General features: G+C 65.2%; 52 protein-coding genes and 3 pseudogenes (1 of these 55 cut by a window edge). 14 read left to right on the forward strand and 41 right to left on the reverse strand.

Features of this window, described 5'->3' with window-relative positions:
- The 7 genes from hcrA to QGG75_00450 all read left to right on the forward strand — a co-directional run.
- Positions 1 to 2,109 (forward strand): 4-hydroxybenzoyl-CoA reductase subunit alpha (gene hcrA, locus QGG75_00420; GenBank protein ID MDP6065711.1); only part of this gene is annotated, 2,109 nt, incomplete at its 5' end.
- A gap of 13 nt (positions 2,110 to 2,122) precedes the next feature.
- Entirely contained in the window at positions 2,123 to 3,094 is a 972-nt protein-coding gene (gene hcrB, locus QGG75_00425) for a 4-hydroxybenzoyl-CoA reductase subunit beta (protein MDP6065712.1), read from the forward strand.
- A gap of 74 nt (positions 3,095 to 3,168) precedes the next feature.
- Entirely contained in the window at positions 3,169 to 3,960 is a 792-nt protein-coding gene (locus QGG75_00430) for a DUF2249 domain-containing protein (GenBank protein ID MDP6065713.1), read from the forward strand.
- 9 nt (positions 3,961 to 3,969) lie between these two features.
- The gene (locus QGG75_00435) at positions 3,970 to 5,250 is read left to right on the forward strand and encodes a hypothetical protein (protein MDP6065714.1); all 1,281 of its coding nucleotides are present in this window, start codon (positions 3,970 to 3,972) and stop codon (positions 5,248 to 5,250) included.
- 87 nt (positions 5,251 to 5,337) lie between these two features.
- Entirely contained in the window at positions 5,338 to 5,841 is a 504-nt protein-coding gene (locus QGG75_00440) for a hemerythrin domain-containing protein (GenBank protein MDP6065715.1), read from the forward strand.
- A 26-nt stretch (positions 5,842 to 5,867) separates the two neighbouring features.
- Positions 5,868 to 6,836 carry a GNAT family N-acetyltransferase gene (locus QGG75_00445; protein MDP6065716.1) on the forward strand — a complete coding sequence of 323 codons (969 nt, stop codon included), beginning with the start codon at positions 5,868 to 5,870 and terminating at the stop codon, positions 6,834 to 6,836.
- 246 nt (positions 6,837 to 7,082) lie between these two features.
- Entirely contained in the window at positions 7,083 to 8,372 is a 1,290-nt protein-coding gene (locus tag QGG75_00450; protein ID MDP6065717.1) for an IS4 family transposase, read from the forward strand.
- 272 nt (positions 8,373 to 8,644) lie between these two features.
- Here the strand turns inward: QGG75_00450 and QGG75_00455 are convergent, their stop codons facing one another.
- The 15 genes from QGG75_00455 to QGG75_00525 form a co-directional block, all read right to left on the reverse strand.
- Positions 8,645 to 9,469, reverse strand: a complete 825-nt coding sequence (locus tag QGG75_00455) for an FAD/NAD(P)-binding protein (GenBank protein ID MDP6065718.1) — start codon at positions 9,467 to 9,469, stop codon at positions 8,645 to 8,647.
- A complete protein-coding gene (locus tag QGG75_00460; GenBank protein MDP6065719.1) occupies positions 9,459 to 10,499 on the reverse strand; it encodes a 4Fe-4S dicluster domain-containing protein in 1,041 nt (346 codons plus the stop codon). The genes QGG75_00455 and QGG75_00460 overlap by 11 nt, the downstream gene beginning before the upstream one ends.
- Before the next feature lie 4 nt (positions 10,500 to 10,503).
- Positions 10,504 to 11,538 carry a (Fe-S)-binding protein gene (locus QGG75_00465; protein ID MDP6065720.1) on the reverse strand — a complete coding sequence of 345 codons (1,035 nt, stop codon included), beginning with the start codon at positions 11,536 to 11,538 and terminating at the stop codon, positions 10,504 to 10,506.
- Entirely contained in the window at positions 11,535 to 11,978 is a 444-nt protein-coding gene (locus tag QGG75_00470; protein ID MDP6065721.1) for a hydrogenase iron-sulfur subunit, read from the reverse strand. Before QGG75_00470 ends, QGG75_00465 begins: the two co-directional genes overlap by 4 nt.
- A 21-nt stretch (positions 11,979 to 11,999) precedes the next feature.
- Positions 12,000 to 13,955 (reverse strand): CoB--CoM heterodisulfide reductase iron-sulfur subunit A family protein, encoded by a 1,956-nt coding sequence (locus QGG75_00475; GenBank protein ID MDP6065722.1) that lies wholly within the window; start codon positions 13,953 to 13,955, stop codon positions 12,000 to 12,002.
- Between the two features lie 2 nt (positions 13,956 to 13,957).
- Complete coding sequence (locus QGG75_00480; protein MDP6065723.1) at positions 13,958 to 14,515, reverse strand: 2-oxoacid:acceptor oxidoreductase family protein; 558 nt, start codon at positions 14,513 to 14,515, stop codon at positions 13,958 to 13,960.
- Positions 14,508 to 15,425 carry a 2-oxoacid:ferredoxin oxidoreductase subunit beta gene (locus QGG75_00485; protein ID MDP6065724.1) on the reverse strand — a complete coding sequence of 306 codons (918 nt, stop codon included), beginning with the start codon at positions 15,423 to 15,425 and terminating at the stop codon, positions 14,508 to 14,510. Before QGG75_00485 ends, QGG75_00480 begins: the two co-directional genes overlap by 8 nt.
- Positions 15,422 to 16,615: a 2-oxoacid:acceptor oxidoreductase subunit alpha gene (locus QGG75_00490; GenBank protein ID MDP6065725.1), complete on the reverse strand. Its 1,194-nt coding sequence runs from the start codon at positions 16,613 to 16,615 to the stop codon at positions 15,422 to 15,424. The genes QGG75_00485 and QGG75_00490 overlap by 4 nt, the downstream gene beginning before the upstream one ends.
- Positions 16,578 to 16,850, reverse strand: coding sequence for a 4Fe-4S dicluster domain-containing protein (locus tag QGG75_00495; protein MDP6065726.1), 273 nt, complete (start codon positions 16,848 to 16,850; stop codon positions 16,578 to 16,580). Before QGG75_00495 ends, QGG75_00490 begins: the two co-directional genes overlap by 38 nt.
- A 10-nt stretch (positions 16,851 to 16,860) precedes the next feature.
- Positions 16,861 to 17,739, reverse strand: a complete 879-nt coding sequence (locus tag QGG75_00500; protein MDP6065727.1) for a CoB--CoM heterodisulfide reductase iron-sulfur subunit B family protein — start codon at positions 17,737 to 17,739, stop codon at positions 16,861 to 16,863.
- A 17-nt stretch (positions 17,740 to 17,756) separates the two neighbouring features.
- Positions 17,757 to 18,164, reverse strand: a complete 408-nt coding sequence (locus QGG75_00505; GenBank protein ID MDP6065728.1) for a 4Fe-4S dicluster domain-containing protein — start codon at positions 18,162 to 18,164, stop codon at positions 17,757 to 17,759.
- 1 nt (position 18,165) lies between these two features.
- A complete protein-coding gene (locus QGG75_00510; GenBank protein MDP6065729.1) occupies positions 18,166 to 18,702 on the reverse strand; it encodes a ferritin family protein in 537 nt (178 codons plus the stop codon).
- Complete coding sequence (locus QGG75_00515; GenBank protein ID MDP6065730.1) at positions 18,699 to 20,417, reverse strand: FAD-binding protein; 1,719 nt, start codon at positions 20,415 to 20,417, stop codon at positions 18,699 to 18,701. Before QGG75_00515 ends, QGG75_00510 begins: the two co-directional genes overlap by 4 nt.
- Positions 20,418 to 20,524: 107 nt before the next feature.
- Positions 20,525 to 21,187 carry a 4Fe-4S dicluster domain-containing protein gene (locus tag QGG75_00520; protein MDP6065731.1) on the reverse strand — a complete coding sequence of 221 codons (663 nt, stop codon included), beginning with the start codon at positions 21,185 to 21,187 and terminating at the stop codon, positions 20,525 to 20,527.
- A gap of 532 nt (positions 21,188 to 21,719) precedes the next feature.
- Positions 21,720 to 22,477, reverse strand: a protein-coding gene (locus tag QGG75_00525) for an IS5 family transposase (GenBank protein ID MDP6065732.1) whose coding sequence is annotated in 2 segments (ribosomal slippage) — positions 21,720 to 22,150 and positions 22,150 to 22,477 — 759 coding nt in all. Because the reading frame shifts where the segments join, the coding sequence is not laid out codon by codon here.
- A 146-nt stretch (positions 22,478 to 22,623) separates the two neighbouring features.
- Here QGG75_00525 and QGG75_00530 point away from each other — a divergent pair.
- A pseudogene (locus QGG75_00530) lies at positions 22,624 to 23,007 on the forward strand (transposase).
- Positions 23,008 to 23,306: 299 nt separating this feature from the next.
- On the forward strand, positions 23,307 to 23,756 hold the full coding sequence (locus QGG75_00535) for a bacteriohemerythrin (GenBank protein MDP6065733.1): 450 nt from the start codon (positions 23,307 to 23,309) through the stop codon (positions 23,754 to 23,756).
- A gap of 3 nt (positions 23,757 to 23,759) precedes the next feature.
- Here the strand turns inward: QGG75_00535 and QGG75_00540 are convergent, their stop codons facing one another.
- The 6 genes from QGG75_00540 to QGG75_00565 form a co-directional block, all read right to left on the reverse strand.
- Complete coding sequence (locus tag QGG75_00540) at positions 23,760 to 24,086, reverse strand: hypothetical protein (protein MDP6065734.1); 327 nt, start codon at positions 24,084 to 24,086, stop codon at positions 23,760 to 23,762.
- A gap of 165 nt (positions 24,087 to 24,251) precedes the next feature.
- Positions 24,252 to 24,992 (reverse strand): SDR family NAD(P)-dependent oxidoreductase, encoded by a 741-nt coding sequence (locus tag QGG75_00545; protein ID MDP6065735.1) that lies wholly within the window; start codon positions 24,990 to 24,992, stop codon positions 24,252 to 24,254.
- 5 nt (positions 24,993 to 24,997) lie between these two features.
- Positions 24,998 to 26,176: a pentapeptide repeat-containing protein gene (locus QGG75_00550; GenBank protein MDP6065736.1), complete on the reverse strand. Its 1,179-nt coding sequence runs from the start codon at positions 26,174 to 26,176 to the stop codon at positions 24,998 to 25,000.
- Between the two features lie 55 nt (positions 26,177 to 26,231).
- The gene (locus tag QGG75_00555; protein MDP6065737.1) at positions 26,232 to 29,723 is read right to left on the reverse strand and encodes an indolepyruvate ferredoxin oxidoreductase family protein; all 3,492 of its coding nucleotides are present in this window, start codon (positions 29,721 to 29,723) and stop codon (positions 26,232 to 26,234) included.
- On the reverse strand, positions 29,720 to 30,139 hold the full coding sequence (locus QGG75_00560; protein MDP6065738.1) for a cobalamin-dependent protein: 420 nt from the start codon (positions 30,137 to 30,139) through the stop codon (positions 29,720 to 29,722). The genes QGG75_00555 and QGG75_00560 overlap by 4 nt, the downstream gene beginning before the upstream one ends.
- Positions 30,139 to 31,818: a methylmalonyl-CoA mutase family protein gene (locus tag QGG75_00565; GenBank protein ID MDP6065739.1), complete on the reverse strand. Its 1,680-nt coding sequence runs from the start codon at positions 31,816 to 31,818 to the stop codon at positions 30,139 to 30,141. Before QGG75_00565 ends, QGG75_00560 begins: the two co-directional genes overlap by 1 nt.
- A gap of 186 nt (positions 31,819 to 32,004) precedes the next feature.
- Here QGG75_00565 and QGG75_00570 point away from each other — a divergent pair, with 186 nt between their 5' ends.
- Positions 32,005 to 32,589: a TetR/AcrR family transcriptional regulator gene (locus QGG75_00570; GenBank protein ID MDP6065740.1), complete on the forward strand. Its 585-nt coding sequence runs from the start codon at positions 32,005 to 32,007 to the stop codon at positions 32,587 to 32,589.
- Here QGG75_00570 and QGG75_00575 read toward each other — a convergent pair.
- A complete protein-coding gene (locus QGG75_00575; GenBank protein ID MDP6065741.1) occupies positions 32,586 to 32,795 on the reverse strand; it encodes a hypothetical protein in 210 nt (69 codons plus the stop codon). The genes QGG75_00570 and QGG75_00575 overlap by 4 nt on opposite strands.
- A 41-nt stretch (positions 32,796 to 32,836) precedes the next feature.
- Positions 32,837 to 33,214, reverse strand: coding sequence for a hypothetical protein (locus tag QGG75_00580; GenBank protein MDP6065742.1), 378 nt, complete (start codon positions 33,212 to 33,214; stop codon positions 32,837 to 32,839).
- 90 nt (positions 33,215 to 33,304) lie between these two features.
- Between QGG75_00580 and QGG75_00585 the strand changes: the two genes are divergently transcribed.
- Together QGG75_00585 and QGG75_00590 are read left to right on the forward strand one after the other, a co-directional pair.
- Positions 33,305 to 33,820, forward strand: a complete 516-nt coding sequence (locus tag QGG75_00585) for a hypothetical protein (GenBank protein ID MDP6065743.1) — start codon at positions 33,305 to 33,307, stop codon at positions 33,818 to 33,820.
- A gap of 33 nt (positions 33,821 to 33,853) precedes the next feature.
- Positions 33,854 to 35,641, forward strand: a pseudogene (locus QGG75_00590) (molybdopterin-dependent oxidoreductase).
- A 5-nt stretch (positions 35,642 to 35,646) separates the two neighbouring features.
- Here QGG75_00590 and speB read toward each other — a convergent pair.
- From speB to QGG75_00625, 7 genes are all read right to left on the reverse strand, one after another.
- Positions 35,647 to 36,681 carry an agmatinase gene (gene speB / locus QGG75_00595; protein MDP6065744.1) on the reverse strand — a complete coding sequence of 345 codons (1,035 nt, stop codon included), beginning with the start codon at positions 36,679 to 36,681 and terminating at the stop codon, positions 35,647 to 35,649.
- Positions 36,682 to 36,795: 114 nt separating this feature from the next.
- Positions 36,796 to 37,152 carry a DUF86 domain-containing protein gene (locus QGG75_00600; GenBank protein MDP6065745.1) on the reverse strand — a complete coding sequence of 119 codons (357 nt, stop codon included), beginning with the start codon at positions 37,150 to 37,152 and terminating at the stop codon, positions 36,796 to 36,798.
- Positions 37,153 to 37,449 carry a nucleotidyltransferase domain-containing protein gene (locus QGG75_00605; protein MDP6065746.1) on the reverse strand — a complete coding sequence of 99 codons (297 nt, stop codon included), beginning with the start codon at positions 37,447 to 37,449 and terminating at the stop codon, positions 37,153 to 37,155.
- Positions 37,450 to 37,526: 77 nt separating this feature from the next.
- A complete protein-coding gene (locus tag QGG75_00610) occupies positions 37,527 to 39,239 on the reverse strand; it encodes an alkyl sulfatase dimerization domain-containing protein (GenBank protein MDP6065747.1) in 1,713 nt (570 codons plus the stop codon).
- A gap of 33 nt (positions 39,240 to 39,272) precedes the next feature.
- On the reverse strand, positions 39,273 to 40,088 hold the full coding sequence (locus QGG75_00615) for an enoyl-CoA hydratase/isomerase family protein (GenBank protein ID MDP6065748.1): 816 nt from the start codon (positions 40,086 to 40,088) through the stop codon (positions 39,273 to 39,275).
- Positions 40,089 to 40,093: 5 nt separating this feature from the next.
- Complete coding sequence (locus QGG75_00620; protein MDP6065749.1) at positions 40,094 to 40,543, reverse strand: MarR family transcriptional regulator; 450 nt, start codon at positions 40,541 to 40,543, stop codon at positions 40,094 to 40,096.
- A gap of 55 nt (positions 40,544 to 40,598) precedes the next feature.
- A complete protein-coding gene (locus tag QGG75_00625; protein MDP6065750.1) occupies positions 40,599 to 42,065 on the reverse strand; it encodes an adenylate/guanylate cyclase domain-containing protein in 1,467 nt (488 codons plus the stop codon).
- 123 nt (positions 42,066 to 42,188) lie between these two features.
- On the opposite strand from QGG75_00625, the gene tenA reads away from it, so the two are divergent.
- Entirely contained in the window at positions 42,189 to 42,848 is a 660-nt protein-coding gene (tenA, locus tag QGG75_00630; GenBank protein MDP6065751.1) for a thiaminase II, read from the forward strand.
- Positions 42,849 to 42,856: 8 nt separating this feature from the next.
- On the opposite strand, the gene QGG75_00635 is transcribed toward tenA, so the two are convergent.
- The 11 genes and pseudogenes from QGG75_00635 to QGG75_00685 form a co-directional block, all read right to left on the reverse strand.
- Complete coding sequence (locus QGG75_00635; GenBank protein ID MDP6065752.1) at positions 42,857 to 43,195, reverse strand: DUF1491 family protein; 339 nt, start codon at positions 43,193 to 43,195, stop codon at positions 42,857 to 42,859.
- A 6-nt stretch (positions 43,196 to 43,201) separates the two neighbouring features.
- Positions 43,202 to 43,549, reverse strand: coding sequence for a TfoX/Sxy family protein (locus QGG75_00640; protein MDP6065753.1), 348 nt, complete (start codon positions 43,547 to 43,549; stop codon positions 43,202 to 43,204).
- 4 nt (positions 43,550 to 43,553) lie between these two features.
- Positions 43,554 to 44,330 (reverse strand): XdhC/CoxI family protein, encoded by a 777-nt coding sequence (locus QGG75_00645; protein ID MDP6065754.1) that lies wholly within the window; start codon positions 44,328 to 44,330, stop codon positions 43,554 to 43,556.
- Between the two features lie 164 nt (positions 44,331 to 44,494).
- Positions 44,495 to 45,271, reverse strand: coding sequence for a selenium cofactor biosynthesis protein YqeC (gene yqeC / locus QGG75_00650; GenBank protein MDP6065755.1), 777 nt, complete (start codon positions 45,269 to 45,271; stop codon positions 44,495 to 44,497).
- Positions 45,271 to 46,134: a selenium-dependent molybdenum cofactor biosynthesis protein YqeB gene (yqeB, locus tag QGG75_00655; GenBank protein ID MDP6065756.1), complete on the reverse strand. Its 864-nt coding sequence runs from the start codon at positions 46,132 to 46,134 to the stop codon at positions 45,271 to 45,273. Before yqeB ends, yqeC begins: the two co-directional genes overlap by 1 nt.
- A 57-nt stretch (positions 46,135 to 46,191) precedes the next feature.
- Positions 46,192 to 46,659, reverse strand: a pseudogene (locus QGG75_00660) (nucleotidyltransferase family protein).
- Between the two features lie 20 nt (positions 46,660 to 46,679).
- Positions 46,680 to 47,999: an AMP-binding protein gene (locus QGG75_00665; protein MDP6065757.1), complete on the reverse strand. Its 1,320-nt coding sequence runs from the start codon at positions 47,997 to 47,999 to the stop codon at positions 46,680 to 46,682.
- Positions 47,996 to 50,338, reverse strand: coding sequence for a xanthine dehydrogenase family protein molybdopterin-binding subunit (locus QGG75_00670; protein ID MDP6065758.1), 2,343 nt, complete (start codon positions 50,336 to 50,338; stop codon positions 47,996 to 47,998). Before QGG75_00670 ends, QGG75_00665 begins: the two co-directional genes overlap by 4 nt.
- A gap of 9 nt (positions 50,339 to 50,347) precedes the next feature.
- Entirely contained in the window at positions 50,348 to 50,851 is a 504-nt protein-coding gene (locus QGG75_00675) for a (2Fe-2S)-binding protein (protein MDP6065759.1), read from the reverse strand.
- 15 nt (positions 50,852 to 50,866) lie between these two features.
- A complete protein-coding gene (locus tag QGG75_00680; GenBank protein MDP6065760.1) occupies positions 50,867 to 51,865 on the reverse strand; it encodes a xanthine dehydrogenase family protein subunit M in 999 nt (332 codons plus the stop codon).
- A gap of 152 nt (positions 51,866 to 52,017) precedes the next feature.
- On the reverse strand, positions 52,018 to 52,578 hold the full coding sequence (locus QGG75_00685; protein ID MDP6065761.1) for a DUF2889 domain-containing protein: 561 nt from the start codon (positions 52,576 to 52,578) through the stop codon (positions 52,018 to 52,020).
- Between the two features lie 275 nt (positions 52,579 to 52,853).
- Here QGG75_00685 and gltB point away from each other — a divergent pair, with 275 nt between their 5' ends.
- A protein-coding gene (gltB, locus tag QGG75_00690; GenBank protein MDP6065762.1) for a glutamate synthase large subunit crosses the window boundary here: on the forward strand, positions 52,854 to 57,022 show its 5' portion. 472 nt of this gene lie beyond the right edge of the window; only the first 4,169 of its 4,641 coding nucleotides appear in the window; it begins with the start codon at positions 52,854 to 52,856; its stop codon lies beyond the right edge, outside the window.

Genomic DNA, 57,022 nt, shown 5'->3' on the forward strand with positions numbered 1-57,022 from the left:
ACGGGCGAGGATTGCGACAAGACCTATGGCGTCCTGCCCATCGCCATGAACGAATATCCGCTCGCGCGCGGGCGCGTGCGCTACCGGGGTGAGCCCGTGGCCGCCGTCGCCGCCATCGACGAGGCGACGGCCGAAGCCGCCCTCGATTTGATCAGCCTCGAAGTCAAGGAACTGCCGGCCTACTATCGCATCGCCGATGCCCGAATTCCCGGCGCGACACAGATCCACGAAGACAAACCCGGCAACCTGGAACGGGACGTCCATCACGAATTCGGGGATGCCGACCAGGGCCTCGCCGACGCGGATCTGGTGCGCGAGGAATCATACACCTGCGCCGAGGTCGGCCACGTGCAGATGGAGCCCAATGTCTCCCTTGCAGAATACGATCCGGAGCGGGACCGCCTGACTCTCAAGACCTGCACCCAGGTCCCCTACTACGTCCACATGATGGTGGCCAAGTGCCTGAAGATGGACGAGCAGAGCATCCGCGTCATCAAGCCGTTCGTCGGTGGTGGATTCGGCCATCGGTCGGAGGCCCTGAACTTCGAGATCATCGTTAGCATGCTGGCGCGCGCGGCCTGCGGCACGGTGCGCATGTATCTGAGCCGCGAGGAGACGTTCCTCACCCATCGCGGCCGCCCTGAGACCGAGATCAAACTGAAGCTCGGCATGAAAAAGGACGGCACCCTCACCGCCTGCATCGCCGAAGTTCTGCAGGCAGGCGGCGGCCACGCCGGATACGGGATCGTCACCATCCTCTATTCCGGGGCGTTGCTGAATGCCATCTACGACATTCCGGCGGTCAAATACGACGGCTACCGGGTCTACACCAACACGCCGCCCTGCGGCGCCATGCGCGGCCATGGCACGGTCAACACACGCTTTGCCTTCGAATGCGTGCTCGACCAACTTTGCTCCGAGATGGGCCTCGACCCCTTCGAAGTCAGGCGTAAAAACATGATCCAGGCGCTAACATTCACCGAGAACGACTTGATGGTGAAGTCCTGCGGCCTGCCGGAGTGCCTCGATTGGGTCGAGGAAAAGTCGGGCTGGCAGAGCAAGAAGAACGGCCAGCTCGGACCTTGGCGTGGTGTCGGCATGGCCGCCTCGCACTACGTTTCGGGCGCCTCCAAACCGGTGCACTGGACCGGCGAGCCCCACGCCACCGTCAACCTCAAGCTCGACTTCGACTGCTCGATCACGGTGCTGACGGGTGCTTCAGACATCGGCCAAGGCTCGTCCACCATCCTGGCCCAGTGCGTCGCCGAAACCATGGGGCTGGATCTCTCGCGCATTCGCGTGGTCGCCAACGACAGCGCCGTGACGCCCAAGGACAACGGCTCCTACTCTTCGCGCGTCAGCTTCATGTGCGGCAACGCCGCCATCGACGCGGCCAACAACCTCAAAGAAATCCTGGTGGCGGCGGCGGCTCGCAAACTCGAGGCCGAGCCCGGCGATATCGAAGTGTTGGGGGAGACCTATCGCGTGGCCCAAAGCCAGGACCCGGGCCTGACCTTCAACGAGGTGGTGATGGCGGCGCTGGAGAAGACCGGCACCATCACCACCAAGGGAACCTTCGACACCCCGACTGAATCCCACGGCGGCAAAAAGTACCGCGGCTCGGCCATCGGCGGCACCATGGGCTTTTCCTATTCCGCCCAGGTGGTCGAGGTTAGCGTCGATCCCGACACCGCCCAGATCACCGTGGAGCGGGTCTGGGTGGCCCAGGACGTGGGTTACGCCCTTAACCCGCTCTCCGTCGAAGGCCAGATCCAGGGCTCCGTCTGGATGGGCATGGGCCAGGCACTGAGCGAGGAGACCTGCTACCACGAAGGCCTGGCCGTCAGCGGCAACTTCCTCGACTACCGCATCCCCACCATCAGCGATACGCCGCCCATCGAGACCCACATCGTCGAGAGCATCGACCCGGGCGGCCCCTTCGGCGCCAAGGAAGCCAGCGAATGCGCGCTTTCGAGCTTCCTGCCGGCGCTGGCCAACGCCGTCGCCGATGCCACCGGGGTCAGGCCCGACGAGACACCGGTAACGCCGGACCGGCTTTATGAAGCGCTGGCCCGCCAGGCCCGCCAGAACGCCCAGGCGGCGGAATAAGGGAGTAGGCAAGATGGACGTGCTGCCCGATTTCCGACTGCACCGCCCCGCCACCATCGCCGAGGCCGTGGCCGCTTGCGCTGACGCCTCCGATGCCCGCTACATCGCCGGCGGTACCGACCTGTTGGCCAATGTGCGCCGTGGCCTGACCCCGGCCGGCGCCTTGATCGACCTCTCGGCCATTGCCGAGCTGCGCCAGATCGAGCGCGACGCGGCCGGGCTGCATCTGGGGGCCAGTGTAACCTTGGCCGAGATCGCCGAAGATGGCGCCATCGCGGCCGACTATCCGGCGCTCAGTCAGGCCGCCGCCTCGGTGGCGGCTCCGGCCCACCGCGAGGCCGGCACCATCGGCGGCAACCTCTGCCTCGATACGCGCTGCTATTTCTATAACCAAAGCGACTGGTGGCGCCAAAGCAACGACTTCTGCCTCAAGTACCGCGGCGAGACCTGTCACGTGGTGCCCACCAGCAAGCGCTGCTACGCCGCCTATTCGGGCGACACGGCGCCGGCGCTGCTGGCCCTGGGTGCCGAAATCGACATCGCCGGCCCAGAGGGCAGCCGCCGGCTGGGACTGGCCGATCTCTTCAACGACGACGGCATCGATTATCTCACGCTGGGGCCCGGCGAGCTGGTCAGCGCCATCCATCTGCCACCGGCCGGCGGCCGATCGGGCTACGAAAAGCTGCGCATCCGCCGGGCCATAGATTTCCCCCTGGCCGGCGTCGCCGTCTGGCTGGAGATGGCCGGCGACACGCTGGCGGCACTCCGCATCGCGCTCACCGGCACCAACGCCCGGCCCTTCGTGGTGACGGGCACGGAAGCGGCGCTGGGCCAGTCCCTCGACGACGAGCAAGTGGCGGTGCTTGGCAAACTGGTGCAGAAGCAGATCAGCCCGGTCCACACCACGACCACGCAGCCGCAATACCGTCGCCGCGCCATAACGGCGCTCTCGGGCCGGCTATTACGGCGTTTGGCTGCCGCTTGATGACGATCAAAGCGGCTCTGGCCTCGCGCCCTATGCTGAATGGCAGGTAGCGAAACCGAAGCGAAGGGAAAAGCGTGGGCCAGAGCGACCTCAGCCCCACGACCCGTCTCGGTGCGGCACTTGCCGCCGACCCCGACCTATTCGAGCGGCTGGTGGCCGGCGATGCCGTGTTCGCGCGACTGCGAACCGTGGTGGGAACTCCGACGGCGGACAAACTGACGCTCGACGACGCGGCTTGCGTCGCCGGCCGTGACGTCGCCATGCTATTGGCCATTGCCCGGGGCGAACAAGCGCCGGCGAGCAAGGGCAGCGAAGCTGCGGCCGAGATCTCGGCGCGGCCCGATTGGGCCGATGAAAGCTCGCTCGCTACCGCCCACCGCCTTGACACGCGACCCATTTTCGAACGCCGCGAACACCCCCTGGCGGCGGTCGTCGAGCTCTCGGCGCAGGTGCCGCCGGCGGGACTACTGGTACTCGACTGTCCCTTCGACCCGCTGCCCTTGAGGCGGCTGCTGATCCAGCGCGGCTTCGCCGCCTGGGGCGAGCGGATCGAAGACGAGCATTGGCGTATCTGGTTCCGCCAGGACGCCGGCACTTCCGGCACCCCCGGTGCTGAAGAGGGCGCCCGGCTGTGGCAACAGGACGGGGTGCCGCACATCGACGTCCGCGGACTGGCGGCGCCGGAGCCGTTGTTGGCCGTCGTCCGGCTGATCGAATCCGGGGAGACCGGCAACCGCGCCGTCGTGCTGCTTGATCGCGAGCCGGTCTATCTCTACCCCGAGCTCGGCGAGCGCGGCTGGAGCTATCGCATCGAGGTCAGCGAGCCGGGCCTGGTGCGCCTCTCGCTGAGCCGCGACAACGCTTGAGAGGCGGGCATGAGCTCTCCCGGTGCTTTCCTCGGTGGAGCCAACGAGCGCCTGCTGCCGGCCTCGATCCCGTTTCGCTATTTCGGCGCCGCCGCGGTTTTCCATGTAGCGGTCTGGCTCGTGCTGCTGCTGGGCGGCGACGATGTGGTGCAATCCGAGGGCGGTTTCGGCTTGCCCCTGGCGGCGTTGCACCTGTTGACACTGGGCGTGCTGGCCATGACCGCCATCGGAGCGGCGCTGCAACTGCTGCCGGTGGCGACACGGCAGCCGTTACGTGCCGTCTGGCCGGCTCGGCTGATCTTCTGGCTCTTCGTCCCCGGCGTGGTGGTGCTAGCTCTCGGCATGGCCAGCGGCCAGGAACTGCAACTTGGGTTGGGTGCCGGGCTGAGCATTGCCGGGCTGCTGATTGCCGCCGCGCTTATTGCCGACAACCTGTTGCGGGCCGGCGAGCAGGCCCTGGTGGCCGCCCACGCCTGGGGCGCCCTGGCTTCGTTGCTGGCGCTGCTGGCGTTTGGCGTGCTGTTGATCGTCGACCAGTGGAGCGGCCTCTTGAGCGACCAGCGCAGCGTCGTCATCGTCCACCTGGGGTTCGCCGCTTATGGCTTCATAGGTCTGCTGGTGCTCGGTTTCAGCCAGATTCTGCTGCCCCTGTTCGCGCTGACGCCGGCGCCTTCCCAACGCCTTGGCTACGGCGCGCTGGGACTGGCCTTGGCCGGACTTGCCTTGCTCCTGGCCAGTGGCCTGGGCCAAGCCTGGCTGCTGCCGCCGGCCATCGTGCTCGGCCTGGCCGCCAGCGCCAGCCACCTGGGCGCCATGGTCCAGGTCTTGCGCCGCCGCATGCGCCGACGCCTGGGGCTTTCGTTCAAACTCATCTATCTGGCCTGGCTGGCGCTGCCGCTCAGCCTGCTGCTGGCCTTGGCACTTTCCCTTGACCTCGGCCCGGCGCGGGGCGGGCCACTCTTTGTGGCGCTGCTAACGCTGGGCTGGATGCTTACCTTCATGCTCGCCACCCTGCAGCGCATCGTGCCCTTTCTGGCCTCGATGAACAGCGTCCGGCCAGGCCAGCCGCCACTGCTGCCTTCGGCGCTGGCGCCCGAGTGGCCGACCCGGCTGAGCTTCTGGGCCCACTTGGCTGCGCTGGCCCTGGTGGGTTTGGGCATCATCGCCGGCTGGGGGCTGCTGGTCCGCCTGGGGGGCGCCGCCGGCCTGGTTGGCGCTCTTGCCTTCGCCTGGTTCTTCACTACCGTGGTGCGCCGCATGACAGCCAAAAACCAGGCCGGCGCGGGCTGAAAGCGTTGGCGTCGATGAAATTATATGGTAATTTGGTACCGAATTACCTATTAAAAATGACGACATAATGATCGAGGACTCTGCATCATGATGGAATACAGCCGACAGATCACCCGAACCCTGCACCAGGAGCATCTTGCGACGCTCGGCTTCGTCGATCGCCTGGACACTTTTCTGGCGCAGCACCGAGGCGACGCCCCGGCTCCCCAAGGCGCCGATCTCGAACGCCTGTTGGGTGATCTCAGGGCTACCATCGGCGACGCCGTGGCCAAGCATTTCGACTTCGAGGAAAGCCGGCTCTTTCCCGCCCTGGTGGCCGGCTTCGGCGACAACGCCATGGTCATGATCCTGACCCAGGAGCACGAAATATTGCGCCCCTTGGCGAAGCAACTGGTGACGCTGGCCGGGATCGGCGAAAGTGGTTTCGAACCTGCCACCTGGAGCGAGTTTCACCGCCAGGGATGGGAATATGTCGAACGCATGGTGTCGCACATCCAGAAAGAGGAAATGGGCCTGTTGCCGGCGCTCGAGGACGTGCTCGACGACGAACAAGACGCCAGCCTTCTGGAAGAGTACGCTATGAGTGGCTAACAGCCGCTGGTTGGGAAGATCAGGCTATGAGCAGTTCCTCGAAGATGACGCTCCGCGCCCTCGTCGCCGACGACCTGGACGAGGTGGTGGAGATCGATCGCCAACACACCGGCCGCTCGCGCCGCGACTTCTTCCAGCGCCGCATCGCTGCCGCCCTGGAGAGCCCCGGCGACTACATCCAAGTGGCCATCGCCGATGACAACGACTTCGCCGCCTTCGCCACGGCGCGGGTGTTGTCGGGTGAATTCGGCAGCCCGGAACGGGCCGTGACGCTCGACCTGATCGGCGTCGACCAGGCCTTTGAGGCCCAGGGCCTGGGCCGGCACCTGCTGGCCGGACTGATCGAGGTCGTGCGCAACAAGGGCATCGCGGTGCTGTTGACCGAGGCCGACTGGACCAACCACGACCTCTTGCGCTTTCTCGACGCCTCGGGCTTTGACATCGGCCAGCGCCAGGTCATCGAGCGCAACACCGAGGTGCGCATTCTCGACGACGGCGACGACACGGACGAATTCGACGAGACGGCCGTGGGCGCGGCGCCGCAATTGGCCCACGACCGGGTACCGGTGCGATCGCTCGAAGCCGCCGACATCGAGGCCCTGCTGGCCATCGACCGGCGCATCACCGATCATGACCGCAGCGATTATCTCCGCCAGAAGGCGGCCGAGGCGCTGGACGCCTCGGCGGTGCGGGTCTCGCTGGTGGCCGAAATCGACGGCTTCCCGGCCGGCTTCGTGATGGCGCGCATGGACTTCGGCGAGCACGGCCGCACCGAGCCCGCGGCCGTCTTGGACACCATCGGCACCGACCCGCGCTACGGCTTCCGTGGCGTCGGTACGGCGCTGCTGTCGCAGCTCATGATGAACCTCTCGGCGCTGCACGTGGAGGCCGTGCAAAGCACGCTTTCCTCGAGCGACTTCGACTTGCTCGCTTTCCTCTACCGCTGCGGCTTCCAGCCCTCCTCACGCCTGGCTTTTACCAAGCGGCTGGATTAGGGGCGCGGCGGCGGTAAAACAAAACACCCCCTCCCTCCCCCATCATGGGCTAAAGTATGCACACATCTTGATGCGACAAATTGACTCAGGGCACAAGATGTAGGTTTCCTTGCATCGGGATTGTGTGATTCTGTTTCCGACACTTTGGAATTGCCGGGGTGTCATGATGCAAGATTGCCAGGATGTGTTGTCGGGCCGGTTAGGGGATCGCCGCCTTGAATAAGGGGGGCGGCGGTGCTTGAAGAGATGGTTGCGTGCCAAGGTGTCTCGCTGCGTCGGTTGGGCGGCTGCCGGGCGCGGGAGGTGCGTTTCGGACGCTTTTTTGGCAACTCGAAAGTGACTGTGGAGCGGCTGATCGAAAGCTGGGGCACTGGCACTGCGGAGTCTGCGGTGGGGCGCCATGTGCTTGCGATCCAGGACACCAGCGAGTTCAACTTCAAGACCACGGCGGAGCGGCAGCGCGGCCTGGGTGAGATCGGCAAGGGGAACGGCCGCGGCGCCCTGGCGCACGTCATGCTGGGTCTCGATGCGCAGGACGGCAGTTGTCTCGGCCTGGTTTCGGGCCGGATCTGGACCCGCCAGGGCCGGGTGACGCGGCCGCACGGCAAGCGGCCGCTGACGGCCAAGGAATCGGAGCGCTGGCTGAGCACTGCCGAGGCGGCCAAATCGGTTCTGGCCGATGCCGCCATGGTGACGGTGCTGGCCGACCGCGAGAGCGACATCTACGCCGGCTGGGCGCGGCTGCCGGAAGCCAACTTCCACCTGATCACGCGGCTCAGGGGAGACCGGCGATTGGCCACAGGTGGCAAACTCCACGCCTTCGGAGCCAGCCTGCCGGTGGCCGGCAAGCGGCAGCTTGAGCTGCGCGCCCAGCCCGGCCGATCGGCGCGAACGGCGTTGCTGACGCTACGTTTCGGCACGGTGGCATTATGCCGGCCCAAGAATACGCCCGAGCACGATCTGCCGCCGAGCGTGACGTTGTGTCTGGTCGAGGTCGTCGAACTGGAACCACCGAATGGTGTCGAGCCGCTACACTGGCGCCTGCTGACGACGCACGAGATCAACGCCGCCGCGGGCGCCTGGCAGATTGTCGACTGGTATGCCCAGCGCTGGATGATCGAACAGCTGTTTCGGGTGATGAAGCGCCAAGGGCTGAAGGTCAAGAACAGCCAGATAGAGAGTGCTGATCGGCTGCTCAAACTGATCGCCATGGCGGCCAGCGCCGCGGCCCTTACGCTGCAACTGGTCCAGGCCCGCGACGGCGCCGACGCCCGCTCGGCCGGCGTCGCTTTCAAGCCCGAGGAAATCGAAACCCTGGAGGCCGTCAACCCTCGTCTCGAGGGTAAAACCGCAAAGCAAAAAAACCCCCACCCCCAGCACAGCCTCGCCTGGGCGGCCTGGATCGTCGCCCGCCTCGGCGGCTGGGATGGCTACCGATCATCGAGACCACCGGGGCCCATCACCTTCGCCAACGGTATAAATCACTTCAAAGCAATCGCAACCGGTTGGGCGCTCAGAGATGTGTGCATACCTTAGACCATCAAGGGGGAGGGGAAAAAATTGAAATAACAATAAGATAAACTCCCTCCCCCCTTGTGGGGCAGGGTTGGGGTGGGGGGGTAGCCCTCAGTGAAAAAGCTCGGCCCTGGCCAGCAGCTCGTCGAGGCCCGGCTCGTCCGGGTTGCGCGGCTTGCCGGGGTGGATGGGAGAGACCTGGCAGGTCTCCGCTTTTCCTTTGATAGTCGCTGGGACCCAGCACAGGGACCAGCGGATATTATTGACATTGCCCGACCTGCGTCGTCCAGTCGTCAAAACTCCTGGGGCAGGTCCTTCAGGTCGGCCCAGGAGTAGACGGGCCCCTTCACGCACACATAATCCTTGCCGACGTTGCACCGGCCGCACTTACCGACGCCGCATTTCATCTTGTTCTCGAGGGTCGTGTAGATCTGCTCGTCGGCGAAACCCAGGTTCTTCAGGTTCATGATCACGAACTTAATCATGATCGGCGGGCCGCAGGTGATGGCGATGGCGTTGTCGGGCGAGGGCTCCTGCGCCACGATGTTGGCCGGGACGAAGCCGCAGAACTCCTCCCAGCCCTCCTCTTCGGAATCCACGGACAGGTGGACCTCGGCGTCGCTCCGGAGCTTTTCCAGCTCGGACCGGTACATGATGTCGCGCGACGTCCGGCCGCCGTAGAAGACAGTGATCGCCCCGAAGTCGGCCCGCCGGGCCACCACCGTCTGGACCACCGGCCAGATGGGGGCGAGGCCGCAGCCGCCGCCGATCAAGACCAGGTTCTTTCCCTGCCAGGCCTCGACCGGGAAGTCGTTGCCGTAGGGGCCGCGGACGCCGATGACGTCGCCCACCTCCAGATCGTGGAGCGCCGAGGTCACGCGGCCAACACGCATGACGCTGAACTGCTTGTAGTCTTCGATAAGCGGCGATGAGGCGATGGAGATCATCATTTCGCCCTTGCCGAAGACCGACAGCATCGCACACTGGCCGCAGGCGTGTTCGAATCCGTCGCCGTCGGCGAAGGTGACCTGGAAAGTCTTGATGGCGCGGTTTCCCTCGACCTCGGTCTTGATGTGGGCGATGCGGCCCGGTTTGGGCAGGTAGATGTTATTTGGCATGGCCGGCCACCCTGTTGACGATCGCGACGATGTCGATTCCCACCGGGCACTCGGTGATGCAGCGCCCGCAACCGACGCACTGGTGGGTGCCATGGTTTTCGAAGAAATAGAGGAACTTGTGGCAGACCCGCTGACGCAGCCGGCTGCCGCAGTCAGGCCGCGGGTTGTGTCCCGATGAATGCATGGTGAAGTCGGGGAACTGGCAGGTGTCCCAGGTCCGAACCCGCCGGCCTTCGAGGGGCGTCGAGCCCGTGACCTCGTCGGTGATATCGAAACAGTGGCAGGTTGGGCAGAGGAAGGTGCAGATGCCACAGCCAATGCAGGCGCGCGCCATTTCGGACCACAGCGGCGAGTCGAATTCCGCCTCCAGACGACCCGGAACCGCCTCCATGTCGGGGAGGGTCCGCTGTGGGTGTTGGCGGGACAAGGCGTGGGTTTCCTCCAGATCCTTGCGGTCCCGGTCGCCGGGCTCGCCGAACAGGGGCTCGGCCAGGGTGACCAGCGCGGCGCCCTGGTCGGTCAGCGCCTTGACGGCGTACCGGTTCTCCAGGTCGGTCATCAGGATATCGAGGCCATCGTCGGAGTGGGGCGACCCCCCGACCGCGAGACAAAAACAGTTCGCCGAGGGCGGCTTGTTGCAAGCGAGTCCGATCAGGATGGTCCCGCTGCGCCGCGCCCGGTAATAGGGATCCTCCATCTCGCCGGAAAAGACTCGATCGTTGCACGGAGCGCCGCGGCCATCGCAGGGTCGGACCCCGAACACCACGGTGGTGGCAGGGTCGGGAACGGTGGAGTCCAGCACCGGCGCTTCGCCGCTTACCTGGCGGTAGGTGTAGAACACTTCGCGCTGGGGAAAATGGAATCCCTTGGGCGGTTCCACGGTGTTGGGGTGATCCAGCCGCGGGGTCTGCCCGTCGCCGAGCGCCTGGTAGCTCCACGCGTCATCGCCGAAAACCGGCGTCTGGACGTCGTAAGCGCCGAGCTGCGCCACCCACTCGCCCAGGTTCTTCTTGTGGAGGATCTTTTCCACGGCGCTAGCGGATGAAGTCGTTGGGGTCGTCATCGCGAAACGACGCGACCAGTGAGGGTAGATCAGCATCGGTACCGGGCCGGTAGCCGAACGCCTCGTAGGCTTCCTTCTCAAGCTTGGAGTTGAGCAGGCGCAACGGAATGTTGACGGGGCAGACTCGCTCGCATTCACCGCAATCGATGCAACGCCCGGCCAGATGCAGGGCCCGCACCAGATGATATCCGGCGTTCTCGGAGGTCACGGCCGAGCGTTCGATCCACTTGATGCGGTTGGCCTTCTCCTCGGCGCTGGTGTCCGGGCTAACGTTAAAGACGATACTGTCGACGACGCACTCCTCGCAATAGCACATGGGGCAGACCGAGCGGCAGGCATAGCAGCGCAGGCAGCGGTCGAACTGGTGCCGCCAGAATGTCCACGGCGCGTCGCCGAACGCCCGCTCCGCTGCTTCCAGGGCATGGAACGATTCGTCGTAGGTCCGCTCGACAGCCTCTCCGAAAAGGATGTCGTTGACCGCCGGCGACGGAGCCCGGCATTCCAGGCAGCGGTCGGCTAGGATCTCGCGGGCCGGGATCTCGATATCGCCGTCGTCGGTGGTGATGCGGAAGATGTCAGCGCCGGTAAAAGCGGTCGCGTCAGCCGTCCGCCCGTCCAGTCTCTGCGCCAGCTTTCGTTGGTCGATGACACCGGTTCTCTCGCAGGAAACGCCAAGGATGCGGACGTCATCGCGGCTGAAATATTTCTCCTGAAGGAGCACGACGATGCCACGGCTGTCGCACCCCTTGGCCACGAGGGCCACCGGTCGCCGGTCGCCGCCCTCACCCGCTGCGGCCTGTTTCTTGCACTCGTCAACCAGGTAGAGCGCCAGGTTGTGCACGCAGGTGGGATCCCAGGTCAGGTCGTCCGCGTCTTCGGGCCGCGAGACGAAAGCGGGCGCCGCCATGGGGCCGGCGGTGCTGTCCCGGTAGCCGAGGACGAGTCGGACCTCGCCGCTTTCCAGCAGGGACCGCGCCTGGTCCCGAATGTCCTGGGGATCGATCATCGGCGATTCGCCTTTAATTTCTCCTGCGGGCCGAGGGTGCGCAGGTCGTCGACGAACTGCTTGATCACCTGGGCGAACTTGGCGCCCTCGGCCGCTGAGATCCACGACATGCGAAGCCGTTGCGGTTCCAGCCCGACGAACTCGACCAGCTTGTGAACCAGATAGACCTTCCGCCGCGCCTGGTAGTTGCCCTCCATGTAATGACAGTCACCGGGATGGCAACCGGAAACCAGCACGCCGTCTGCGCCCTTGTTGAAGGCGGACAGGATGTAGACGGGTGATACGCTGCCCGAACACATGACGGTAATCGGAACGGCATTGGGGGGATATTCCAGGCGCGACACGCCGGCGAGATCGCTGCCGGCGGACGAGCACCACTTGCACAGAAAGGCGACAATCTTGGGTTCGAACGGTTGGGGCATCGTTTCCGAAACCGTCATTTCCTCTACCATCCTAGTCCTCTACCACCCTAGGCTAGCGCTGATCATCTCGTGCACCTGAAGGGGCGTGACATTCCTGACCTCGATGGCGGCGCGCAGACAGGTGGCCGAACAGGTGCCGCAGCCCTCGCAGAGCACTTCGTTCACCTGGGCCTTGCCGTCGACCAGATGGATCGCGTCGTAGGGGCAGGCCTGGACGCACATCTCGCAACCGGTGCAGAGCGGCATGCGAACCTCGGCTACGGCGGGGCTGTGCGCCAATTCGTCCTGGGACAGCAGACCGATCACCTTGGACGCCGCGGCGCTCGCCTGGGCCACGGTTTCCGGGACGTCCTTCGGCGACTGGGCGGCGCCGGCTAGGAAGATCCCGGCCGTGACGCTCTCGACCGGTTTCAGCTTGGGATGGGCCTCGGCCAGGAAGCCGTCTTTGTCGCGGGCGATCTTGAGGATCTTGGCGATCTCGGCGGTGCCCTTGGAGGGCTGCATGGCGAGCGCCAGAACGACCATGTCGGCGTCGATTTCCACGTTCTGGCCCGACAGCGTGTCGATGCCCAGGACCTTGATCTTGCCGTTCTCCTCGTAGAGCTTGGACACCTTGCCGCGCAGGTAGATGGTGCCGTCCTTCTCCATGGACCGTTGGACGAACTCCTCGTAGCCCTTACCGCCGGAGCGGATATCGATATAGAAGATGTAGGCTTGGCCGTCGGGCACTTGGTGCTTGTAGAGCATCGCGTGCTTGGCGGTGTACATGCAGCAGATCTTGGAGCAGTAGGCGCAGTGCTGCTCCGGATCCCGCGAGCCAGCGCATTGGATGAAGACGATTTCTTTGGGCACTTTGCGGTCCGACGGGCGCAGGATCTTGCCCCCGGTCCCCCCAGCTGCCGAGCACATACGCTCGAACTGGAGCCCGTCGAGGACATCGACGTACTTGCCGCCGCCGTACTCCCCCAATTTGTCCTTGCCGTAGAGATCGAAGCCGGTGGCGACGACGATCGATCCCACCTCCTCGACGATGGTTTCCGGCTTCAAGTCGTAGTCGATGGCGCCGGGCTCGCAGACCTCGGGCTCGATGCATTTGCCGCAGGCGATGGGATTGAGGCCGAGGCAGGCGTCCTCGTCCAGCGTATAGGTGGCCGGGATCGCCTGGGCGAAGGGGATGTATATGGCACGCCGACCGGTCATCCCTCCTTCGTATTCGTTGGGGACGACGACCGGGCAAACCTCGGTGCAGTTGTCGCAGACGGTGCATTTGTCCGGGTCGACGAAGGAGGGCTTGCGCTGGATGGTGACCCGAAAATTACCGACGAAGCCCGACACGTCGGTCACCTCGCTGTAGGTCAGCAGCCGGATGTTCGGGTTCTTGGACACCTCGACCATTTTCGGCGACAGGATGCACTGGGAGCAATCCAGCGTCGGGAAGGTCTCCGAGAGCTTGATCATGTTGCCGCCGATGGTCGGCTGCTTCTCCACCAGGATCACCTCGAAGCCGGCGTTGGCCATGTCGATGGCGCTCTGGATTCCGGCGATGCCGCCGCCGACGACGAGAACCCGGCGGGTGACGGGAATGCCGATGGGGATCAGGGACTGGTTGCGCGTCGCCCGCCGGACGGCGTTGCGCGAGATCTTGATCGCCTTTTCGGTCGCCTCGTCCTTGTCGCGGTGGACCCAGCTGCACTGCTCGCGGATGTTGGCGATTTCGCACTGGAACTGGTTGAGCCCCCCCATTTCCGCGACGTCACGGAAGGTCTTTTCGTGCAAGGTCGGCGAGCAGCATGAAATGACCACCGATTCCAGGCCGTTGTCGCGGATCGCCTCGGCGACCGCCCGCTGGCCCGGATCGGAACACATGAACACAGCGTCGTCGGCGAAGACGACATCGGCGTCCTCGGCCAGTTCCGCGGCCACCCTCTTGACGTCGAGGTTGCCGGCGATGTTGGAGCCGCAATGGCAGACGAATACACCGGTGCGTTTTGCCATCCTTACCCTCCCGCGCCTTCTACGGCCAAGACCTCGCAGCCGTAGTCATAACCCTTCTCGAACGCCTTGATGTTGATCTCGAGAAAACGGTCGGGTACCAGGCCGGGCACGGCCTTCTTCATGGCTTCCGGCGAAACGATATCGGTCACCGCGGTGAAAAACCCCAATGCCACCAGGTTGGCGAAGATCCGGTTGCCCAGTTCTTCGGCGAAGCGGGTCGAGGGAACCGACCGCAACTCGATGTCGGCCCGGGGCGAGCCCGGCTTGACCAGGTCCTCGTCGATGATGAGGACGCCCTCCTCGCGCAGTTCGGGCTCGTACTTGTTGTAGGCCTCCTGGGAGAGCGCCATCAGAACGTCGGTTTCCGAGATGTAGGGATAGAGCACGCGTTCGTCGGAGACCACGAGCTGCGAGCTACAGGCGCTGCCGCGTGCCTCGGGTCCGAAGCTCTGGGTCATGGTGGCGTGTTTGTCGTCGAAGAGCGACAGCGCCTTGCCCATGATCAGGGCGCAGCGGATGACGCCCTGTCCGCCGTATCCGGAAAACCGAATATCACTCATCGCCGTCTTCCCGCCGTTTATTGTCCTCCGCCTCGCGCTCGGGGTCGGTCTTGCCGTACAGCTGGTAGTCGTCGCCGATGACGTTGGCGTAGTGGCTGTTCACGGCATCCAGGTAGGTGGGTTTTTCCTTGTCGACGAACTTGCCCATGACGAGGGGGCCCTGGTAGTCGATGTCCGCGGTCCGGGTATCGGTGCCGTGCTCGATCTCGCAGGCGTCCTGGTAGTATTGCAGGACGTCGACGCCGTCGCCGAGGCGGTTGCGGCGCGCATAGAGCGTCGCGCAGGGCGTGACGACCTCGATGAAGGAAAAGCCCTTCTTGACCAGCGCCTCCTCGATCGAACCGGTGATGCGCCGGGCGTGGAGCGACGTCCAACGCGCCACGTAGGTGGCCCCGCAGGCGTCGGCCAGGAACGGCAGGCTGAAGGGAAATTCGTAATTGCCGTACGGCGTGGTCGAGGCGTTGGCCGTATGGGGTGTCGTCGGCGTCACCTGGCCGCCGGTCATCCCGTAGGTGAAGTTGTTGATGCAGATAACCAGCAGATCCATGTTGCGCCGCGCCGCGTGGATAAAGTGGTTGCCGCCGATTCCCGTGAGGTCGCCGTCGCCGCTGATCACGACCACCTTGAGATCGGGGTTGGCCAGCTTGAGGCCGGTCGCCACCGGAATGGCCCGCCCGTGGGTGGTGTGGATGGAATCGTAATTGACATAGCCGGCGACCCGGCCCGAGCAGCCGATGCCCGAGACCACGACGATCTTGTCCGGATCGACACTGGACTTCTTGATCGCTTCGGCGAAGGCGGTTACCACGGTGCCGATGCCGCAGCCCGGACACCAGATGTGCGGCATCCTATCCATGCGCAGGATTTCGGCCATGGGGCTTTCCGCCGCGAACTGGGTTGAATCGGTCATTGGCCGGCCTCCTTTATGGCGGTCAGGATGTCTTCGGGATCGTGCACGGCGCCGCCGTAGTGGGGCACGCCAATGACGCGGCACTGGCCGGCCGCGCAGCGTTCGACTTCGAGGACCATCTGGCCGACGTTGATCTCGGGCATGACGATCGCCCGCACCCGGCCGGCGATCTCGCGGATCCTCTTTTCGGCGAACGGCCAAACGGTGACCAGGCGAAGCGAGCCCACCTTGAGACCGGCGGCCCGCGCCAGTAGAACCGCCCGGCTGGCGATCCGTGACGTGATGCCGTAGGAGACGACGACGATCTCGCTGTCGTCCACCTGATCTTCCTCGAGGCGGATGATAGTGTCGGCGTTGTTTTCGATCTTGTCGATCAAGTGGCTGACGCATCGCTCGTTCGCCTCGGGGGTGACCATGGGATAACCGCTTTCCTGGTGGGTCAGGCCGGTGATATGGAACCGATAGCCTTCGCCGGCGCGGACCATCGGCGCTGGCCTGCCGTCGAACCGGAAGGGCTGGTAGTCGTTCTTGGCGCCCTCGTACCAGTTGCGCTCCACCACCTCGATCTCCTCGGCCGGCGGGATAATGACCTTCTCGTGCATGTGCCCGACGGTTTCGTCGGTCATGATGAAAACCGGCACCCGGTAGGTCTCCGACAGGTTGAAGGCCTGGATCGCCAGGTCGAAACATTCCTGGGGTGAATCGGGCGACAGCGCAATGATCCGGTAATCGCCGTGGGATCCCCATCGCGCCTGCATCATATCCTGCTGGGCGGTCAGCGTGGGCAGGCCGGTCGAGGGGCCGGCGCGCTGCACGTCGGCGATCACCAGCGGTGTCTCGGTCATGCAGGCGAGGCCGATGTTCTCCATCATCAGCGAAAACCCGGGACCCGAAGTCACGGTCATCACCTTCTTCCCACCCCAGGCGGCACCGATGAGGGCGCCAACCGATGCCAGTTCGTCCTCCATCTGGACAAACATGCCGCCGACATGGGGCGCCCGTTCGGCGAACCGTTCGGCGGACTCGGTCGAGGGGGTGATCGGATATCCGGCGAAGAACCGGCAGCCGGCCGCGAGCGCCCCTTCGGTGATGGCATGGTCACCGTCCAGGAAATGGGCTCCCTCGAGGACACCTATCGGGTCTGCGGCGGTCTTATGCAATGGGTTTCTCCTGTTCCTCGTCGCCTTCATCATCGTCAATGGTGACGTATATGGCGAACTCCGGGCAGACGATTTCGCAGTAACGGCATTCCCGGCATTCGTCGACGACCTCGACCTCGGGCGGATGGTAGCCCTTGGCGTTGAATCCGTGCGACAGCACCAGGACATTCTGGGGGCAGAACTGGACGCAGAAACCGCAGCCCTTGCACCACTCGTTGTGGATGTGGACCGTCCCCTTTCTTGGTTTTAGATCGCCAAAGAACATTGCCGTCCCCTCAGACCAGCCCCTTTTGCGCCAGCACAGGCTTCGGATCGATGTGGTGGAGGTCCAGACGCAGCGCCGTTTCCGGGCACCCCAGCGCCAGTGCCATGAGTTGCGTGAAATAGACCACCGGCAGTCCCTCGAAGTCGGGATAGAGCCGAAGGGTCTCGGCCTGCCGTCGGTCCAGGTTGAAGGCACAGAGCGGACAGCTGACGGCGACGATCTCGGCGCCTTGGTTGCGGGCGTTCCCCAGGATCTTGTAAGTGCGCTCGGCGACGATCTCGGGCTTGTCGACGGTGAGATAAGCGCCGCAACACTCGGTCTTGAGAAAGAATGGCACCGGCTCGGCGCCGAGGGCCACCACCAGGTCTTCCATGATGGCGGGATTTTCGACGTCGTCGAAGGCCACTTCGCGCGGACGCACCAGCAGGCAACCGTAGTAGCTGGCCACCCGGAGACCGCCCAGCGGTCGCTCCACCTTCTCCTCCAGCTCGTCGAAGCCGACGCGATCACGCAGAAACTCCAGCAGATGGCGGACCTCGACGTCGCCCTGGTAATCAACCTCTTCCAGGTTCATGAATCCGTTGATGACGTCGAGGCTTTCGGGATCGGAGCGGACACGCTCGTTGGACCGCTTGAGCGTGTTGTAGCACATGGCGCAGCCCGTGGCGAGTTCCTCGGCCCCGGCCTCTTTGGCGCGGATCAGGTTGCGGACCGGGGCCAGGTGATGCATGAGGTCGTCGGTGGCCAGGGAAAAGACTGTGCCACAGCAGTTCCAGCGCGTGAGTTCCTCGACCTCGACGCCCAGGATCGTCATCGAGGACAAGGTCGAATCCTCGAAGTTCCGGGCATGGTTCTTGAGCGTGCAGCCTGGGTAATAGCTGATTTTCATCCGCGGTTCGTCTTTCCTTACGACGTCAGTTTCCGCATCGCCGAGATCAGCGCGATGGGCGGCAGTTCCGCCCGGTCGCCGGCTGACAACGCCATCACCCGAAGCTCATCGTGACGGTCTCGCAGCCGCACCAGCCGCAGTGCCTCGATGATCTCGGCGATGTTGATGCCCTTCGGACAGCGGCTATTGCAGGTCATGCAGGAAACGCAGGACCAGATGGTCCGGGATTCGATCAGCGGGTCGGTCATGCCCAGTTGGGCCATCCGGATGACCTGGTTCGGCAGGATGTCCATGGGCGAGGTCATGGGGCAGCCGGCGGAGCATTTGCCGCACTGGTAGCAGGCGAGAAGGTCCTGGCCGCTGAGTTCCTCGATTTGACGGACGAGGGCGGCCGACCGGTTGGCGGACGAGATCCGAACCGTCATGTCAGTACTTTCCGTCCATCCGGAATTCCGGCTTGTCGAGCCAGATGCCCACGTTCATCAAACTGTCCGCCTGGGCCTGGAGAAGGTCGTAATGAAACCGCTCCTCGTCGACCAGCCGCTCGGCCAGGGCGCGCACCTTGGGGTCCGGCGTCCGGTCCCGAAGCCCCTCGTACAGTCGGATCGCCCGCCGTTCCATGTTCATGGCCAGGCGCAGCGCCTCGGCCTCGTCGACGGACTCTAGTTCGCCCCCCCTGGCGGCGATGGCTGCCTCCAGTTGCTCGACCACCGTCGAAGGTGCGTCACCGGCGATGCGCCGCTCCGCGATCTTTTTCCAATCGCCGCTCCCGGTGATCGCGGTGAAGATGCGGCCGATTTCGTCGAGATGGCCGACCTCCTCCTCGGCGAGCCGGCGGAACACCTTTTTGCCCGTCTTGCTGCGGGTCACCGCCGTGGCCCGTTCGTAGAAACGCTGGCCATTGACCTCCAGGTCGATGGCCTCGCGGACCACCTCGACCAGTTGGTCGTCGGTAAGTGTCATGGGCGATCCCCTGCGATATCGGCGTGGACCCTGTTGCGCAGCCCGGAGCTTCCGGGCAGCTTGCCGCCGACCCGCGCCAACTGGCGTTTTTTGACGTCGTCCGGCGTGTAGGAGGGCAGAATGATCGGCGCCACCAGGTCGGTCTCGATCCCGACCGAAACCAGTTCCTTCTCGTAGGCATCGACGTGGGCCAGGGACATCGAGCCCAGCTTGACCTTGGCGGCGTACTCGCTGGCGTAGCGGCCGGCGCGCCGTCCGAAGACGTTGTAGTCGAGGACCGAGTTTCCCATTAGACGGTTGCGGCCGTGCAGACCGCCGGTCGCCTCGCCGGCCACGTAGAGGCCGGGTATGGCGGTTTCGCAGTTGGCGTTGATCTCGATGCCGCCGTTCTGGTAGTGCAGCGTCGGGTAGATCAGCATCGGTTCGGCGGTGATGTCGATGTCGTAGCGGATGAATTGGCGGTACATGGCGGGGAACTGCTTGTTGATAAACCCGGCGCCGTGGATCATCTCGATGAGGGGCGAATCCAGCCAAACACCGTCTCGGCCGCTGGGGGTCTGGATGCCGTTGCCGTTCTCCCGGCACTCGCGGATGATGGCCGAGCTTTCCACGTCCCGGGGCTCACGCGGGAACACGAACAGTTCCCCGAACTTGTTCAGCGGCTGGCCACCGACGGCGCGGATCTTCTCGGTGATCAGGAAGCCGGAGATCTGCTCCGGGAAGGCGGCACCGGTGGGGTGGTACTGGACCGAATCCATGAACAGCAGCGGCGCCCCGGCCCGGTAGGCCATCACCAGGCCGTCGCCGGTCGCACCGTAGTGGTTGGTGGTATCATAGCCCCGAAGGTGAAGGCGCCCGTAGCCCCCGGTTGCGACGAGCGTGGCTTTGGCCCGAACGGTGACGAATTCCTCCGTCTCCAGATTGTAGAGCACGGCGCCGGCGCACTGGCCCTTGGCATCCATGATCAGCTCAATCGCCGGCATGAACTCCTGCACCGCCACCATTTCCGGGTGGTTGCGCACCTCGTCCATCAGGGTGCGCATGATGATGGCGCCCGTATAGTCGCGGCAGGACAGCATCCGTTTGCGCGAGGTGCCGCCGCCGTGAAGCACCTGCAGGGAGCCGTCCTCGTTCTTGTCCCAAACGACACCCAGGTCCTCCAGCCATTTGACCGTTTCGGCGGCGTCCTCGGTGAGCGCGCGCACCAGTTCCGGTTTGTTCTCGAAATGGCCGCCGCCGAGGGCGTCGAGGAAATGCCGGGTCGGAGAATCGGTCGGCGAGACGGCAGCTTGCATGCCGCCCTGCGACATCATCGAATTGGCATCACCCATGCGGAGCTTGGTGGCGATGAGCGATTTGACGCCGGCTTGCAGGGCGACGATGGCGGCCTGACAGCCGGCGCCGCCGCCGCCGACGATCAGCAGATCGGTTTCCAGATCCGGTTCCCGGAGATCGAACAGGCCCGAGCTTATCCAGGAATGGGCCTCCAGCATGTGGGCGACCTCGGTGGTCAGGATCTCGCCCTTGTTGGGGCCGACACGAACCGGGCGGCGCGAGTCCTTTTCATAGTCGGGATGGAATTTCCGGAGCACGTCCTCGCGCTCCGCCGGTCCCATCGGCGGATAGACCGGTTCGCCGGACTTGGCAGGATTCAGCCGTTGGGAACGGGTCCTGACGACCGCCTTCAGCGAGTCCTGCATGTAGTCTGGGTACATGTTCCTACCCTCTTGGGAAAATAGGCACACCGGCATCCGATGATTCCGATGGTTGTGCCCTTTGCGGTTTCGCCGCCGAAGGCGCCTCGAGTGGCCGTGAACGACGGTTATTCCATGTCTCGGTCGTAGTACCTCTTCTTGAGTTCGTCGTGGCTCATGGCCAGTAAGACCTCGTATTCCGCGTCGTAGTTGCCGCCGCTGATCTCCCCTATCCGTTTGACCAACTCCGGGCTTTCCTTGCGCAGGTACCGCCCGAACAGACGGCGGCCCAGGACGCCGACGTTGTAGTGGGTGATCTCGGCCGGGCAGCGAAGGACGCACATACCGCAGGACACGCAGTCGAAGGACAGGTCCATCAGCATCTCGATGTCGCCGCGCTTGGCGGCCTGGATGTAATCCATGACGAGAAGCCCCTGCACGCAGGCCTTGGTGCAGGTGTTGCACTCGACGCATCGGAAGATCACCGGATAGAGCTTCGCCATGGTCGCCACGTCAGGCGTCAGTTCCTCGATGTCGTAGATCGCCTTCTCGGCCGGGAAGGACGGGATTTGGGCCAGGGACATGCCGTCTTGAACCAGGGTCGTGCAGGCAAGGCCCATGGCCAGCTTGTAGTCGCCGGGAAGCCGGTAGACAGTGGCGCAGGCGCCGCAAAAGCCTTCACGGCACCCGGCGCCGCGGACAATCTGGTATCCCGCATGCTCGATGGCGCCCATGATCGTCGCTTCAGCGGGCACCGAATAGGCCCTGCCCATGATATGCACGGTGATCATGGGATTCGGGGAGCGGGACTGGGAGCTTTTCTTCGGGGATTTCCGTTGGGACGGTGCTTTCTTAACCTTCGCTTTGACCATTTCGGCATTCTCGCAAGTTTACCACGTGACACTCGACACGTTGGAAGCTGAAAGACCTTCCAAGATGACGCCAGACTACCAAGATAACGGCAGACTAACGCACTGAGCCCGCCGACGACAACCCGCCTGGTTCGGTTCGGGGCAAAAAAAACCGTCATGGCCGATTTTGCTTGGGCGCGACCTTGGATTGAGCTGGCACCCCGCCAGCGCATCGGGTTGCCTTGTTCATGAACGCGTTGCGGCGGAAGCTCTTTCTTGCCCGTTCTTGCCCGCGATTTCATGCCCTCGACACCGAGCGCCGCGACCGCTGTGCATCGGCTGGCCGCCGACAAAACTTATCAAGACCCCCGCCAAATGCGAAAATTGCCGGGAAGGGTCTTCACCCCCAGTCCCCAAATGAACCTGTTTCCGGGCGACATGAGATCGTGATTCTGTTAGAGCCTGTTGACAATTAGCGCATGGCAATGATGGTGGCGGCAAGGTTCAAGTTTGCGGCGTAGCTGATGTCGGTCTTGTCGTAGCGGGTGGCGATGCCCTGGAATTCCTTGATCTTGGCGAAATAGTTCTCAACCAAATGGCGCCAGTGGTAGATGTCTTTGTCGTAGACGATCTGCCTTATCCGGTCGGCTTTCGGTGGGATGACGGCGATGGTGCCACGGTGGTCCAGCTCCGCACGCAGCCAGTCGACGTCGAACGCCTTGTCGGCCAGCAAGGCATCGAAGTGAAGCTCTTGGATCAAGGGGCCGACGCCGATGGTGTCATGGCGTTGACCAGGCAGGAGCACGAAGCGCACCAGATTTCCCAAGGCATCCACCAGCGCGACGATCTTGGTGGTCAGGCCTCCTTTGGATCGCCCGATGGCCTGATTTTGAGTCCCCCCCTTGCGCCGCTCGCCTTCTGCTGAACGCTGACGATGGTGCTGTCGATGAGGGCATATTCGAAGTCCGGGTTCTCCGATAACACCTCGAACAGATGCTCAAAGACGCCCTTCTTCGCCCATTGGCGAAAGCGTTGGAAGACGCTGTTCCACTTGCCCAGAGCCGGCGGCAAGTCGCGCCACGGAGATCCCGTACGAACCCGCCACAATACGGCTTCGAGAAAGAGGCGATTGTCTGCCGCCGTCACACCGCGATCCGTGACCTTGCCCGGCAAATGAGGCGAGACCTTTTCCCAAACCTCGTCCCTGATAACCAAACGCTCAGTGATCATCCAAACCTCCTCGCAAAAGAAAGCTTGAATCACCTTTCGACGCTTTTGGGAATCCCTTACATGTCAACAGACCCCAGAAGAATCATGATCTTTTGGCGTTCCTGAGGTTCGATACGGCTCACCCGACGGGTGAAAGCGAAGCGGGGATTTCGAGGCAGGATTTCGACCGTCGGCGGAAGCTGGAATTTCCTGGGTCGAGGGTCACCACCGATGCCGGACTTATACCTTTCCGGGAACTCGACGACGCCCTCGCTGTCCTTTCTGATCTGCCGGGGCAGTAGATCGACCGGGTTCACGACTGCCGTCCGCCGAACAAAATCATCCTCGACATGGACTCCGACGTCAGCCCGACCTACGGCGACCAGGAAGGCACGACCTACAACGGTCACTTCGGCTGCACCTGCTATCATCCGCTTTTCCCATTCAACCAGTTCGGCGACCTGGAGCGGCGTCGCCCGCGTTCTGGCAACATGCACAGCGCCGATGGCTGGCGGGACATCCTGGCTCCAGTCGTGGTACGCTACACGGAGGAAAGGCCATGAGGATACCGGGAGAGGTGTGTCCGGATCACGGGAAATCGGGCCGAATAGGGCCGCCGAGAGCAGCTCTGTGGCCGAAAGCTCGTCACAACGGGCCAGGGTCTGGGGCATGGTTCCAAAACCGAGCCTGTTCGGCTATCATCGGGGCCGAATTTGGGAGTCACCTGGGGAATGTCGGCTTCAAGCGGTGATTGGCCAGAGATCGATGCCATCGCCTTTGAATCCTTCAATTGGGTTCGAAAAACCGACAAACCAAGTGATCGGTCCTTTTGCGATTGGGAAAGCATGAAATGGCGTTCATACAATGGGACGAATCGTTATCGGTTGGCGTGCCGGTTATCGATGGCGAACACAAGAGCCTGATCGACAGTGTGAATAAGCTCCACGAGGCCACCGAAAGCTTGAAGCCTCAGAGAACCGTGAGCACGATCCTCGACTCGTTCGTCGATCTGGTGAGCTACCATTTCCGTCGCGAGGAACGCGTTATGCGGGCGACGGGCTATCCCGACTTGGAGGACCACATGGCCAAGCACCGGGAGTTCGAAACCTACCTCCTTGCCAACCGGCATCCGTCCAAGGGGAAGGCGCGGCCGCCCAGCGACCGGGACGCCGTCAACCACATCAAACAGTGGCTTGTCGACCACATCCGCAACGATGACAAGCTGTACGCACCTTATACTGGCGACAATCCGGCCGTGGTCACCGCCGTCTACGAGACCGCCGTCTACGAGGACGTTTGACGTTTACGAGGACGTTTTCGCCCAACAGGTCGCGGAAAAAGGAGACCCGAAGGCATCGACCGAGTTGGGATTCTCTAGGAACTTGCCGTAGAGCTCGGCGATGGTCAACGGGATGCGCTCGCCGCCCTCATGCAGGATGACGATGACGAACTGGCCCGGCCTGGCCGCCCGCGCCATCTGGGGGTGGTGAAATTCAAGCAAATAGGTGACGTCCGAGAAATCCTGGCGCGCCACGATCTCAAACAGCGACCTCTGGGCCTCGCCGTCCCGGCCCCGCCCGCCTTTGGCACCCGAAACGTCAACTGGCGTCGCTACTTTGGCATCGGCCATGCCGCGCATCTCCGCCAATACCAATTCCACAATTTCTCTGTGGATTCTTTCGAGATAATCCGATTTCCCAGCGGAATCAAGTGGGTAAACGAATAATTCGGCGCCATTCCACCCCTGGTGCGAAAGAGAGCCGGCCGCTTCGCGTGATGATTACTTCACCCGCCCTCACTTCATCACCACGCCGCCGTCGACGACGATGGTCTGGCCGGTGATAAAGCTGGCCAGGTCGCTGGCCAGGAAGGCGATCAGGCCGGCCACTTCTTCAGGCCGGCCGAAGCGTTTCAGCGGGATGGTTTTGACTAGGCGATCGCCGTGCTTGGCGATGAACTCGGCCGGCATGGGGGTGTCGATGATGCCCGGGGCCACGGCGTTGACCAGCACCTCGGGCGCCCAGGCCTGGGCCAGCGAGCGCACGATGCCGAAAAGCCCGGCCTTGGCCGCGGCGTAGGACGCGAAGTGCCGATTGCCCTGTTCGCCGGCGACGGAGTTGGCGAAGATCAGCCGGCCCGGCCGCTGGCCATTGGTCCGCGCCCGGAAGGCCAGGGCGACGTCGTAGGCACTGGTCAGGTTGACGGCGATGGCGCGGTCCCAAAGCTCCCGGTTGTCGGGCTCCAGGCGGTCGAGCTCGAAAATTCCGGCCAGGTGGACCAGCACGTCGATGGGCCCGTCGGCGGCGTCCAGGGCCTCGGCACAAGCTTCTGGAGAATGCAGCGCCGAGGTGTGGGTCGAGAGGTTTTCGTGGCCCTTGAAGTGGGCCACCGCCGCCTCCAGCCCCTCGGGCCGGACGTCGATGAGGTCGACCAGGGCGCCACCGGCCAGGAACACCTCGGCCGAGGCCAGCGCAATGCCACCGGCGCCGCCGGTCAGCACCACGCGGCGGTCCTTGAAGTCGAACCGGTTTTTCATCTTATTCACTTCGCCGGCACTTCCAAGCCGTCGGTCAGCACCGCACCTTCAAGATCGGCGCCCTCCAGCTTGGCGCCCGGCAGTTTGGCGCGACTGAGATCGGCCGCCACGACATTGCCGGTTGGCGCCCCCGAGGCGTCATGGATCTCGACCGGGCCCAGCTTGGCCAGCGTCAGATCGGCCTCGCTCAGATCGGCCTCGATCAGACGGGCACCGCTGAGATCGGCGAACTCGAGGTTGGCGGCCCGCAAGTTGGCCGCGGAAAAGTCCGCCAGCACCAGTCGGCAATAGGAAAGATCGGCCGCCGCCAGCACGGTGGCGCGCAAACTGGCGCCAGAGAGGTCGACGCCGGCCAAGACCACGTTGGAAAAATTCATGCCGTCGAGCACGGCCCGGCTGCCCTTGGCACCAGATGATTTCGACCATTCGGCGTGCTGGCGCAGCACGGTCTGTATGTCGAGCGTCAGGTTGTCGACGTTGACCACCACGGTGGCGCCCTCGAGGTCGGCGTTCGAAAGATCGACGCCGGTCAGCGTGGCGCCGCTGAGATCGGCATTGCGAAACTGGGCGCCTGCGACCTGGGCGCCAAAAAGCTGGGCGTTGCGCAGGTCGGCCTCGTTGAGCGCGGCCTGGCTGAAATCGGCACCGGAAAAGTCGGCCTGCTGCAGGTTGGAGCGCGTCAGGTCGGCCTGACTCAAATTGGTATTACGCAGCGCCGTCCCCTTGAGGTTCGAGTTGACCAAGCTGGCGTTGGCCAGCGAGGCCTCGGAAAGATCGGCCTCGACGCTGCCGCCAGCCGCCGGTTTGGGCTGGTTGGGGTGATCGGGCAGCGCCTTGGCATGCATCAGGGTGCCGCTGCGCAGATCGACCTCGTCGAGGTTGGCCCCGCTGAGGTCGGCACCGAAGAACTGGGCCCCGCGCATATCGGCCTGACTGAGGTCGGCGCCGGACAAATCGGCGTGACGAAAGTCGGTGGCGAAAAGATCGGCCTGGCTAAGATTGGCACCTGTCAGCACAGCGTGGCTGAGGTCCGATCCGGCCAGGCTGGCCTGCTTCAGATTGATCCCGGGCAGCTTCAGCCCGGTCAGTACCTGGTTGGCCAGGTTGGCGCGCTGGCCCCCGGTCTTGCCCTCCGCCCAGAGGCGGTGCTTTTTGAGAATTTCGACCAGTTCGGCGGGCGTCATGGCATCATTTTGCCGCCATGGCGTGGACTATGGCAAGACGGTCCTGCTACCGCGCCTACTCGGCAGCGGCGCTGCCGGGCCTTTGGGCCAGTGCGCGGCGCAATTCCTCTTCGCGAGTCTGGGCGGCGCTGGCGGCGGCTTCCTTGACGTGGCCAAAACCGCGGATCTGTTCGGGCAGGCTGAGCAGCCCCCGTGCCAGATCATAATTCTCGCGCCCCACCTGGGCCAAGACCTCGTCCACCAGGGCCTCGTAGCGGGCGATCAATTGGCGCTCCAATTGCCGGTCGCGGCCCAAACCGAAGAGGTCGAGCGGCGTTCCCCTGAGGCCCTTGAATTTGGCCAACAGACCCATGGCCGGGAACACCCAGGGCCCGTAAAGCCGCTTCTTGGGCAGCCCGCTGACGGGATCGGGACGGCTCAGCAGCGGCGGCGCCAGGTAGACCCGGGCCTTGAATCCGTCTTCGAAAGCGGCCTCCAGGCGGTTTCGCAAGTTGGCCCCGGAATAGAGCCTGGCGACTTCGTATTCGTCCTTGTAGGCCAGCAGCTTGGCGTAAGAACGGGCGACCGCGGCGGTGAGCTCACCGGGCCGGTTCAAGAGCCGCGTCTCGGTCTCGCCGACCCGTTCCACCAGGGCCCGGTAGCGCGCCGCATAGGCCCTGTCTTGGTATTCCGTAAGCATCCCGGCGCGTTCCTCGATCAGCCCCTCCAGCGTCAGTTCGACCTCCTCGGCCAGCCCCACCAGGGCCTCGACGGCGGCCTGGTCGTGGGCAGCACTGCGGCCCCAGAGGAAGGCCTGGCGGTTCTCGGCGATCATCACGCCGTTGAGGTCGATGGCCCGCGACAAGGCCTCGGCCGAGACCGGGATCAGGCCCTTCTGGTAGGCAAAGCCGAGCATGAAGACGGTCGACAGAATGCCCTCGCCCATGAGGCCACCGATCAGCGCTCCGGCATCGACGTAATCCGCCTCGCCGACCGCCAGTTCCACCTTCTTCTTCATCTGCTCGAGGGGAAAGCCGAGATCGGGATTGTTGGTGAACTCACCCGCCGCGGCCCGCGCCGTGTTGACCACGGCCCGGCTGACGCCGCGTTCCAGACGGTCCGTGGCCTCGTCCTCGCAGACCACCGAGATATCGCAGCCGACGATGGCATCGGCGCTCAGCGGTATGCGGGTAGCAAAGATCCACTCCGGTGTCTCGGCGATGCGCACGTAGGACGTGGCCGCCCCCCAGCGCTGAGCCAGGCCGGTCATGTCGAGCACCGTGGCGCCGCGGCCATCGAGGTGCGCCGCCATGGCGATGATGGCGCCCAGCGTCATGATGCCCGAGCCGCCGATGCCGGCGACGATGATGCCGTAGGGTTTTTCGACACTCGGCAAGTTGGGTTCCGGCACGGCGAAAGGTTCATCGCCACTGGCCTCGGGGCGGCGCGGCACGCCGCCCTCGAGCGAGACGAAACTGGGACAGAAGCCCTTGGCGCAGGAATAGTCGGTGTTGCAAGAAGACTGGTCGATGTGCCGCTTGCGCCCATTGCTGGTCTCCAGCGGCATCACCGAGAGGCAGTTCGAGATGGCCGAGCAATCGCCGCAGCCCTCGCAGACCTCGGGGTGGATGAAAAGCCGGCTCTCAGGCTGCGGCGCGGTGCCGCGCTTGCGCTGGCGGCGCCGTTCGGTGGCACAGGCCTGGTCGTAGATCAGCACCGAGACGCCCTCGATTTGGCGCATCTCGCGCTGCACCAGGTCGAGTTCGTCCCGGTGGCGAATGGTGACGCCGTGGGCTAGGCCGGCGCCGACAGCATGGCGGTCGGGGTCTTCCGTCACGATGACCATGCGCGAGACGCCCTCGGCCGCCAACTGGCGGCTGATCTGGGGCACCGTCGGGCTGCCCACCAGGGGTTGGCCGCCGGTCATGCCGACGGTGCCGTTAAACAAGAGCTTGTAGGTGATGTTGACGCCTGCCGCCACGGCCGCCCGTATGGCCAGTATGCCTGAGTGCAAATAGGTGCCGTCGCCCAGGTTGGCGAAGACGTGTTCGTTCTGGCTGAAGGGCGACTGGCCGATCCAGGCCGCGCCCTCGGCCCCCATGTGGCAATAGGTCATTGTGCTGCGGTCCATCCACATGACCATAAAGTGACAGCCCACGCCGCCCTGCGACCAGGAGCCCTCGGGCAGCCGGGTCGAGGTGTTGTGCGGGCAGCCGGAGCAGAAATAGGGCAGCCGGCCTTTGGTGAAGAGCGCATCCGAGCCGATCTCGATGGGTGTCTCGCGCAGCCGCTTTTGCGTCGCCTCGCGAGCGTCCAGGTGCGCCAATCCGCGCTTGATGGCCTCGCTCTCATGAAAGCGGGCCAGGCGGGCGGCGATCACTCGGGCGATCTTGGCCGGGCTCAGCTCGCTCACCGAAGGCAGCAGCCAGTCGTCGAGGCGGCCCTCCCAGTTGCCCTTGCCGGCGTACTTGCCGACGACCTGCGGCCGGCGGCTCTCAGGCCAGTTGTAGAGCTGCTCCTTGATTTGCTCCTCGATCACCGGGCGCTTTTCCTCGACCACCAGGATTTCCTCGAGGCCGTCGGCGAAAGCGGCGATGCCGCTGGGCTCCAGCGGCCAGGTCATGGCCACGCGATAGAGTTTGAGCCCGATGGCTTCGCTCTCGGCATCATCGATACCGAGGATCTCCAGCGCCTCCATGACGTCACCGTAGGCCTTGCCCGAGGTAACGATGCCGAAGCGCGGCCGCGGGCTCTCGATGATGGTCTGGTCCAGCCCATTGGCGCGCACGTAGGCCAGCACGGCGGCCAGGCGTTCCTCCTTGCTGCGCCGCTCCTGTTCGGGCCCGGCGTCGGGCCAGCGGATGTTGAGACCGCCGTCCGGCATGGCGAAGTCGTCTGGCAGCCGCACCTGGACGCGATGGGGATCGACGTAGACGGAAGCCGAGCTTTCGATGTTGTCGCAGACCGAGGTGAAGCCGATCCAGAGGCCCGAATAGCGCGACATGGCGAAACCGTGGACACCCAAATCGAGGTAGTCCTGGACGCTGGCGGGATTGAGCGAGGGAATGCCGGCAGCCGAGAAGAAGATCTCGCTTTGGTGCGGCGTCGTGGTGGTGCGGGCCGCATGGTCGTCGCCGGCGATCACCAGCACGCCGCCGTGACGCCCGCTGCCGGCGGCGTTGGCGTGGACGAAGGCGTCACCGGTGCGGTCGACGCCGGGTCCTTTGCCGTACCACATGCCGAAAACGCCGTCGTACTTGGCGCCGGGATAAAGCTCGAGCTGCTGGGCCCCCCAGATGGCCGCCGCCGCCAGATCCTCGTTCAGCCCGGGCCGGAAAACAATATGGTGTTTCGTCAGGAAGGGTTCGGCCCGGGCCAGGGCGAAATCGAGGCCGGAGATGGGCGAGCCCTGGTAGCCCGAGACATAGCCCGCCGTATTGAGCCCGGCCGCCTCGTCGCGCTGGCGCTGAATGATGGGCAGCCGCACCAGGGCCTGGAAGCCCGACATGTAGGCCCGGCCGCTGTCGCGGGTGTATTTGTCGTCAAGGCTGGAAACGGCGAGCGTCATGGCGATCCCCCTGCCCGGGCCTGCAGGAAATCGAGAATCTCCCGCGAACGCGTGTTGCTGTCGAAGATGCCGTCGATGCCCAGATCCGCGAGTGCCGCGAAGTCCTGACGCGGGATGACGCCGCCGATCATCAGCGTCACCTCGGTCATCTCGCGTTCAGCCAGGCCTTCGACCATCTCGCGGCAGTATGGAACATGGGCGCCGCCAAGGAAACTCAGGCCAATGACGTCGACGTCTTCCTCCAGCGCCGCCTCGATCACCTGGTCGACGGTGAGGTACTTGCCGAGATAAATGACCTCGTGGCCGGCCTCGCGAAACAGCGAGGCCAGCACCTTGATGCCGCGGTCGTGGCCGTCGAAGCCCACCTTGGCCAGCAGGATGCGCCGGGCATCGGCAATCTCAGCCGCCGCGGACATCAAAACGGCGCCTCGTTGGCGCCCAGGTCGTCGTAGCTGTAACCAAAACCCTGGCGGATGTAGCCGTTCAACTCACCCAGCGTGGCGCCCGCCTCGATGGCCTCCATGGCGGCCGGGAAGAGGTTCACGGCGCGCCCGGCCGCCTGTTCGCGCAGGCCTGCGAGCGCCGGCTCCAACGCCTTTTTGTCGCGTGCTTCCTTGAAGCGGCCGAGGCGCTCAACGTGGGCCCGGACCTCGGCCTCGGGGACCTCCTGGACCACCACCTCGCGTTCTTCGTCAATCTCCGAGATACCGCGATTGACGCCCACCACGGTGCGCTCGCCGGCCTCTACCTGCTTGTGGTGGCGCAGCGCCTCGGCGTCGATCAGGCGGTCGGCCCAGCCCGTCTCCTGGGCCATCATCATGCCGCCCTGTTCGGCGATGGCGGCCAGCAGCTTGCGGATCTCGGCCTCCATCGTGTCGGTCAGACTCTCGACGTAATAAGAACCCGCGAGCGGGTCGGCGACGTTGCCGATGCGGCTCTCAAAAGCCAGCACTTCCTGGGTGCGCACCGCCAGTTCGACCGATTCCTCGGTCGGCAGGCCGCTGTTCTCGTCATAGGAACAGGTGTGCAGCGACTGGGTGCCGCCGAGCACTCCGGCCATAGCCTCGACGGTGACGCGAATGGCGTTGACCAGCGGCTGCTGGCGGGTCAGCGACGATCCGGCGGTGTGGACGTGGAACTTGTACTTCAGTGCCTTGGGGTCGCGGCCGCCATAGTCGTCGTGGATGATACGGGCCCACAATCGCCGGGCGGCGCGCAGCTTGCATATCTCCTCGAAGAAGTCCATCTCGGCGCTGGCCGTGAAGGTGATGCGCGGGGCCAGATCGTCAATGTCGAGGCCGCGCCTGAGTCCCTCGTCGAGGTATTCCCGGGCCAGCGCGAAGGTGAAGGCGATCTCTTGGGGCGCCGTGATGCCGTTTTCGCGGATGTTATAGCCGTCGACGCTGAGCGGGTTCCACTTGGGCACGTGGTTGATGCAGTATTCGACGCAGTCGATGGAAAGCTTGAGCCCCAGATCGGGCGGCACGAAGCTGCGCTTGTAGCCGCAGAAGGGATCGCCCAGCGTGTCGTTGAGGATGGTGCCGCGCAAATCGGCGGCCTCGAAGCCCCGGCGCCGAGCCGCCACCAGGTAATAGGCCATCAGCATGGTGACGCCGACGGTGCTGAGGTTGACGCTGACCTTGTCCAACGGGATCCCATCGAGCACCTCTTCCATGTCCTCGATGGTCGAAACCGGCACGCCCTGCAGGCCGACGTCGCCGCGCGCCAGGGCGTGGTCGGCGTCGACGCCGGAATTGGTGGGGATATCGAAGGCCACGTTGACGGCGCTCTCGCCGGTATCGATGAGGTAGTGGATGCGTTCGTTGGTCAGGCGCGGCGAGCCGAAGCCGCAGAGCTGGCGCCGGCTCCACAACCGGCCGCGGTACATGCTGGGATAGATGCCGCGGGTGTAGGGGTAGCTGCCGGGATCGCCGAGGTCGCCAGCGTAGTCGAGCCCGGCCACGTCATCGGGACCATAGACCTCTTTTACGGCATAGCCCGAGCCGGTTTCAAAGCGTTCGACGGTCTCGCGGTAGGCTTGGGCGACGCGCTCGGAGCGGCTTTCGGGGGCCTCGGCGGCGCTATTTTGGGACATGGCTAGGCCTTTCTTTCAGCAAACGACTGTTTGTCTAAATGGTTAGAAGGAGGGCCCGATGGAGTCAAGAGGGGAATTCACTGGCGTATCGATTTTTGTGGAAAATCAATTAGTTAAAAAAATTGACAGATGAACCGAGCCTCCCTATTAATACAAACAATTGTTTGCCTTCGAAATCGAGTCTTCATGGCCCAGACAGCCCGCCAGATCCGCCGCCCGCGCAGCGACAGCCGCCGCCGGGAACTGCTCAACGAAGCCGCCTGGCTGTTTCGCCAGAAGGGCTACCACGCCACCTCGGTGCGCGATGTCTGTTCGGCCGTGGGCATGCTGCCGGGCTCGCTCTACAGCCATTTCGCCAGCAAGGAAGACCTGCTGGTGGCGGTCTACGAGGCCGGCATCGCCGAAATATCCGAAGCCGTGACCAACGCTCCGGCCGCGGGCGACCCCTGGGCCCGCTTCGAAGCGGCCTGCACGGCGCACCTCGAAGCGCTGCTGAAATCGAGCGACTATCCCCAGGTCGTGGTGCGCGTGCTGCCCGAGGACGCGCCCGGCGCCAGGGACGAACTGGTGCGGCTGCGCGACAGCTACGAGGCCATCTTCGTGCCCCTGATCGCCGACTTGCCGCTGGCCGCCGGCGCCGATCGGGGTTTCCTTTTGCGTCTGGTCATAGGCGCCTTGAACTCGACCACCACCTGGTTCCGGCCTTCGGGCGATTCGCCCCGCACCATCGCCCACAAGTTCGTCGCCACGCTGCGCCAAGCGGCGACTTAGATAGTGATGAACTCGTCGAGAAAATGGCTGCGGCCCAGCGGCTTCGGTTTGTCCCGCTCCTCCGGGTTCTGGTAGCGCACCGATGACTTGCCGGCATGCTCCCGCGTCAGCACCATGGCGCGCACGAAAGCGCTCTCGACATCTTCCGCAGCCGTCGCCAGGACCGTCTTGGGGCCGGCTTCGAACCAGGGATCGAAGGGCCGCAATTCGTGGACCTGCCCGTCCGTCTCGACCCGCAGGCGGCCCTTCAGCAGGCAGCGGATGCCCGGCCCGACGTGGGTGTGACGCTGGGCGATGCCGCCCCGGGGGGAAAATCGATGCGGTCGCAGCGCATGAGATATTCCTCGCCACCATCGAGCTCGATCTCCTGGGCGAATTTGAGACGGGAGGCGACGCCCGGCAACAGCTCCTCGTCGCCCGCCGCGGCCAGTTCGAAACGCAGCACGTGTGCCCCCGCCTGCCCCGCGCCCAATTGGCAGGAATCGGCGCTGAAATGGGCCTGATTGTCCGCCAGCGTCGCCCCGCCGACCGAGATTTGGCCCGAGGCACAATAGAAAATACGCTTGGCCGGCCCCAGCGAGAGCCCTGAAACCGCCGCCTCCAGACGGTCTTCCAGCAGTCTCATGACCTGGACAGCCATCGCTTTGCGTTCCCCTCGGTACACACTATCTTCGACCACCAGTGTAACAGCCGCGGCTGAGACAGGAAGCTTGGTATGAATGACGAGGACCCCGGTACCGGCATTGGCCGATCGCTGCCCCGGCTCGAGGATCGGCGCTTTCTGCTCGGCCGGGGAGGCTTCCTCGACAATCTGGAATTCCCCGCCGTCGCCCACGCCGTGCTGCTGCGCTCGCCCCACGGCCACGCCGATATCCTCGATCTCGACCTGGGCGCCGCCCGCCAGAGCCCCGGGGTGCTGCTGGTCGCCGGCGGTGCCGAATTGGCGACCGAGGGGCTGGCTGGCATCGATTGCCTGATGGTGCCGCCCGACTGCGAGGGCCGGCGGACCTTCATTCCAGCGCACCCGCTGTTGCAGACCGAGCGGGTGCGCTTCGTCGGCGATCGGGTCGCCCTGGTGGTGGCAGAGACCCGGGACCAGGCCCGCGATGCGGCGGAGTTGATCGGCGTCGACTACCGCCCCCGGCCGGCCCTGGTATCGCCAGGCCAAGCCCGCGCCGCCGGGGCCGCGCTGCTTTGGGACGAGGCCCCCGACAACGTCTGCTTCCGCTAGACCGAGGGCGACCGCGAAGCCACCGAGGCGGCTTTCGCCCGGGCCGCCCATGTCGTCGAGCTCGACCTCGTCAACAACCGCATCATCACCAATTTCATCGAGCCCCGGGCCGCGCTGGGCCTATACGACGCCGCCCAGGACCGCTTCACGCTTTATGCCGGAACCCAGATGCCGCATCGCGTGAAAGCCAATATGGCGGCCGTCTTCGGCCGGCCCCAGGGCGATATTCGCGTCGTCGTGCCCGACGTGGGCGGCAGCTTCGGCAGCAAGATGAGCGCCTGTGCCGAACAGGCCCTGGTGCTCTGGGCCGCCGGCAAACTGGGCCGCCCGGTCAAGTGGCTGGCGGAGAAGAACGAGGGCTTCGCCAGCGACTCGGCGGCCCGCGACAGCGAAACCCGGGCCGCCCTGGCCCTCGATGCCGAGGGCCGCTTCCTGGCCGTGCGCGTCGATACGCTGGCCAACATGGGCGGCTGTCTCTCCAACGGCACCACGCTGGCGGCCATCAACGGCCTGACGCTGCACACCGGGCCATATGCGATCGAAGCGGGATTCGCGGCGCTGGAGGGCGTCTTCTGCAACACCGTTCCCACCGACGTCATGCGCGGTGCTGGCCGGCCCGAGGCGATCTATGCCATCGAGCGCCTGGTCGACGCCGCGGCCGAAAAACTCGGCATCGCGCCCGACGCGCTACGCCGGCGAAATCTGATTCCGCACGATGCCTTCCCTTACCTCACGGCATTCGGGCTGAATTACGACAGCGGCTGCTTCGAGAGCAACCTGGAAAGCGCCCTCGGCCGCGCCGACTGGACCGGCTTCGCCCAGCGCCGCGCCGCCGCCGAGGCCCGGGGCCTGCTAGCCGGCATCGCCGTCGGCTGCTACGTGCAGCGCAACGGCGGCCGCCTCTTGGACGAAAACGCCCAGATCCGCATCGACCCCACGGGCTTTGCCACCCTGCTGATCGGCACTCTGGATACCGGCCAGGGCCATGAAACCGCCTACGCCCAGATCGTCGCCGAGAGCCTCGGGCTCGCTCTGGATGCCATTCGTGTGGTCGAACGCGACACCGACATCGTCGCCCACGGCAACGGCACCGGGGGCTCGCGTTCGATGATGGTGGGCGGCTCGGTGACGCTGCTGGCCTGCCGGCGCATCATCGCCAAGGCCACGACCATCGCCGCGCATCTGCTGGAGGCCAGCGCCGACGACATCGCCGTCTCGGACGGCCATTATGTGATCTCCGGCACCGACCGCGGCGTCACGCTGCAAGAGATTGCCGCCGCCGCCTACCGCCAGGACCTGCTGCCGCCCGAGATCGAGACCGGCCTCGACGAGCGCGCCAACTTCCGCCCGCCCAATTTTTCATTTCCCAACGGCGTCTACGTTTGCGAGGTCGAAGTCGACCCCGAGACCGGCCGGGTGGTAATCAAACGCTTCACGGCGGCCGAGGATTTCGGCACCGTGGTCAACCCGTTGCTGGTCGAGGGCCAGGTTCACGGCGCCCTGGCCATGGGTTTCGGCCAGGCGATTTTCGAGCATACAGTTTACCAGCCCGGCAGCGGCCAGTTGCTCTCGGGCTCGCTGCTCGATTACGCGCTGCCCCGGGCCAGCGACATGCCGCCCATCGACCTGGCCGTGGACCAGAGCGCGCCTTGCCTGAGTAACCCGCTGGGCGCCAAGGGCGCGGCCGAGGGCGGCACCGTGGGCGCGCCGCCGGTGGTCATCAACGCCATCCTCGACGCCCTCAGGCCGCTCGGCGTCGAACACATCCAAATGCCGGCAACTCCCGAACGCGTCTGGCAAGCGATCCAAGAGGCCGGCTGAGCCGGCTACTTCCTGGCCGGGTGCGCCAGCACCATCAGGGCCAGGATCTCGAACAACATCTGGGCGCCGACATGGGCCGTGTTGGTCGAAGGATCGTACTGCGGGGCGATTTCGACCACGTCGCCGCCGATCACGTCGAGCCCCGCCAGGCCGCAAAGGAGCTCCTGGCACTCCCGCGGCGAAAGCCCGCCCACCTCCGGCGTACCGGTGCCCGGGGCATAGGCGGGATCGAGGCCGTCGACGTCGAAGCTGACGTAGCAGGGCCCCGCGCCCACCACCTCACGCGCCTTGTCCACCACCGCCGCCACGCCCATTGCCGAAAAATCCTCGACGTGGATCACTGTCATGCCGGCATCGTAGGAAAATTCCCAGACGAATTCGGACGAGCCGCGGATGCCGATCTGGATGCTGCGCCGGGGATCGACGACGCCGTCGAGCACGGCATGGCGGAAGGGCGCACCGTGATTGAACTTGGAGCCGTCGAGCTCGCCGCCGGTGTCGCAGTGGGCATCGATATGCACCAGGCCGACGGGCGCCCGGCGGCCGATTGCTTTCAAGATCGGCTGGCTGACCGAATGGTCGCCGCCGACGCTCAAGGGCCGGACGCCTGCGGCCACGAGCTTGGAATAGAAATCCTTGATGTCGGCGAGCGAGGTGTCGAGATCGAAGCGACTTTGCAGGGGCACGTCGCCGACGTCGCCGAGCCGGCACTCCGCCCTGGGCACCAGCCCGTGGCGATAGTGGTAGGGCCCGACGCGTTCGATGGCCCGCACCGCCCGCGGCCCGAAGCGCGCACCCGAGCGGTTGACCACGCCGAGATCCATGGGCACGCCCACAAGGGCTATGTCGAGGTCCTGGAAGTCGGACACGTAGGGCGCATCCAGCAAGGTCGGAACGCCACCAAACGGCAACGCCCGCGGCTTGCCGTCGAGGGCCAAGAGCTCGGCCACGGTTTGGAACTTCGGGTCGAAAATTTCCCGGCCGGCGTCGGCGAATTTCCGCCGCAGGCGTTCGAGTTCATCCGGGTCCACAGGGTTCATGGTTCTGCCTAGAGCAATTCAAAGTTGAAGCGAATCAGTCACGCTCCTCATATGTCCCGCCGCAAAAGCAGAAGCAGGCGCGCGTTGCCCAGCGTCTTGTCCGCCGCCACCGGGCTATTCCCGCTTCGCCTCGATCTCCTCGATCATAGCGGACACAGCGGCCTCCAACTCGGGCAGGTCGCCTGTCACGGTTGCCCATATCTCGCGCGGCAGAATGCTCGGGTAGTCGTGACGCAGTACGTTGCCGATGCCGGCGATCTCCCGCCAGGGTATGTGGGAAAAGCCCGTCTTCAATTCCTCCGGTAGATGGCGCGACGCCTCCGACACGCGTTCAATATTGCGTTCGACGGCGTCGATCAGTTGTCGGTCGTTGGTGAATTCCTCCAGGTTCTTGTCAGCGACGTATCGCCGGATCGCGGCAATGGCCGTGAGGATGTGGCCGAGGCGGGCCCGGAGGAGTTCGTCGCTCATTCAAAAAACGCTCACCTCATCGCGGCCGATGCGGGTGCGCTCGGGCGGCGACAGGCTTTCGCGCACGACAACGTCGGTGGCGCATTCCAGAAGGTCGCCGAGATAGAGCGACAACCCGGAATGATCGACGAGCGAAAATGGCTGCTGCGGATCGATATCGACAAGCACATCGACGTCACGCGCGGTCGCCTCGCCGCGAGCCGTCGAGCCGATCAGCGCCAGACGGCAGACGCCGCGGGCGCGCAACTCTTGTTCGCGGGCCTTGAGCCGATTGACGATGCGATCACGTTCCGGCATGCCATTCACCGTTGTCAATAAAGACCATTCTAACCTCGCACTGCCGCCACCGCTAACCCCCGACACTCGCCCATCGTTCAACGCTCAAAAAGTGCCAAGAACTTGACAACGGCAACCGGCCCACCGTCGATGTCGATTTCGTCGGCGGCGTAGGCCAGCGCCGGATTGCGCTTTTTGGTGACGATGCGTTTCCAGGTGGCGGCCGTGGTGGCGATGCGGATGTCGGTGGGGCCCGCGCCGCCTTCTCGCAATTCCGCCACGCCGCGGCGCACGTGGATGGTGAAGCTGCGGCCCACGTCGGCAAAATCAAACCGCACCCGGGTGTCGGTCTCGAGTGCCTCTTCGGCCTTCAGGCGCGTGGTCATGCCGGCGAGAAAGCCGTCGATGGGCAGGCTGTCGAGCATGCCGTCGGGAAGGGCGCTGGGATCGGGCCTCTCGATCACCAGATCGCCGGCGAGTTCGCGGGCCTGGGTGAGATACCAGTGTCGGGCGTTGGGATTGCCGTGGTCGCGGGCCTTGGCCCTGAGCGCCCGGGCCAGCAGCTCACGGGCTTCGGCCGCCTCGGGCTGGGCCCTGAGCCAGTGGCGCGCCAGTTCCGCCGCCCATTGCAGCTTGCCCGCGGCCAGGGCGGCGCGGGCCTGGTCGGGCAGCGGCCGGCCGGCGGCGAAGACGGCCATCAGGCGCCTCGAGCGTTCTTCCGGTGGCAACGGCTCGAGCGTCGTGGCATCGCCATCGAACCAGCCCAAATAACCGCCGTAGACGGCGCGCACCGACCAGGCCACGGTGCCGTAGTGTTCGGCCAGCCAGGGATGCTCGGCCAAGTGGCGCGGCAGGCGCACGGCGGCGACGATTTGGTCGGGACCGAGCCCCCCATTGATGCCGCGAACCGTCTGGTCGTGGACGAACTGGATGGCATCGCGGTAGGCGGTCAGGACCTCGGCCACCTTGTCGCCCCCCACCAGCGGCCGGGTATGCGCCGGAACCAGGACCTCGGGCCCCAGCGCGCGCATGCGATCGAGGCTCTCGACCCACGTCATGACGTCGCGGTGCGCCGTGCCACGGATGGTGTAGAGGTTGGGAAAGGTCTGGTAGATGTTGTCGGCCGGCAACAGGATTTTTCGTTCGGGCAGCCAGACCATGATCTGGTCGTCGGTTTCGCCGGGCGCGTGGATCAGCTCAAACCGCACCCCGGCGACTTCGATCTCCAGCTTGTCGTCGAACACATGCGTCGGGCGCCTTAGCGCCATGTCTTGCGTTTCAAACCCCAAGTCGGGACCGATGCCGGCGTTTATCACCCCGCCGGCCGGCAGCAACTGGCCGAACATACGCATGCCGCGCCGGTAAAGGACGTCGGCCAGCACGTTGACGATGCGGTTGATGTGGGCGTTGGTGGTGCGATGGGCGTAGACCGGCACTTCGCGCCGCTGGGCAAAAACCTGGCTGCCATAAATGTGGTCGGGGTGGTTGTGGGTCAGCACGATGGCCTTGACCGGCTTTTTCGTAATTTCGCGAAAAGCGGCCAGCGCCGCCTGGGCGCGCGTGCGGCTTTCCAGGCTGTCGACGATGATGACGCCGTCGTCGCCCTCGATCATGATCGAATTCGCCAGGCCGTAGCCGACGGCGACGTGGATGCCGGCCGCGGGGCTGATAACTTGGCGCTCAAAAAGCCGGCTGTGGGCCTCGAGGGTCGAGGCCCCGCCAGTGGTGGTGTCAGTGCTCTTTTCAGCCTCCCCGCTGTCGCAGCCGGCCAGCGCCAGGACGGCGCCGATCAGCAGACCGAGCCCTTTCATGCCGCCCTCCCCCGTTCCCAGAGCCCGTGGCTCCTAAAGGCCGTGGTTGGGCCAACTAGGTTCAAAATTCTTGTCGAGGAAGGCCTGGGCGCCCTGGGTGTGGCTGTCCTTGCGCAGCCACATGGACATCATCATCTCGGTCTCGATGCGCAAGCGTTCCTCGAGCGTCCGCCCGATGCCCCGGACCACGGTTTCCTTGTCGGACCTGAGCGCACCCTGGGGCAGCTGGGCGATCGACTTGGCCAGCTCCAGCGCACGCGCATACGCCTTGCCCTGGGGCACCACCTCGTTGACCAGACCCATACGAAAGGCCTCGTGGACGTCGATGAAGCGGCCGGTGATGAGCAATTCCATGGCGTGGCCGTGGCCCACGATAAGCGGCAGGCGCACGGCCAGGCCGTCGCCCGAGATGATGTTCCAGCGCCGCTCGGTAGCGCCGAACTTGGCGTTCTCGGCACCGATGCGAATGTCGGCCAGCAGCGCCGTCTCCATACCGGCGGCCACGGCGTAGCCGTTCACGGCGGCGATGATGGGTTTGAAGATGTCGGCCCGCTTGGTGTAGCCGCAAAAGCCGTCGGAATTGTAGATGGCCTGGCGGTAGTCTTCGTAATCCTCGAACTTGAAGTTGTCGGAAGCCGCGTCTTCGAGGTCCCAGCCGGCGCAAAAGGCCTTGTCGCCGGCACCGGTGATGATGGCGACGAGGGCGTCTTTATCATCACGAAACCTCTTCCAGGCCTCCTGCAGCTCCAAGTTCATGGTGTTGCTGATGGCATTGCGCCGCTCGGGCCGATTGAGGGTGATGGTGACGATGTGATCGGTCATTTCGTATTTGATGGTCTCGTAGCTCATTGCAGTCACTCCCTTGGCGAAGAAATTTCCAGAAGATTGGCTTTGACGGCCAGCAGGTCGTCGATCAGGCGTTCGCGCCCAGCCGCCGGCAATCCTGCCAGGGCCTGGCGGTTGAGGGTGGCGCCGACCTGGTTCACGAAGGCCCGGACGGGGTCTACCTTGGGCGTGAGGTGAACTCGCTTGGCGCGGCGGTCGTGGGCGTCGGCGCGGCGCTCGACCCAGCCCTTGCGCTCGAGATGGTCGAGCAGCACGCCCAGGCTGGGCCGTCCGATCTCGAGATCAAAGGCCAAGTCCGCCTGGGTCACGCCGTCCTGGCGCATGAGGTGAAGCAGCACCCACCACTGCGAACGCGTGAGGCCGAGTTCGCGAACCCGCTGGTCCAGCACCTGGCGGATGAGGCGGGCCAGGTCGTGGATGAGAAAACCGAAATTGCCTTCGTGGGCCGGCCGGGACATGCCGGGATATTAGTACGCTAGACAATAATATGCAAGAATATAATTTGTTAACGTATTAATTTTCCACCTCGGCCGCAGTGTAGAGAGCGACCTCGCCGCTGACGCCCTTGAGCTGGGTGCTACCGACAGGCCGGATCTCGGCCACCCCGGCGGCTCGTTCGGCCACTTCGGCACTGAACAAAAGCGGCGGATGGGGCGGCTTGGTCTCGCTTTCCAGACGCGCCGCCAAGTTCACCGTGGGCCCGATGACGGTGAATTCGAGGCGGTCGGCGCTGCCGATGTAGCCGGCCACCACCTGGCCGAAATGAATGCCGATGCCGCTCGACAAGGTGGGGCGGCCCTGGTCGCGCTGGCTTTGATTGAAAAGCTCGAGGCGGTGGCGCATCTCCAACGCCGCCGCCACCGCCGCGGCGGCACTGTTCTGCTCCCCATCATCCAGACCGAACACCGCCATCACGGCATCGCCCATGAATTTGTCGACCATGCCGCCGTGGTTCCGGATGGCCAGCACCATCTCGCCGAAATAGCCATTCAGCAGGCTGGTCAGGGCCTCGGGCTCGAGGTCCTCGGAAAGCGCCGTAAAGTCGCGCAGATCCGAGAGCAACACCGCCACCCGGCAGCGCCGGCCACCCAGCTTGACCTCGTTGCCAGCGACCGCGTGCTTGGCGATGAACTCCTCGGCCACCTGGGGATTGACGAAGCGGCCGAAGGCGTCGCGGATGCGTTCGCGCAGCATCAGGCCCTGGGCCATATCGTTGATGCTGTCGGCGACGCGGCCCAGCTCGTCGGGCCGCGAGGCGTCGAGGCGCACGTCATAGTAGCCCTCGGTCACCATTTCCAGGGCCTCGAGGATGCGGTCGCAGTCGTGCCGCTGCGCCTGGCCGTAGCGCCAGGCGATGAAAAGCGCGGCGGCGACGAAGCTGGCGCCCAGGAACGTCACTTCCAGCGCCACCCCGAGAGCGGCATAGCCCTCGTAGACGAAGCGAAAGGCCATCAGCACCATGACCGCCGCCGGCACGATGGTGAAGACGGCGTAGCCCTCGATCAGGCGCGGCGCCATGCGCCCCAGGATGGTGGCCGGGGTCTCGCCCTCGGTGCCGCGCACGAACTGCTCCAGGCCGATGTATTCGAGCTGCGACAGCACGCCGCCGCCCAGGGCCCAGTAACCGACCAGCAGCTTGAGGTGACTTTCGGGCGGGAAGTCGGGATAGAGCACGGCGTGCACGATCACCGCCAGCTCGCCGGCCACCAGCCAGGAAACCACGGCGATGAAAAAGCCGTGCCGGGCCAGGCTGCGCGGCGCCCGGGCCTCGGGGTAGAGCCGGTAGAGGCCCTCCCGCAGTGCGATCTGCAGCACACATACCAGGCCCAGTCCCAGCATCACCCGCGACAGCATGATGGCAGCGATGAAGGGACAGACGACCTGGCCGTAAAAGGCCAGGAACGCCACCGCCACCAGCGGCCCCAGGTGCAAACGCCAGCGCGTGCCGGCGTCGATGCGCGTCAGCGTCAGATCCGTCATGGTTTCCCCCGAAGCTGTTCCGCCCACTTCCCGCCGAGCATAGCAGCCGCGGCATCAGGCCGTGACCCGATGCGAAATCCGGGCTAAAGGATTGGCGTTGCGGCCCACGGGGAGCCCGAAGCCATGGCGGAGAAACTATTCGATCGGCTGCGCGCCGCTTGTGCCGAAGACTGGCGGGCCTACGTCGAGCATGAATTCGTAAGGCAACTGGGAGACGGCAGCCTGCCGGACGCCTGTTTTCGCCACTACCTGTGCCAGGATTATTTGTTCCTCATCCACTTCGCCCGGGCCTACGCGCTGGCTGCCTACAAATCCCAGGAGCTGGACGACATCCGCCAGGCGGCGGCGGGACTGGCCGCCATCACCGACTTGGAAATGGGCCTGCACGTGGAATTCTGCGCCGGCTGGGGACTGGACGAAGCCGCCATGCAGGCGTTGCCAGAAGCCGAGGAAACCATGGCGTACACGCGGTACGTCTTGGAGAAAGGCCTTTCTGGCGATCTTTTGGACCTGCACGTGGCGCTAGCGCCCTGTGTCATCGGCTACGGCGAAATCGGCCGCAACCTAGCGGGCAAAACCGTCGGCAACCCCTACGCCAAATGGATCGAGATGTACGCGTCCGACGACTACCAAGAGGTGGCGGCAGGCGCCGCCGACCAGCTCGACAGCCTTTATGAGCGCCGCGCCGGCGAGGGCCGCTGGCCGGAAATGGTCAAGACCTTCGGCCAGGCGACGCGGCTGGAGGTGGCGTTCTGGGAGATGGGGCTGAAGATGGGGGGCTAGGAATCCAACTATTCCAGCCCTTCCTCGGCAAACGGTAGCCAGCCCTCGCGGTCCTCGATCTCCAATATCCAAAGGTCGGGGTCGAAGTCTACTTGACGCGCCAGGTAGACGTCGGATTCTTGTTCGGGCACCGGGTCGGGGCCCGTCACCGCGGTCCATAACAAATTGCCATCGAAGTCGCGCTGGCGGCCGTAGACGACACAGCCTTGTTCCAATCGGTTGAGCTTGACGAAGACCATGCCGGCGTCGCCGTCGCCGCGCCTGGCCACGGTGGCGGGGACGCCGCGCGCGAGACAACGTTTTATCGTGGCCTTGATCCAGAGGTCGGTCTTTAGCCTGGGTTCCAAAGAAACTTACTTCTTGGCTTTTTTCTTCTTCTTCGCCCCCTTGGCCGCCGCGCCACGTAGCGCGGCGCCCACGGCGCCTTCGGCCCAGGGCTGCATTTCGGCCCAGCCCGCGAGCGCCTCGTCGGGCGCGGCGCGGTAGGGCATCTTGCCGTAGCCTTCCAGGCCGCGGGCCTCGAAGGCCGGGCGGTTTTCCTCGTCGGCCTTGAGGTAGAGCCGGTCGGCCCGGGTGATCAGCGCGAACATGGTGCCGTCGAGGAAGAGGCCCTGGCCGCCGAACATGGGTTTCGCCCGAACCTCGCCCAGCGGCGTCAGGATCTCCAGCACCCGGACGACGTATTCGCTTTGCTTGGCCATGGATCTAGGACCTTAGTTTCAAGAGTTGCGCGATTACGCTGACGGCGATTTCGGGCGGCGTATTGTCGCCCAAGTCCTCGCCGATGGGGCAGACGATGCGCTCGATGAAAGCAGCATCGACCCCGGCATCGGCCAGCTCGCGGCGCGCCACGCGAGCCTTGGTTTCGCTGCCGATCATGCCAATGAACGAGGCACTCGTGCCCAATTCGTTCAAGCGCAGCAATATCGGCACGTCGGTGGCGTGGCCCATGGTCATCAGCACCACGGCGGCACCGGACGGGACACGGGCGACGCCGTCGGAGTATTCGGCTTGCAGGCGTTCCAAGCGCGGGCTTTCGGGCAGGCGCTCGAGCCACTCGGCGCGGGGGTCGACGCAGAGCACGTGGCAGTCGAGCTCCACCAGGAACCGGCAAAGCTTCTGGGCCACGTGGCCGGCGCCGAAGACCGCCACGTTCCACACCGCTGTCGGCCGATGGACCTCGAAAAACAGCGCCATCTCGCCGCCGCAGCTCATGCCCAGGTCAACCTGGATGTTCCAGCGCTCGAAGTGGGTGGGCTGGGGCTCGTTTCGCCGCAGCAGATCCGCCGCCACCTCGGCGCACTTGGCCTCGATGCGGCCACCGCCCACCGTGCCGTAGCAAAGCCCCTCGGCAGCAAAGACCGCCCGGGCACCGACCACTTGCGGAATGCTGCCGCGCCCGTCGACGATGGTGGCGACGCAAAACGGCTCGCCGGCCGCCTGCAAACGCTCGATTTCAAGCAGGAATTCAAGACTGAGCATTTTCTTACCTTACACCAAGTACCGACACGCCCGTCAGCGCCACCGTGGCCCTGATGCCGGGCCGCAAAAGTGGTGCCTGTCACCATTCTTGCCGCAAAAACTCAATGAAATCAAAGGGTTCACTGGCTGTTGGCGTCCAACAAAAGTGGTGCCTGTCCCCACTTTCACGCACTTTCCCTTTGGTTGCTGGCGGCGATACCTGGCTCGGGCAGCAGCCAGCCGGCCACGCTGCGGTCCGGGCAGCGGCCCCCGAGCGTGGGCAGCAGTTCCATGACCCGCTCGGCGGCCCGGATCCGGTCCGGCCGGTCGGCACGATTGAGAAACAGCACCAGCCGCGCCCCCTTCGGGCAGCCCTTGGCCAGGCCGTCGGGATGGACGATAGCCCGGGCCAGGCTCTCCGTCCCTACCGGCTGGCCGGGCGCCAGGCCGGTGAGTTCGGCCCAGAGCCCCGGCCGGAAGACATGATCCTCGTCCAAGGGCCAGCCCAGGCCGCCCAGGCCGGCCACACAGACCTGGGCATCGCTGGCCGCCGGCACCACCGGCTCGTGGGCCGCCGGCACCTTCAACGGCAGGCGCTTCGAGCCATCGGCCTCGACGACGATGCGGTCGAACCAGCCGGCGGCGGCGATTTCGTCGATGATTTCCGGGGCCGGGCCGATGCGGCGGGCGCCATCCGGGGTCTCCCCCGACCAGGCGACGACGGCTCCGGCTGTCGGCAAGAGGGCCCTGGCACGGTCTAGAAATTCGCCGGCCGTGGCGGCGGCAAACCCGGGCCAGGTCTCGGATTCGTCGGCGGCGATCTTGGTCGTCGTGGTGACCAGTACGCGCCCGCCGGCGGCCACACTCTCGCGGGCCAGGGCAAACATCAGGTTGGTCTTGCCGCCGGCACCCACGAGAGACACCAGGCGGCAGCTTTCGAGGCCGAGCGCGGCCAGCAGCATCAGCCCTCCAATCCGCGGTTGGTCGCACCCCGGTTGGCCTGGCGCATCACGGCCTCCAGTACGGAGCCGGCGATGGCCCGGGCCTTGTCGGAGATGGTGGTGCAGTATTCCGCCCGGCCGCGCGGGTCGATGTCGCCAAGCTTTCGCCCGGCGGCGATCTCGGTACCGGGCCGCAAAAGGCCGCGAAGCACGCCGTCAAGCTCGGCGACGACGGGCTGGCCGGCGATCTCACCCACCGTTTCGCCGGCCGCCACCTGGTCGCCGATGGCGTGATCGCTGGTGAAAACCCCGGCCGCAGGGGCGCGCAGCACGCGCTCGGCCTGGTGGCCGGCGATGGCGCCCGGGACGCCCGTATTGGGCTCGGCCGAGCCCGTTTCGATCAGACGGCCAAGGTCGTGGCCGCGGTTGGTCTCGACCACGATGTGGCAGTCGCGGCCCGCCTCGAAGCCCGGGCCCAGCACCACCACCAGCGGCGCCTCGTCCAGGCCGGTTCCCAGGTTGCGCTTGGCCAGGATGGCATCGACCACCACGTCGGGGCTGAACCCGAAGGCCGGCCAACGCCGGCTGAGCGCCAGGGCGATTTCACCCGCCGCCCAGCAATCGCGGACACCCGCCGCATCCTCGACGAGGCGGGCGCTGACGCCTTCGACAACGGTGGTACCGCCCTCCAGGGCGCTGCAAAACGAAACCGCGCGGCGCACCGCCAGCGGTTTCTCCAGCTCCAGCATGCAGATCCTGCGCAACCGGGCCTGCCAGAGCCGCCAGGCCACGGCGCTGGCCATCTCGCCGGCCCCCTTGATGAGCACCAAGGGCGAAATCGGCGGCGCCAGGCGCTCGAGCTCGGCGTTCGAGTCAACGTCCATGAACGGCCCCTCGCGGTCAAACTCGACGGTGCCGACGGCCTCGGGGTTGGCGGCGATGACGGCCCGCGCCCCACTGTCGCCGGCAAGCGCCAGGATATCCGGGAAAAAGCGCCGCGCGAAGATCACCGGGTTGCGCAGCCGGCCGGCCACCATGGGGTGGCAGATTGCGTCCAAGGCATGGCTTTCGATCAGCCGGTCGATGATGGCCGGCTCGATCAGCGGCTGGTCACCCATCAGGAACATGGCGGCCGGGCAGTCTTCAGGCAGCGCCCTGAGCCCGGCGACCACGGTGGTGCTCTGGCCCTCGGCAAAGCGCGGGTTTTGGACGATATGCAGGCGGGGATCGGCAAACGGTGCCAGCGCCGCCCGCAAGAGCTCGCTCTCATGCCCCAGCACGACAACGACCGGGTTCAAACGGGAGCCCAGCGCCGCCGCCACGACGCGGCATATCATGGGCTGGCCGGCCACAAGGCCCAAGAGCTTGTTGCCCTGGAAACGGCGCGAGAGGCCGGCCGCCAGGACCACACCGGCAACCGGTTTCACAACTACTCTTCCCGGATCAGGCGTTTGGCCTTGCCCTCGACCCGGGGCAGGCTGCCGATCTCAACCACCTCGACGGCCGGCGTGATGCCGACGCGGTAGCGCACGGTTTCGATCAGGTGTTCGCGGGCGCGCTCAATCTCGGCCCGGCCCAGACGCTCGTGGGCCGGCTCGACCTCGATGGTCAGCGGCCGGCCGCTGCCCTGGCGCGGGATGCGCAACTGGTATTCGAGCGACAACTCGTCGTTGCTGTGCACCAGGTTCTGGATCTGGCTGGGAAAGACGTTGACGCCGGCGAAGTGGAACATGTCGTCCGACCGCCCCAGCACGCCGCCTTCCAGGCGCACGAAAGTGCGGCCGCAGGCGCAAAGTTCGCGGTTGAAGCGCACCAGGTCGCGCATGCGGTAGCGGATCAACGGCGCACTGGTGCAACTGAGGTTGGTCAGCACCAACTCGCCGATCTCGCCGTCGGGCAAAGCCTCATCGCTCTCGGTATCCAGCACCTCGGCCAGGAACATGCTCTCCACCACGTGGGTGCCGTCGTGGGCCCGGCATTCGAAGCCGAAATTGCTGATCTCGGTGGAACCGACGTCGTCGAAGCACTCGGCGCCCCACTGGGATTCCAGCGCCTTCTTGGTGGCCTGCACGTTGGCCCCAGGTTCGCCGGCGGCGATGATTCTTGCTATCGCCGAACCGGCCAAGTCGGGTCCGCCCTTGGCCGCCATCTCGGCCAGATAGAGAAGATACGAAGGCGTGCCGCAAACCACCGTGGCGCCCCAGTCGATCATCGCCCTGAGGCGATCGGCAGAACTTTGCCCGCCGCCCGGAACGCACAGCACTCCGGCCCGCTCCATGGCCGTCTGAAAACCCCACCAGGCCATGAAAAGCCCGTAGTTGAAAGGCACGAACATCACGTCGGCCTCGGTCATCCCGTAGCCGCAGCGGTAGTGTTGGAATTGCTCGTAGAAGGTCTCGAACCAATCCTGACGGTTGTACATGATACGCACCGGCGTGCCGGTGGTGCCCGAGGTCTGGAAAACGCGCACCGCTTCGTCAGGCGCAATACAAGAAAAATCGCCCCAGGGCGGCGCCACCGACTGGCTGTCCTTGAGTTCCTGCTTTTCCGTGAAGGGAATATTGCGCAGGTCTGCGAGAGTACGGATATCGTCGGGTTTGATGCCGGCGGCGGCGAACTTGCGCCGGTATAAGGGACTGCGTTCGCTGACGTAGGCCAGTTGCTGGCGCAGCTTGGCGAGCTGGTGCTGCTCGAGAGCGGGCCGGCCCATACATTCCAATTCGGGCCGCCAGTAGACGTGCTCGGTCATCGCCGGCGCTCCAGTTCCTTGATGCCCTGCAGGATGCGGTCGGGCGAAAACGGCGTGGTGTGCAGGCGCACGCCGGTGGCGTCGTAGATGGCGTTGGCGATAGCCGCCAGGATGCCCGAGACCAGGCCCTCGCCGACCTCCTTGGTGCGGTAGGGTTGGCCCACTTTGTACTCCTCGGTGATGACGTGGGCCTCTTCCGAGAGCGCGATGTTGTGGATGGTGGGCATGCGGTAGTCGAGCCAGTTGGGATTGAGGGTATAGCCGTCCTTGGTGATGACTTCCTCCATGAAGGCGTGGCCCAGCGCCATCGAGATCTGGCCGTCGACCTGGCCCTTGACCAGGCCCGGATTGATGGGAAAACCACAATCATGCACGGTCAGTGCTTTCACGAGCCGCGCCTCGCCGGTCTCGATGTCGACCTCGACCTTGGCCACCTGGGCCGAGAAGGCATAGTTCTCGGTCCAGCGGCCCTTGGTGGTGGCCAGGCTGGGATGGTGGGGCTCGTCGCGCATGGTGCGCCAAAAACCCTCGCCGATGATGGTGTCGCCTCGGCGCGTGGCTATGCTGGTCTCGATGACCTTGGCGTAACTCAGCCGGTTGTCGGGATTGCTGATGCTGATGACCTGCTTGTCTTCGAGGCGCAGATCCTCGACCGCCGTGTTCATGCGCTCGGCGGCCACGGCCAGCAGTTTTTCACGGGCGTTGCCGGCGGCCTGGCGGGCGGCGTTGCCGGTGACGTAAGTCAGGCCCGAGATCCACGAGCCGATGTCCTGGGGCGTGACGTCGGTATCGGCGGCGATGATCTTGATGTCGTCCATGCCGATGGAGAGTTCCTCGGCGACGATCTGGCTGATCACCGTCTCGGCGCCCTGGCCCACGTCGAGCGCGCCGGTAAGCACGATGGCGGAGCCGTCATCGTTCATCTTGACGATCACACCCGAGCCGTTGGGGTAGATCAGGGTGCCGCCCATGTAGGACGAAACGCCGATGCCGACGCCGCGACGCAGCGGCCCCTCGGGCGCTGACTTGCGGTCGCTGCCATAGTGCTTGAGCAGCTCGGATTTCTCGGCCGCCACGGTGATGCAGTCCTTGAGGCCGGCCTGGTGGGTGTTGTCCTTGTTGGGCAGTTCTTCCCATGAATCGCGGGCGTTCTTCAGGCGGATGGCGATGGGATCGAGGCCGATGGCCTCGGCGATGTCGTCGAGCTGGGATTCGATGGCGAAACGGATCTGGGGGCAGCCGTGGCCGCGCTGGGGCGCCCGCACCGTGTGATTCGTGTAAACGGAATAGGCCTCGTAGCGCAGGTTGGGAATGCGGTAGGGCACCATGGTGAAGCCCCAGCCCAAAAAGATGACGACCACGCCCGAGCCCCGGTAGGCGCCCGAATTATTGGTCACGCGCAACTGCTGGGCGACGATCGACCCGTCCTTCATGACCCCGGTCTTGACCTCGACCACCAGCGGCTGGCCGTGGCGAAAGGCCGAGAAAATCTCCTCGCGGCTGGCCACCATGCGCACCGGCCGGCCGCTGAGCATGGAAAGCCGGGCAGCGCAGTATTCGTGGGAAAAGAGATCGATCTTGCCGCCGAAGGTGCCGCCCGTATAGGTCTTGTGGATGCGCACCGAGGAATAGGGAAGATCGAGCACCGCGGCCAGCTTGGCGCGCTTGACGAAAGCCCCCATGGACGAAGTCCAGACGTTAAGCTTGTCGCTCTCCCAGTGCGCCAGCGTGGCCTGGGGCTCGAGGTAGCCGTGGGTTCGGAGATGGCTCTCGTAGCGGTCCTCGCGCACGTAGTCGGACTGGGCAAAGCCTTCCTCCACGTCGCCCCAGCCCGTGGCCGTCTTGCCGCCGATGTTGGCCAGGTCCTCGTGGGCGATGACCTTGGGGTGCGAGGGCTGGACCTCGGGGGCGCCCGGCTGCATGGCCTTGAAGGGATCGAAGACCGCCGGCAGAGGCTGGTATTCGACTTCGATCAGGTCCATGGCACGCTGCGCCGTCAGGGCGTCGACGGCGGCCACCGCCGCCACCTCCTCGCCCACGTGCACCACGCGATCGCGGGCCAGCACCTCCTGGTCGGCGGGATAGCGCGGCGTGTCGACGAAGGCGTGCTTGATGCCCAAGGTGTCGTCCACCGTGATCACGGCCTTTACGCCCTCCAGCGCTGCCGCCCGGCTGGTGTCGATGGACAGTATCCTGGCGTGGGGATGGGGGCTGCGCAGCACACGGCCCTGCAAGGTGCCGGGCAGCTTGACGTCCTGGGTGAAGACGGCCCGGCCGGTGACCTTGTCGGGGCCGTCCTTGCGGCGCGCGCTTTTTCCGACGTGGCTGAGCTCGTTCATAACGCCCCCCTACTCCACCTGCCCCGGCGCTTGGCCCGAGGCCTGAAGCACGGCATCGACGATGCCGTTGTAGCCGGTGCAGCGGCAGAGGTTGCCCTCCAGCGCCTTTTTGATTTCCCGCGGCGTCGGTTTGGGATTGGCCTCCAGCAGCGCCGTCGCCGACATCAATACGCCCGGCGTGCAAAAGCCGCACTGGGTGCCGCCCTGGTCGAGGAAGGCTTCTTGCAGCGCGTTCAGCTTCTCGCCCTGGGCCAGGCCCTCGACAGTGCGCACGCTGCGGCCATGGCACTCCAGCGCCAGGGTCAGGCAGGCCAGCACCGGGCGGTCGTCAACGAGCACGGTGCAGGAGCCGCAGGTGCCCGAGGCGCAGCCGTCCTTGGTGCCGGTCAGGCCGATCATCTCGCGCAGCACCTCGACCAGCGTGTGGCGCGGCCGCACCGTGGCCTCGTGGTGCTCGCCATTGACGCTGAGGCTGATGACCCGGGGTTTAGCCGGCGGCCGCGGTTGGTTCACGCTCTTGTCCTCCGTTCAGGCAGCGCGTGCGCGCTCGGCGGCGTGGCCAAGACTGCGCCGCAGGTGGACCCGCACGTTGTCACGCAGATAGCGCTTGGTGTAGCCGTGGTGGGGCAAAGGATTTATCTCGCGGCTGGCCTCTTCGGCCACCCGGGCGATGGTGTCGTCGTCGAGTCGGGCGCCCACGAGGGCGGTTTCCGCCGCCTCGGGCCTGAGCGGTCCTTCGCCGATGGCACTGAGAACGATACGCGCTCCGGCACAGGTCTGGCCGTCGTCCTCCAGCCTGAGCGTCACGGCCATGACCACCATGCCGAATTCGAGGCCGCCGCGCAGTGTGGTTTTGTGAAAGCCCCAGCCACTACCGGTCGGGGCCTGTGGCACCGTCACGGCGGTGACGATCTCGGCCGGGCCCAGCGTCAGGGGCGAGAGGCCGTTGGCGCTGTAAAGGTCCTCGAGCGCCTGGTGGCGCCGGCCCTCGGGGCCGAGAATTTCGATCTCGGCGCCGAGCGCGATCAGGGCCGGGGCCAGGTCCGAACAATGCACCGCCCAGCAAGTCTGGTCGTCGTTGCCGGGAAAGGGATAGCAACATTCGCCGCCACGTTTGTAGCAGCCCGCCACGAACTGGTAGTCGTGCTGCTGATTGTAATAAAGGCAGCGCGTTTCCTGGCAGAGATTGCCGCCCAGCGTGCCCATCTGGCGCACCTGCTTGCCGCCGACGCTGTGGGCCGCGGCGGCCAGCAGCGGCGCCTGGCGGACGACCAAGTCGTCGGTTTCCAGGCTCGAGAGCCGCGTCAGCGCATCGATACGCAGGCCGCCCTCGGGCAAGAGCTCGGGCTCGGCCGGGACCAGCCCGGCCAGGCTGACGAGATGGCTGGGCCTGACCACTTGGACGCGCATGTTGGGGAAGAGATCGGTGCCGCCGGCCAGCAACTTGGCCTCGGCCTCGGCCCCCAGCAGCGCCACCGCCTCCTCGATCGTCTCGGGCCGTTCGTATTCGAAATCGAAGAGAATCATCGTTAGGGCTCCACTAGCCCGCAGGTATTTTTTGGGTCTACCGGGGAAGCGAAAACTTAGCCCGGATCTCTCCCCAGGTCACGGACTGCGTCGCGCCCAGGTGATGCGATCTTTAAGTCGTTGGAATATAGCGAATTTTTCATCTCCGTCCCCTACTCCGCCGCTTTATAATCCAGCGGGAAGTTTTGCCGCATGAAGTCGCCGTCGCGGCGGTAGGCGTGGCAGGAATCGAGCAGCGCCGACGGCAGGCGGCGCTCTTCGGGATGGCTCGCCGCTTCGCTTTCGGGCTCGCGTTCCGACCACAGCGCCTGCATGGCGGCGGTGGCCATCTGGGCCAGCATCTCGACCAGATGGGTGCAGCCCAGGCCATGGCCGACGCGCTGGCGCACGCCGCGGTTCCAGCCGGGCGCGATGCGCAGACCGGCCAGTTCGGCAAAATTGGGCTCGACGCCGGCACAATAGGCGTGGGCGCCGACGTCGAACTTGGCCTCCGCCGCTTGCACCACCAGTTCCTTGTCGACGGTCAACCTTAGCCACATATCATGTACCGGCTCGCCGGCGGCCCGGTAGGTATCGGTGAAATTGTGGGTGAACGGTTTGACGTCGATGATGTGGCCCTCAATGTCGTATAGGCCGTCGCTACGGCGATAGGCCCGCAGATCCATGGTGCGGGTGTGGATCATGTCGCGTTCGGCCGCGGGGGAAAGGGGCAAAGGTGCTACTCCGTTTTGTGGCTCTTGGCTGAAGTATCATACCGCAGTGCAGCAAGCGAGGTGGCATTCCGGCCGGCTCTGCTGTAAACTGCGGCCCGCAGGTTCCACTCGGCCGTTCCCCCCGGCCCCTCCCTCAGCGCTGGCTCACGGCAAGCTCTCACGAGAGAGGGAAGAGCCGCCAATGTTCGGCCGATAGCTGCCTGCGCCCCGGGGGAGGACATGGTTGACGGCCCCCTTGGCGGTCATGTGCGGAACGTGTTGTCGAAGCGGAAACGATGAAAAGAAACATGCGCCACGGCTTGTACAACAGCGAAAACGAACATGATAGCTGCGGCGTCGGTTTCGTCGTCAACATCAAGAACCGCAAGAGCCACGCCATCGTCCGCCAGGGCCTCGAGGTGCTGGTCAACCTCGACCATCGCGGCGCCATCGGCGCCGACCCGCTGGCCGGCGACGGCGCCGGGATCTTGATCCAGCTGCCCGACCGCTTGCTGCGCGAGGAAGCGGAGGCGCTGGGTATCGAGCTGCCGCCGCTGGGCGACTATGCCTGCGGCAACGTCTTCCTGCCGCGCCAGCCAGCCGCCCTGGAAGCCGGCGTGGCGGCCCTGGAAAGCGTCGCCGCCCAGGAAGGCCAGAACGTGCTGGGTTGGCGCGAGGTGCCCACCGACAGCTCTTGTCTCGGTGAAAGCGTCAAGCCCAACGAGCCGGTGATCCGCCAGGTCTTCATCGCGCGGGGCCCAGCCACGCCCGACCAGGACGCCTTCGAGCGCAAGCTATTCGTCATCCGCAAGCAGGCCCATCATGTGCTCTGGTCGGGCGGTGTGGCGGACGCCGACAGCTATTACGTGCCGTCGCTGTCGTCGCGCACGATTTGCTACAAGGCCATGGTGCTGGCGCCCAACCTGACGAGCTATTATGGCGACCTCAAGGATGAACGGACCGAGTCCGCGCTGGCGCTGGTGCACCAGCGCTTTTCCACCAACACCTTTCCCTCGTGGCGCCTGGCCCAGCCCTTCCGCTTCCTCTGCCACAACGGCGAGATCAACACGCTGCGCGGCAACATCAACTGGATGGCGGCGCGGCGCCAATCCATGAAGTCGGCGGAGCTGGGTGCGGATCTGGAAAAGCTCTGGCCCCTGATCGGCGACGGCGCCTCGGATTCGGCGACCTTCGACAATGCCTTGGAACTGCTGGTGGCCGGCGGCTATTCGCTCAGCCACGCCGCCATGATGATGATTCCCGAGGCCTGGAACGACAACCCGCTGATGGACCCGGACCGCCGCGCCTTTTACGAATACCACGCGGCGCTGATGGAGCCCTGGGACGGCCCCGCCGCCATTGCCTTCACCGACGGCCGCCAGATCGGTGCCACCCTCGATCGCAATGGGCTGCGCCCGGCGCGCTACGTGGTCACCGACGACGACCGCGTCATCATGGGCTCGGAAGTGGGCGTGCTGCCCATCGACGAGGCCAGCATCGTCGAGAAATGGCGCCTGCAGCCGGGCAAGATGTTCCTCATCGACCTGGAAGAAGGCCGCATCATCGACGACGCCGAGCTCAAGGCCGAGTTGGCCCAGGCCAAGCCCTACCAGCAATGGCTCAACGCCACGCAGATCCACATCGAGGACCTGCCCAGCGAAGTCGGCCCCATGCCGCCCGATCCGCAGACCTTGCTCGATCGCCAGCAGGCCTTCGGCTACACCCAGGAGGACATCAAGTTCTTCCTCACGCCCATGGCCATGACGGGCCAGGACCCCATCGGCTCAATGGGCGCCGACACGCCGCTGGCCGTCTTGTCGGACCGCTCCAAGAACCTTTTCAACTATTTCAAGCAGTGCTTCGCCCAGGTCACCAACCCGCCCATCGACCCCATCCGCGAAGAACTGGTGATGTCGCTGGTGTCGCTGATCGGGCCCCGGCCGAACCTTTTGGACGCCGACGACGCCGGCACCAAAAAGCGCCTCGAGGTGCGCCAACCCATCCTCACCAACATGGACCTGGAGCGCATCCGCCGCATCGAGAACAACGTCGACAACGCCTTCCGCACTTACACCCTGGACATCACCTATCCCGCCAGCGACGACGCCGACGGCATGGAGGCGGCGCTGGAGAGGCTGTTCGAGCGCGCCGAGCAGGTGGTCGATACTGGCTACAACATCCTGGTACTGTCGGACCGCTCGATCGACGCCGACAACGTCGCCATCCCCTCGCTGCTGGCCACGGCGGGCGTCCACCACCACCTGATCCGCCGGGGCTTGCGCACCGAAGTCGGCCTGGTTGTGGAAACCGGCGAGGCCCGGCGGGTGCACGATTTCTGCCTGCTGGCGGGCTATGGCGCCGAGGCCGTAAACCCTTATCTCGCCTTCGACACGCTGTTGGCGTTGCGGCCTTCGCTGCCCGAGGAACTGGCCGAGGAAGAAGTGCAGCGGCGCTACATCCGGGCCGTCGACAAGGGCATCCTGAAGGTCATGTCGAAGATGGGCATCTCGACCTACCAGTCCTATTGCGGTGCCCAGATCTTCGATGCCGTGGGCTTGTCGGCGGGCTTTCTCGAGCGCTACTTCATAAGCACGCGCTGCGCCATCGACGGCATCGGCCTGGCCGAGGTGGCCGAGGAAACCGTACGCCGCCACCACGTGGCCTACTCCGACGCGCTGCACTATCGCGATGCCCTGGACGTCGGCGGCGAGCTGGCCTACCGCCAGCGCGGCGAGGTCCACGCCTGGACGCCGGAGACCATCGCCCTTTTGCAACACGCCGTGCGCGCGGGCGACGAGCAGAAGTACCGCGCCTTCGCCGAGCGCATGAACGACCAGTCGCTGAAACTACGCAACCTGCGCGGCCTGATGGAATTCCGCCCGGCCGAGAAGCCGCTGGCGCTGGAAGAAGTCGAACCGGTCTCGGAGATCGTCAAGCGCTTCGCCACCGGCGCCATGTCGTTCGGCTCGTTGAGCTGGGAGGCCCACACCACGCTGGCGCTGGCCATGAACAGGCTCGGCGGCAAGTCGAACAGCGGCGAGGGCGGCGAGGAAGCGGAGCGCTACCGGCCGCTGCCGGGCGGCGATTCCATGCGCTCGGCCATCAAGCAGGTGGCCTCGGGCCGCTTCGGCGTGACCACCGAGTATCTGGTCAACGCCAGCGATATCCAGATCAAGATGGCCCAGGGCGCCAAGCCCGGCGAGGGCGGCCAGTTGCCCGGCCACAAGGTCGACGAATGGATCGCCCGGGTGCGCCACTCGACGCCCGGCGTCGGCCTCATATCGCCGCCACCGCACCACGACATCTATTCCATCGAAGACCTGGCCCAGCTCATCCACGACCTCAAGAACGTCAACCCCGAGGCCCGCATCTCCGTCAAACTGGTTTCCGAGATCGGCGTCGGCACGGTGGCCGCCGGGGTTTCCAAGGCGCACGCCGACCACGTCACCATCTCGGGCTTCGACGGCGGCACCGGGGCCAGCCCCATCACCTCGATCCAGCATGCCGGCAGCCCCTGGGAGATCGGCTTGGCCGAGACCCACGAGACCTTGGTGCGGAACAGGCTACGAGGCCGCATCGCGGTCCAGGTCGACGGTGGTCTGCGCACCGGGCGCGACGTCGTGGTGGCGGCGCTGCTGGGCGCCGACGAATTCGGTTTCGCCACGGCGGCGCTGATTTCCGAGGGCTGCCTGATGATGCGCAAGTGCCACCTCAACACCTGCCCGACCGGGGTGGCGACCCAGGATCCGGAACTGCGCAAGCTCTTCAGCGGCCGGCCCGAGCACGTCATCAACTACTTCACCTTCGTTGCCAACGAGGTGCGTGAGCTGATGGCCGAATTGGGATTCCGCACAATGAACGAAATGATCGGGCAGCGTGAGTTTCTGGATTCCAGCCGCGCCATCGATCACTGGAAGGCCCGCGGCCTCAATCTGGGCGGCCTTTTGTGCGAGCTCGACCCCGGGCCCGACGTCGCCATCTACAACTGCGAGCCACAGAACCACGGGCTCGAGAAGGCGCTGGACCACAGTCTTATCGAACAGGCCCTGCCGGCCATCGAGAGCGGCCAGCCGGTCAGCATCGAAAGCCCGATCTCCAACGTCAACCGTACCGTCGGCGCCATGCTGTCGGGCCGTATCGCCCTGAAGTACGGCCATGAAGGCCTCAACGACGACACCATCCAGGTCAAGTTCACCGGCAGCGCCGGTCAGAGCTTTGGCGCGTTCCTCAGCGCTGGCGTCGGCTTCGAACTGGAAGGCGACGCCAACGACTATGTCGGCAAAGGCCTCTCGGGCGGGCGCTTGGTGATCTATCCACCGGCGGTCTCGAGTTTTACGCCGGAAGAGAACATCCTGATCGGCAACACCGTGCTCTACGGCGCCGTCAGCGGCGAATGCTACTTCCGCGGCGTCGCCGGCGAACGCTTTGCCGTACGCAACTCGGGCGTCACCACGGTGGTCGAAGG

It is taken from the genome of Alphaproteobacteria bacterium, assembly GCA_030740435.1.
GTDB lineage: Bacteria > Pseudomonadota > Alphaproteobacteria > UBA2966 > UBA2966.

Excerpts from the sequence above, each read along its gene's own strand:
- hcrB (MDP6065712.1), top strand. The coding sequence starts at position 2,123 with ATGGACGTGCTGCCCGATTTCCGACTGCACCGCCCCGCCACCATCGCC.
- QGG75_00435 (MDP6065714.1), top strand. The coding sequence starts at position 3,970 with ATGAGCTCTCCCGGTGCTTTCCTCGGTGGAGCCAACGAGCGCCTGCTG.
- QGG75_00440 (MDP6065715.1), top strand. The coding sequence starts at position 5,338 with ATGATGGAATACAGCCGACAGATCACCCGAACCCTGCACCAGGAGCAT.
- QGG75_00445 (MDP6065716.1), top strand. The coding sequence starts at position 5,868 with ATGAGCAGTTCCTCGAAGATGACGCTCCGCGCCCTCGTCGCCGACGAC.
- QGG75_00450 (MDP6065717.1), top strand. The coding sequence starts at position 7,083 with ATGGTTGCGTGCCAAGGTGTCTCGCTGCGTCGGTTGGGCGGCTGCCGG.
- QGG75_00455 (MDP6065718.1), bottom strand. The coding sequence starts at position 9,469 with ATGCCAAATAACATCTACCTGCCCAAACCGGGCCGCATCGCCCACATC.
- QGG75_00465 (MDP6065720.1), bottom strand. The coding sequence starts at position 11,538 with ATGATCGATCCCCAGGACATTCGGGACCAGGCGCGGTCCCTGCTGGAA.
- QGG75_00470 (MDP6065721.1), bottom strand. The coding sequence starts at position 11,978 with ATGACGGTTTCGGAAACGATGCCCCAACCGTTCGAACCCAAGATTGTC.
- QGG75_00475 (MDP6065722.1), bottom strand. The coding sequence starts at position 13,955 with ATGGCAAAACGCACCGGTGTATTCGTCTGCCATTGCGGCTCCAACATC.
- QGG75_00480 (MDP6065723.1), bottom strand. The coding sequence starts at position 14,515 with ATGAGTGATATTCGGTTTTCCGGATACGGCGGACAGGGCGTCATCCGC.
- QGG75_00485 (MDP6065724.1), bottom strand. The coding sequence starts at position 15,425 with ATGACCGATTCAACCCAGTTCGCGGCGGAAAGCCCCATGGCCGAAATC.
- QGG75_00490 (MDP6065725.1), bottom strand. The coding sequence starts at position 16,615 with ATGAAGGCGACGAGGAACAGGAGAAACCCATTGCATAAGACCGCCGCA.
- QGG75_00495 (MDP6065726.1), bottom strand. The coding sequence starts at position 16,850 with ATGTTCTTTGGCGATCTAAAACCAAGAAAGGGGACGGTCCACATCCAC.
- QGG75_00500 (MDP6065727.1), bottom strand. The coding sequence starts at position 17,739 with ATGAAAATCAGCTATTACCCAGGCTGCACGCTCAAGAACCATGCCCGG.
- QGG75_00505 (MDP6065728.1), bottom strand. The coding sequence starts at position 18,164 with ATGACGGTTCGGATCTCGTCCGCCAACCGGTCGGCCGCCCTCGTCCGT.
- QGG75_00510 (MDP6065729.1), bottom strand. The coding sequence starts at position 18,702 with ATGACACTTACCGACGACCAACTGGTCGAGGTGGTCCGCGAGGCCATC.
- QGG75_00515 (MDP6065730.1), bottom strand. The coding sequence starts at position 20,417 with ATGTACCCAGACTACATGCAGGACTCGCTGAAGGCGGTCGTCAGGACC.
- QGG75_00520 (MDP6065731.1), bottom strand. The coding sequence starts at position 21,187 with ATGATCACCGTGCATATCATGGGCAGGGCCTATTCGGTGCCCGCTGAA.
- QGG75_00535 (MDP6065733.1), top strand. The coding sequence starts at position 23,307 with ATGGCGTTCATACAATGGGACGAATCGTTATCGGTTGGCGTGCCGGTT.
- QGG75_00540 (MDP6065734.1), bottom strand. The coding sequence starts at position 24,086 with ATGGCCGATGCCAAAGTAGCGACGCCAGTTGACGTTTCGGGTGCCAAA.
- QGG75_00545 (MDP6065735.1), bottom strand. The coding sequence starts at position 24,992 with ATGAAAAACCGGTTCGACTTCAAGGACCGCCGCGTGGTGCTGACCGGC.
- QGG75_00550 (MDP6065736.1), bottom strand. The coding sequence starts at position 26,176 with ATGACGCCCGCCGAACTGGTCGAAATTCTCAAAAAGCACCGCCTCTGG.
- QGG75_00555 (MDP6065737.1), bottom strand. The coding sequence starts at position 29,723 with ATGACGCTCGCCGTTTCCAGCCTTGACGACAAATACACCCGCGACAGC.
- QGG75_00560 (MDP6065738.1), bottom strand. The coding sequence starts at position 30,139 with ATGTCCGCGGCGGCTGAGATTGCCGATGCCCGGCGCATCCTGCTGGCC.
- QGG75_00565 (MDP6065739.1), bottom strand. The coding sequence starts at position 31,818 with ATGTCCCAAAATAGCGCCGCCGAGGCCCCCGAAAGCCGCTCCGAGCGC.
- QGG75_00570 (MDP6065740.1), top strand. The coding sequence starts at position 32,005 with ATGGCCCAGACAGCCCGCCAGATCCGCCGCCCGCGCAGCGACAGCCGC.
- QGG75_00580 (MDP6065742.1), bottom strand. The coding sequence starts at position 33,214 with ATGAGACTGCTGGAAGACCGTCTGGAGGCGGCGGTTTCAGGGCTCTCG.
- QGG75_00585 (MDP6065743.1), top strand. The coding sequence starts at position 33,305 with ATGAATGACGAGGACCCCGGTACCGGCATTGGCCGATCGCTGCCCCGG.
- speB (MDP6065744.1), bottom strand. The coding sequence starts at position 36,681 with ATGAACCCTGTGGACCCGGATGAACTCGAACGCCTGCGGCGGAAATTC.
- QGG75_00600 (MDP6065745.1), bottom strand. The coding sequence starts at position 37,152 with ATGAGCGACGAACTCCTCCGGGCCCGCCTCGGCCACATCCTCACGGCC.
- QGG75_00605 (MDP6065746.1), bottom strand. The coding sequence starts at position 37,449 with ATGCCGGAACGTGATCGCATCGTCAATCGGCTCAAGGCCCGCGAACAA.
- QGG75_00610 (MDP6065747.1), bottom strand. The coding sequence starts at position 39,239 with ATGAAAGGGCTCGGTCTGCTGATCGGCGCCGTCCTGGCGCTGGCCGGC.
- QGG75_00615 (MDP6065748.1), bottom strand. The coding sequence starts at position 40,088 with ATGAGCTACGAGACCATCAAATACGAAATGACCGATCACATCGTCACC.
- QGG75_00620 (MDP6065749.1), bottom strand. The coding sequence starts at position 40,543 with ATGTCCCGGCCGGCCCACGAAGGCAATTTCGGTTTTCTCATCCACGAC.
- QGG75_00625 (MDP6065750.1), bottom strand. The coding sequence starts at position 42,065 with ATGACGGATCTGACGCTGACGCGCATCGACGCCGGCACGCGCTGGCGT.
- tenA (MDP6065751.1), top strand. The coding sequence starts at position 42,189 with ATGGCGGAGAAACTATTCGATCGGCTGCGCGCCGCTTGTGCCGAAGAC.
- QGG75_00640 (MDP6065753.1), bottom strand. The coding sequence starts at position 43,549 with ATGGCCAAGCAAAGCGAATACGTCGTCCGGGTGCTGGAGATCCTGACG.
- QGG75_00645 (MDP6065754.1), bottom strand. The coding sequence starts at position 44,330 with ATGCTCAGTCTTGAATTCCTGCTTGAAATCGAGCGTTTGCAGGCGGCC.
- yqeC (MDP6065755.1), bottom strand. The coding sequence starts at position 45,271 with ATGCTGCTGGCCGCGCTCGGCCTCGAAAGCTGCCGCCTGGTGTCTCTC.
- yqeB (MDP6065756.1), bottom strand. The coding sequence starts at position 46,134 with ATGGACGTTGACTCGAACGCCGAGCTCGAGCGCCTGGCGCCGCCGATT.
- QGG75_00665 (MDP6065757.1), bottom strand. The coding sequence starts at position 47,999 with ATGACCGAGCACGTCTACTGGCGGCCCGAATTGGAATGTATGGGCCGG.
- QGG75_00670 (MDP6065758.1), bottom strand. The coding sequence starts at position 50,338 with ATGAACGAGCTCAGCCACGTCGGAAAAAGCGCGCGCCGCAAGGACGGC.
- QGG75_00680 (MDP6065760.1), bottom strand. The coding sequence starts at position 51,865 with ATGATTCTCTTCGATTTCGAATACGAACGGCCCGAGACGATCGAGGAG.